Here is a 52,020-nt window from a genome sequence, read left to right as displayed (position 1 = left end):
CTTACATCGTTTCACAGATCAATAAAGGAACCTGCCATCACCGAGAAATAGAGGAAGATATCCTGGAAAAAATGTACAGTAATATTGAAAAAGAAATGGAATTAGGGAATATTGAGAAAATGGCCCCAAAAAAAACTTATTAAAAAAGTTTGAATATTTTCTTTATATTGACAATAAGGAAGTGAAACACTCAGATTTGGATTGCATACAGGAAGATTCTCATTTCTTTGTGAATGTCGAGGCCCCAAAATCAAATCAGAAGATTATTATAAAAGGATTATTTACTGAATTATTTGAAGATAATAATAAGAATCCCGGTCAGAATGAAATTTATGTTCTGGATACATTAAAATAATAACAAAAGCAACAGGCTGCCTTGGAAAGGCAGCCTGTTTATTATTAATATTAAAAAAATTAAGCTAAGTCAAATCTATCCAGATTCATCACCTTCGTCCAGGCAGATACAAAATCATTGATAAATTTACCTTGTGCATCAGCACTTCCATATACTTCTGAAATTGCTCTTAGCTCAGAGTTCGATCCGAAAACAAGATCTGCACGGGTAGCTGTCCATTTTGGCTGACCTGTTTTTCGGTCTGTTCCCATGTATATTTCTTTATCTTCTGACATGGCCTTCCATTGGGTTCCCATATCCAAAAGGTTAACAAAGAAATCATTAGTAAGAACCCCTGGACGGCTGGTGAATACCCCATTTTTTGAACCATCAAAATTAGTATCCAAAGCACGCATTCCTCCTACCAAAACAGTTAATTCCGGAGCAGTAAGAGTTAATAACTGTGCTTTATCAATTAATAAGGATTCTGTAGAAACAGTGAATTTCGTTTTCAGATAATTACGGAATCCATCAGCGGCAGGTTCCAGATATCCCATAGATTCTATATCAGTTTGTGCTTGAGAAGCATCCATTCTTCCTGGTGCAAAAGGGACTTTCACCTCATGACCAGCATTTTTTGCAGCAGCTTCTACAGCTGCACTTCCTGCTAAAACAATTAAATCTGCTAAAGATATTTTCTTACCTCCATTTTGAGCATTAAATTCATTTTGAATCCCTTCCAATACTCCTAAAACTTTCTGTAATTGAGCTGGATTATTGACTGCCCAGTTTCTTTGAGGCTCTAATCTTACTCTTGAACCATTAGCTCCTCCTCTCTTATCACTTCCTCTGAAAGTGGAAGCAGAAGCCCAAGCTGTTGAAACCAGTTCAGAAATAGTCAATCCAGAGCTCAAAATTTTCGCTTTAAGTGCTTCAACATCGGCATCATTAACCAATTCATGATCTACTTCCGGAATAGGATCCTGCCAGATTAGTTCTTCCTGAGGAACATCCGGTCCCAGATAACGGGCACGAGGTCCCATATCTCTGTGGGTTAATTTAAACCAAGCTCTTGCAAAAGCATCTGCAAACGCATCTGGATTTTCATAAAAATGTCTTGAAATTTTTTCGTACACCGGATCTAATCTTAATGAAAGATCGGTTGTCAACATAGTGGGTCTATGCTTTTTATTAGAATCAAATGCGTCAGGAATGATTTCCGCACCGTCTTTTGCTACCCATTGGTGAGCTCCGGCAGGACTTTTCGTCAGTTCCCATTCATTTTCAAATAAATTTTTAAAGAAATAATTGCTCCATTGAGTCGGAGTTTCTGTCCATGTTACTTCTAAACCACTGGAAATAGCATCTCTTCCACTTCCGGACTTATAGCTACTTGACCATCCTAATCCCTGCTGTTCAATTCCGGCGGCTTCCGGTTCTTTGCCAACATGATCTGCCGGACCAGCACCGTGGGTTTTCCCAAAAGTATGTCCACCTGCAATTAAAGCTACAGTCTCCTCATCATCCATCGCCATACGTCCGAAAGTATCTCTGATGTCTTTAGCTGCTGCAATCGGATCAGGGTTTCCATCCGGTCCTTCAGGATTTACATAAATTAGTCCCATCTGCACCGCTGCCAATGGATTTTCAAGGTTTCTTGAGTGAATGTCTCCATCTGCTTTATCATCGGTAGGAAGAACCGCAGAATGTCCTTCAACGACCCCTTCAGAACCGTGAGCATATCGTAAATCTCCACCTAACCATGTTTTCTCAGATCCCCAATATACATCTGCATCCGGTTCCCATACATCTGGACGTCCTCCTGCAAATCCAAAAGTTTTGAATCCCATAGATTCAAGGGCTATATTTCCTGTAAGAATTAAAAGGTCTGCCCATGATATATTTCTTCCGTATTTCTGTTTAATAGGCCATAATAGTCTTCTTGCCTTATCAAGGCTTACGTTATCCGGCCAGCTGTTCAATGGGGCAAAACGCTGTTGTCCTGCTCCAGCTCCACCTCTACCATCGCCTACACGATAGGTTCCGGCACTGTGCCAGGCCATACGGATAAATAATGGTCCGTAATGACCAAAATCTGCCGGCCACCAATCTTGTGAATCTGTCATTAACGCGTGAAGATCTCTTTTCACTGCTTCAAGGTCAAGGCTTTTAAATGCTTCTGCATAATCAAAGTCCTGATCCATAGGATTAGACAGTGATGAATGCTGGCGCAAAAGATCTACTCTTAACTGATCCGGCCACCAATCTTTGTTTTGGGTACCTTCACCTGCTACATTCTTCTTCATTGTTCCGTTGTGAAACGGGCATTTACTGATGTCATTCAAATCTTTTTCCATTGTCGTTTATTTATTTTTTATATTGATTAATACAGCTTAAGTAACTTCTTTATTGTAAGGACATGACAAACTTACAACGTTCATTCAATAAATACAATCTATTAATAATTATTTCAATGATAGTTAAAAACTATAACAAAACAGCTCCGACAGCATCTGAACTATAGACACAATTGTGGTATTAAGTTAGTCATTTTTTAAATCCATTGGGTTACCTCTGCTCTATTTAGAATAACTCAACGTAAGAGAAAAAAGCAGGAAGGGGGAGGCTGAAAAATTGAAACTTTCTTGTAGTAAGAAAACAACTTTACAAATTCATTTTGTTGATTCGCTTTTTTTCCAGTAACAAAAACTTCACTTGTTCAGCTCTGGCATCAACCTAACCTTCTCATAAAAGAACATCTAAACCTAGTCTTCAAGTACCTCCCGATCCCATCTTCCAACTTTCAGTCTCACCATTAAAAAATTAACTATCTTTATAATCCACAAACATAAATTTCTATGAAAAAAGTACTCATCATTCTCCTTGTAGCCTTTATTATCATTCAGTTTTTTCCTATCGATAAAACCAATCCACGCCCTACACCCGGCATGGACTTTTTGAAAATAAAAAATACTCCTGAAAAAGTAGCTAAGATCATCAGGACATCCTGCTATGACTGTCATTCCAATGAGACTAAATATCCGTGGTATGCTGATATTTCACCCGTCTCATGGTATGTAAAAAATCATATTAATGAAGGCAGAAAGCATCTTAATTTTTCTACCTTTGCAGTATATGAACCTCAAAGACAGCTTCGTAAGCTTGAAGAGTGTATAGAAATGGTGGAGAAAAAAGAAATGCCGCTTGAATCCTATTATATCGGACATCAGGATGCCAAGCTAACCGATGAACAGCGTGCAGATCTTGTGAAGTATTTCAAACAAGCCAAAGAAGACACAGAAAGAAGGATCATGTTTAATAAATAAAAGTTGTGGAAAACTGGGAAAACAAACATATTGTATTTTTTGACGGAGATTGTGGAGTCTGCAATTTCTGGGTGCAATGGATTCTGGAAAGAGATACCAAAGACCAATTTATGTTTGCTTCACTTCAGTCCGAATTCGGACAGCAGTTCTTATCAGAAAGAGGTTTAGAATCAAAAGTTTTCAACACTTTATACCTTTGGAAACCCAAACAGTATTATTTCATAAAATCCAGAGCGGTCCTCCAAATTGCCAATATTTTAGGCGGAATTTATAAACTTTCAGCTATTGGTAAAATAATGCCAGCCTTTCTGAGTGACAAGGCTTATGATGTTATTTCTAGAAACAGAATGAAACTGGCTAATCAGAAATGTTTTCTTCCGGATCAGCATCAGAAGAAAAAGTTTATTCAGGTATAATTTCCCACAGATTTCACATCTACACAGATGTTTATATTATTCATAAGAATCTGTTTAATCAGCAAAATCTGCGAGAGATTATATTATTTTGAGTTCAGAATCCGACACTCATTACTCATTACTCATTACTCATTACTTATAAATTAAGCGACCACACAGAATAGCTATTCGGAGGGCACTGAATTTTCACCCGTTTATCTCCTTGTGTTGTAGGATACCAGCTTGAATTTCCGGTAAAATCCTTAATCTGCTGATTACTCCAATTCGTATCGATCCATCTTTCCTGCCAGCTTGATGAGGTGTTAATATAAACCACAAGTCCCGGATTCCCATTGTAACCGTTACGTCTTGCGATATATTCATCATTATCTGTATATAAAATAGAAGTGGTTCCTGTAGCTTTATTGTTGTGAATCCAGATCAGGTTGTTCAGCCTTTCTTTATTCAGCCATTCTTCATAGTCTCTGTAAAAAATAGTAGGATATCCTTCATGGGTTAGAATGTAAGCATAAGCAGGCATTTTATTATAAATGATATCCGTATCATGATTGGCAACGAAGGTCACCGCTTTGTACGGGTTTCTTTTCCACATCATATCATCATTAAGTACATTCAGATTTCCGTTATCGAAAGCTTCATCCATTTTATAATAAGCAGCAAAATCAAATACGGAACTATTGGCATTATTGGCCCACCATTCTAAGGTATTCACATTAGAGTCCCATAATTCACCAACAGAGAAGCCTCCTACTTTAGAATTCCAGGTATTCACAACCCAAGGTCCGAATCCTTTCACATAATCGAATCTCCAGCCATCAAACTTCATTACATTTTTATAATATTTTGCGACAGAATCATCTCTTCCCCACAACCAATCCTGTACATGTGGATTGGCATGGCACAAATCCGGGAATCCACCAAAGGAACCTTCATCATTATTTCCATAAGCATTTTTATAAAAGTCATTGTAGTTTCTTTGAAATTTTCCGGAAGCAACTCCTGAGAAATTAGTCCAGGTATTAGTTCCGGTAAATGGATTGGCTTCAGACTGACCGCCACTGTTGTGATTGATAACAATATCAGCATAGACCTGCATATTTTCTGCATGGGCCTTTGTAATCAATGCTTCCAGTTCTGTTCTTGATCCAAACCGGGTTTCTGTACTTCCGTTCTGATTAAAGTTTCCGAAATCATAATAATCTGTAGGGTCATATCCCATCGAATAGGCTCCGTTTTGGGCTTTTGAAGCCGGAGGAAGCCACACAGCGCCAACTCCGGCATTGGACCACGCCGTTAATTTATCTTTAACAGTATTCCACCAATTTCCTCCATCGGGAACATCCCAATAGAATCCCTGCATGAGAACGCTGCCACCAGGACCTGCCACAAACTTTGCCTGCGCTGATCCAGATCCAGTTCCCGTACTGAATGGTCTTCCGTCATGATGGGTTACATTTACTATTTTATCATGTACCTCTTCCTTCTTCACGGATTTTGTACTTAATTCATCGTTATTCTGGCAGGAGCCAACAAGCGCTAAAGCCAGTAGGGAAAGAATAAAATGTGTTTTTTTCATTGGAATATTTAATTATCAATATGACAGCCAATTTACAGTTTTATTAAAAACAAATTCAAAATAAGGAGAAATATTTTTGTTTTAAATAATAATTCAAAGAGAATTGGATCTGAAATTTTCATTAAAAAATCATAAATTTTTAAGATTCTCGAAACAATTTTTCTTTTAATCCATATATTTGCATACTATGGAATACAATACCCAAAAAACTCAGCTTCATATGCCGGAATACGGCAGAATTATACAACAGTTGGTTGAGCGCTGCAAAGAACTTCCTACCAAAGAGGAAAGGAACGAAATGGCTATGGCAATCATCGATTTTATGGGTCAGAGAAACCCACAACTTCGCGACGAGGAAAATTATAAACATAAACTTTGGGACCATCTTTTTATTCTTGCTAATCATGATCTGGACGTAGAATCTCCTTATCCGTTCCCTACCCCGGAACAATTGGCAGAAAAACCTAAAAGAATGGAATATCCAAAACTTCAAGGTGACTTTAAGTTTTATGGAAAAAGTATTCTTCAATTGATAGAAAAAGCAATAGAACTGGAAACAGGTGATGAAAAAGAAGCCCTTATCGAGGTTATTGCCAACAATATGAAGAAATCCTATAATGTTTACAATAAAGAACACGTAACGGATGATGTTATCTTCAGACACCTGAAAGAATTGTCTGAAAACAGGTTGGATCTTACAGGAATTGACTCTCTTGAAAAAAGTAAGATTTACTACACCAGCAATAACAACAACCGAAATAATAACAATAACAACAATAGGAACAGTAACAATAAGAATAATAACAACCAACCTAATAAAAGAAGGCATAATAACAATCATAAAAACAGAAAATAATGAGTGGAACATTTCAAATAAGAGGAGGGAAAAGACTGCAGGGTGAAATAACTCCACAAGGAGCCAAAAATGAGGCTCTACAAATTTTATGTGCAGTGCTGTTGACTGATGAGGAAGTAAGGATTAAAAATATTCCGGATATCCACGATGTAAACAGATTGATTGAAATTCTTGGAGACTTCGGTGTAAAGGTTACTAAAAATGGTCATGGAGACTACACTTTCCAGGCTGATAAGGTAAACTTCGACTATATAAAATCCAATGAATTTAAAAAAGACGGAGCCAAACTTCGTGGATCAATTATGTTGATGGGTCCTATGTTGGCACGTTATGGAGAAGCTTATATGCCAACTCCCGGAGGTGACAAAATCGGAAGAAGAAGATTGGATACCCATTTCCAGGGATTGGTTGAACTTGGTGCTGAATTCCATTACGACGAAGAAGAATATTTCTATTCTTTAAAAGCGAAAGAACTTACAGGAAAATTCATCTTATTAGAAGAAGCTTCTGTGACCGGAACAGCTAATATTGTAATGGCTGCCGCTTTAGCAAAAGGCAAAACAAGAATTTATAACGCTGCCTGCGAACCTTATCTTCAGCAATTATGTAAAATGCTGAACAGAATGGGAGCTAATATTTCAGGAATCGGATCTAACCTTCTTACCATTGAAGGAGTAGATTATTTAAGAGGTACGGAACATACCATGCTTCCTGATATGGTGGAAATCGGATCATGGATTGGTCTTGCTGCCATGACGAAATCTGAAATCACCATCAAAAATGTAAACTGGAACCAATTAGGAGTTATTCCTAACACCTTCAGAAAACTGGGAATTGAGCTTGAGCAAAGTGGTGATGATATTTATATTCCTGCTCAGGAACATTATAAAATTCAGAAATTTATTGACGGATCTATTCTTACCATTTCTGATGCTCCATGGCCTGGATTCACCCCGGATTTATTATCCATCATCTTAGTTGTAGCTACACAGGCAAAAGGAAGTATCCTGGTTCACCAGAAAATGTTTGAATCCAGATTATTCTTCGTAGATAAATTAATTGATATGGGAGCTCAGATCATATTATGTGATCCACACAGAGCGACCGTAATCGGATTAAACCAGGAAGCTCCGTTAAGAGGAACAACAATGGTTTCCCCGGATATCAGAGCCGGAAATGCCCTTCTTATCGCTGCTCTTTCTGCAGAAGGAAAATCTATTATCCACAACATCGAGCAAATCGACAGAGGATATGAAAACATCGATGGAAGACTAAAAGCACTTGGTGCCGATATCGAAAGAATCTAAACTTATTTTTATTACATAGAGCGTTCAGAAAAGTCTGAGCGCTTTTTTATGACTATATCTCACCATTCTAACATAAGCTTCGTTAAATCAATTTTAATTGATTATTACTTTGCTTCCTTAGAATATAAGGTTTGGAAATAAAAATTTGCGTTTACAAAATAATACAAGTTCTTTTTAGAACCACTCCGTCAAAAATTCAAAGAATTTTTGACACCCCTCCTCCGGAGGGGAATTTTCGCTCCTTCAATTGTAATCTTTGACAACATTGAAAGTTGACCCTGGAAAATTTATTCTTTATTTCATCTTTTTTCATATTAAAATATCTTTGTAATCTGTTTGATCTGCGAGATAATAAAAAATTATTCAGAATAAAATAAAAAGTGCCCGGTAAAAGAACCAGACACTTTGAGTAATTAAAACTATATGAATCTCCCTTAAAAATACTTTCGGCAGAGATATTCTACCGTTGTATTCAAAAGTTTATTTTTATTCAGATAGACTTCCAGTTTTTGATAGTCTTCTGAATTGACATTAATATACAACTGTACCGAACCAAAACTATATCCGTTCACATACTCCACATTCGCTGATAACACTCTATGACATATCCCCATTTGATTATAGATGGTATTCATTAAATGCTCAAATTTCATTTTGCCATTCAATTCTATTTCCAATAATAATTCTTTTTTAGGCAGGTTCAGTTTATTTTGAAAAACCTGCAGGCTTGGGTTAGGTGTAATCATTGCTAAACATTTTGGGTTAGTACTCAGATCATATTGCGCTCTGCATTTAAATCTGTCACAAAAATATAAAAAAATATTAGTACACCAAATTAGTAGACTAATATTTTTTAAAAATTAACATAAAAAAAAGAAGCCATTAAGCTTCTCTATATTTTACTCAGATTCGGTATGCAATGAGGTCAGAGACTGGAAGTCATGAAATGACAAACATCAATAACACTCTTTTCTATCATTCCTGATACGACCTAATTCCGGCCTTCATAAGTAATATCAACAATAATAGCTTCCGGCATCTCTCCTCCAGCATCCAGCCTTAAAGGTCACCTACTCTTTCTATTTTTTCAGATCCGGCCAATCCGTTCGGATTACAACCAGGCTCTCCTTCAGGAACTTTAAGGTTCTTCTTAGTATAAAATCCTTCCCAGAATGCATTTGTTTTTCCTGTCTTAGGATCAATGAATGTCATAGGTTCTAATTTAAAAATGTGATCATTCCGAAAAGCTCTTTCCACAAAATCTGAACAGTAATAAGAATCTTCATCCAAAATATAGTTGAAATTATAAGGCTTTCCCAACATAGAATGAGCCTTTTCAATAGCAACAGGAATTGATTTCTGATATTCGGGTTTCAGACGATAGACTACAACATTTTGCTGATCCCTTTTTTGATCTTTGACAAAATCCTTGAGAGTTTGCTTTTGGGAACCCCCTTTTGGAGCAGCATGCAAAACAAACAAATTCTTTCCTTCTTTTTCAAGAATACCGATATGATCGAAAGAAGCTATTTTCTGCTTTTGGGTAACATTATTAATGGCTCCGGAAAGTCCTGTTTCTTTAGCTGTAACAAAAAGTAAATCTCCGTTTTGAAGCTGGATAGTATTTTGCTGGGTAGTACATTGAGTCAAAAACAGCACTAATAAACATAAAATGCCCGCAATTCTACTCATTTTTTTCTTAAATTCTAACATTCAATTATATCTATTCCGCCAAAATTACAAAATAGAATTCATTACATTTGTGAAGAATATCACTTCACCTTTTCACTCACAAACACTTCACCTATTCTTATGCCTCATATTTTATTAGTAGAAGACGATGACAGACTTTCCAAGCTTATCACAAAAGGACTTCAGGAAGCTGAATTTGAAGTAAGTACAGCATATGATGGATCAACAGGACTAAAACTGGCATTGCAGAAAAATTATGACCTTGTAGTCACTGATATTGTTTTGCCTAAAAAAAGTGGTCTGGAGTTTTGTAATGAAATAAAAGCTCTGAAACCTAATCTTCCGGTCATAATGCTTACAGCTTTGGGCACTACGGACGACAAATTGGAAGGATTTGATGCCGGTGCCGACGATTATATGACCAAGCCTTTTGAAATGCGTGAGTTGGTGGCGAGAATTAATGTCCTTCTAAAGCGTTTTTCACAACAGAGACAGCAAAAAGTTTTTGTCCTTAAATATGAAGGGATTGAAATGAATCTGGAACAGAAAACGGTAAGCAGAGATCATGTTCCTATCAAACTGACCCCTAAAGAATTCAACCTTCTCAAATTTATGATGGAAAACTCAGAGAAAGTACTTTCCAGAAGTGAAATTGCAGAAAAAGTATGGGAAACTCATTTTGATACCGGCACTAATTTTATTGATGTGTACATCAACTATATCCGAAAAAAAATTGATAAAGATTTTGAGAATAAGCTGATCCATACCAAAGCAGGAATGGGTTTTATTCTTAAAAAAGGATATGAAGAACACCAACAATAACTTATACTTATAAGGCATGAAAATAAGAACCCGGCTTACCCTACTCTTTACCTTTGTCACGGCTATGTTGATGATATTTTACGGTATTGCAGTATACTATTCTTCGAGTGAAGCCAGGGAAGTTTCATTTTATGCCCAACTCAGAAACGAAGCGGTAGCAAAAGCCAATCTTTTTTTTCAAAGTACATTAAGTGAAAAGGAAATGCACCGTGTATACAAGAATAACACAAAAACAATTAATGAAGTTCAGGTAGCCATCTATGATCCTGAGTTCAATCTGGTCTATCATGATGATTCAAAGGTAGATTTTGTTAAGGAAGATCCGAAAATGCTTTCCAGTATTCTAAAAAAGAAAGACATCAGTTTTTTCATTGATGATCTGCAGGCTATAGGAACCATCTATTCTCACAATGGAAAGGAATATTTGGTAACCGCTGCGGGGTACGATCAATATGGTTATAAATCAATCAATCATCTTCTTACCATCAGTATTATTGCCTTCATTAGTATTTTAATATTAATTTATTTAGCCGGAATATTTCTTTCAAAAAAAGCATTGAACCCGCTAAGTGAAATGGTTCATCAAATAAAGAATATCACTGCCGGGAAATTACAACTGCGCTTAAAAGCCACGGGTGAGAAAGATGAGCTTAATGAACTGGCTGAAAATTTCAACGGAATGCTTGAGCGCCTGGAAAATTCGTTTGATGCTCAAAAACATTTTGTATCCAATATTTCACACGAACTGCGTACCCCACTATCTGCTATTATTACAGAACTGGAATTCTCTTCTGAAAAGGAACAGACCCAGGAAGAATATCAACAGACTATTCAATACGCTTTGGATGACGCCCGTAATATGGTAAAGTTATCCAATAGCCTGATGGATCTTGCCAAAGCCAGCTATGATCCTAATGAAATCAGTTTTTCAGAAGTACGATTGGATGAAATTTTATTAGAATCTTATTCGAAAATAATAAAGGAAAATACAGAATATAAAGTTTCATTGAATATTGATAACGCTATAGAAGAACATCAGCTTGTTGTGCAGGGAAATGAATATTTGTTACAGGTTGCTTTTAATAACCTCATCGATAATGCCTGCAAATATTCGCCGTTCCATACCTGTCTGATTGATGTAAAAGTAAATACCGAAAACCTTCTGATCCGCTTTATCAATACAGGAATTACCATTTCACAGGAAGACTTACTCCATATTTTTGAACCTTTTTACAGAAGTGAAGCCTCCAAGCAGGAAAAGGGGCATGGAATTGGGCTTTTTCTGACTGAGAAAATTATTCATCTTCATCACGCAACCCTCAAAGTAACATCTGAGAATAATGAGACTGTTTTCACAGTGATATTTGATATTGAAACAGCTTAATTTTTTTTATCTGACAATATTTTGAACCGCAAAAGACACAGAAGTTTAGAAATTATTGATTTTCTTGTGTTCGCAAATATCTGTGTACAATAATCAAGAAATCTGTGTAATCCGTTCAATCTGCGAGACTAAAATATTTTTACCAGATTTTATGCAATCATCTGTGAAAATCCGTGTAATCTGTGGGAAATAAAATTAATCTTCTTAGAAATTAATTATGAGAGGTCGCCGTTTTATTGAACATTGTAGTTCCTATACTGGCAGCAATTACACAGCTAATAGAAATCCACTGTAAAAAAGATAACTCTTCAGCAAGGAAAACTAATCCTGAAAGGGCTGCAAATGCAGGCTCCAGGCTCATCAGGATACTGAATGTCTTTGCAGGAAGCTTTTTTAAAGCCATCATTTCTAAAGAAAACGGTAAAGCACTTGATAAAATAGCGACTCCCAATCCTTTGACAAAAATAGTTGGTGTAATATTAAAGACCGCTCCATCCCATATTGTGAAAGGTATAATTACCAGACTGGCAAATAACATTCCTGTGGTTACGGCATCTTTTCCATCCATTATTTTAGAAACTTTCCCGCCCATTACAATATAAAGAGCCCAGAATATTCCAGCGAGAAAAGCTAATCCCAGCCCTAACAAATCTATATGATCGCTCTTCCAGGGAACAATAAGCAATATTCCTACACAGGCTAATAATGCCCAAACTACATCCAATAACTTACGGGATAATGCCAATGCTAGAAACAAAGGACCTGCAAACTCTACGGTTACGGCCAATCCTAATGGAATTCTTTGAATCGCCATATAAAAAATAAGATTCATTGCAGCCAATCCCACTCCATACATTGCACAATACTTCCATTTTTGTGGAGTAAACTGTAAAAATTTAGGACGATTGATGATAGTAAGCAAAATAGCAGAAAGTACAATCCTCAAAGTAACGGTTCCAATAGCTCCAATTGCCGGAAAAAGCTGCTTGGCAATAGATGCTCCACCCTGTACACAGATAATGGCTAACAATGTGGCAGGAATCGCTAAGTTTGAATTTTTCATTTCTAAAATATATAATTTATAAAGACAACTTTTGGTTTGAAACCGGGAGATAAAACAAACTTTATTGTATAAAGCTGAATTATTGCCAAATGTATTGAAATTTTATCTTAAAAAATGGTTACAGATGAGAGCTTTAATTCTAATCTGTAACCATTGATAAATCTACGAACAGTATCAACCTTAAATAGAACTCATTAAAAACATGATTCTGCTTATATTTTTTATTTTAAAAAGTGTCATCATTATTTTCTCTAATATAATTCTAATAACATTCTAAAGCTTTTCTAACAGGTGAAAAAAGCCAGTTCTACTACTTTTGCAGTGTAAAAAATAAAGCACATGGACGCAGATCCTTACAGTTATTATCAATCTTAAAAGCTTTAGTTGTACTCACTTTTCCCGTACAGCTTTACAAGCTTTATAAAAAAAGGAAAAGTTATGAATACATTCGAATTTACTCTTCGTCTTTTCACGGCATTTGCTTTGGGTGCCAGCATAGGTTTTGAAAGACAATGGCGTCAAAAAAGCGCCGGTCTCCGAACCAATACTCTGGTATGCCTTGGCTCCGCAGCATTTGTTCTTCTCTCTATCCGGATCGGTGGTGATGCCACAGGCAGAATAGCTTCTTATATCGTCAGTGGTATTGGCTTTTTAGGAGGTGGAGTTATCATGAAAGATGGACTTACCGTAAGAGGTCTTAATACCGCTGCCACCATCTGGTGCTCTGCATCAGTAGGAGCACTCTCCGCATTAGGACTTCCTTTGGAAGCTGCTATTACCAGTGGTTTTATTATCCTCACCCATCTTATTCTCCGACCATTGGGAGTAAAATTAGGGAACAATATCAGCAGCAGAAATCACTACACCGAATATCTACTCAGCATCAAATGTAAAAGTGAGGTAGAAAATCATATCCGGGTACAACTCATGCAATCATTAAGTGGAAATGATAAAGTACTACTGAAATCTCTTACCAGCGATGATAACGGTGTTCCGGAAAACGCCATTATCACGGCAGAAGTTCATTCTTCTACACCACAAGACAGTTTTATGGAAAAAACCGCCAGCAGACTTACTATTGAAGATAAAGTTATCAAGGTAAGCTGGGAAATTATAGGTACTGAAAATGATTTATAACCATTGAAGCCATGTTAAAAAAATCTTCCAACAAAAATCTCAATTCAGCCGCTCTTGTTAAGTTAAAAGAAGCCGCTTCAGAGAACGAAAAAATGGTTTACGCTATGCTGGAAACTTCAGAAGAAGGCCTTAGCGAAAACACAGTGAAAGACCGTTTGAAAATTTACGGTAAAAATGAAATTGCTACTCAAAAAGCCCCCTCATGGCTGAAGCAATTTGCTCATTCTTTCTTTAATCCCTTTAATTATATATTAGCATGCATTGCTGTAATTTCCTTATTTATCGATGTAATTCTCGTTCCTGAAGGAGAGAAAGATCTAAGTACAAGTATTATTATTTCTGTAATGCTATTGTTTAGTACTGTTTTAAGATTTATTCAGGAATTTCGGAGTAATAAGGCAGCAGAAGCATTGAAAAAAATGGTAAAAACAAGCTGTCTTACCAAAAGGAAGTTCAAAGAAAGTGAAGAAATAGAAATCACTGAAATAGTTTCCGGAGATATCGTGATTCTTTCTGCCGGAGATATGGTTCCTGCCGATTGCAGAATTTTGAAAAGCAAAGATCTATTCATCAGTGAATCTATTCTCACAGGAGAAGCATTACCTGTTGAAAAAAATGCATTTCCTATCCGTGATGCCAAAAACAGGAATCCACTTACCCTTCAAAACATCTGTTTCATGGGAACCAATGTAGTCAGTGGATCAGCTACGGTTGTGGTTGTTAACACCAGCATTTTCACTTATTTCGGAAGCATCAGCAGAAGCCTGGTTTCCAAAAGGCCTGAAACCGCATTTGATATCGGAGTCAACAAAGTAAGCTTTTTACTGATTCGGTTTATGCTGGTCATGACTCCTGTCATTTTCCTTATCAATGGATTCGTGAAAGGAGACTGGATGCAGGCACTCTTATTCGCCATTGCAGTGGCAGTAGGACTTACTCCTGAAATGCTGCCTATGATTGTTACTGCTAACCTTGCCAAAGGTGCTGTAAATATGAGTAAGAAAAAAGTAATCGTTAAAAGATTGAATGCCATCCAGAATATCGGCGCTATGGATATTCTCTGTACGGATAAAACCGGAACCCTTACCCTTGATAAAATCGTTCTGGAAACTCACCTCAACGTGCGTGGTCTTGATGATGATGAGGTTTTGAAATGGGCTTACCTCAACAGTTTTCATCAAACCGGCTTAAAAAACCTGCTGGATCAGGCTGTTCTGGATCATGCAGAAGTCCACAATCTCATGAAGGCTGATGAACTCTATCTGAAAGTAGACGAAATTCCTTTTGATTTCGAAAGAAGAAGAATGTCTGTCATTCTGAATACTTCAAAAGGAAAACACCTTATGATCTCAAAAGGAGCGGTAGAGGAAATGCTGTCTTTGTGTACATATGCTTTAGATCCGGGTGATGACCACAGCCTTCATATAGAGAATGACAATATCATTCCGTTAGATGACCTTATGAAGGAAAAAATCATCAGAATGTCTGAAAAGCTCAATGCAGAAGGGCTTCGTGTCTTACTGGTTGCCATCAGAGAATTTGAAGGAGATCATCCACTCAATTATTCTGTTGCAGATGAAAATCACCTCATCCTTACCGGTTTTATTGGATTTCTTGATCCCGCTAAACCTTCTGCAGAGCCAAGTATCAAAGCCCTGCATAAATTAGGTGTTGAAGTAAAAGTAATCACCGGAGATAATGATATTGTTGCGAAAAAAATATGTCATGATGTAGGAATTCCCATCAATACCATCATGCTTGGTGATGAACTGGAGAATATGAGTGATGAAGAACTCAGCAAAGACATGGATTTATATTCCGTTTTTGCCAAGGTAAGCCCATTACAAAAGCAACGCATTGTAAAAATATTAAGATCCAAAGGTCATACTGTAGGATTTATGGGTGACGGAATCAATGATGCAGCAGCTATAAAAGAAGCAGACGTTGGAATTTCTGTCGATACCGGAGCTGATATAGCCAAAGAAAGTGCAGATATCATTTTGCTCGAAAAAGACTTAATGGTACTCAGAAGTGGAGTTATTTATGGAAGAAGAACATTCGGGAATATTATTAAATATATAAAAATGACAGCCAGCAGTAATTTTGGAAATATGTTCAGCATGATTGGCGCCAGTGCATTGCTGCCATTTCTGCCAATGCTGCCGCTGCAAATTCTGACTCAAAATCTGTTGTATGATATTTCACAATCCTCTATTCCCTGGGATACGATGGATAAAGATTTTCTGGAACAACCCAAAAAATGGGAAGCTGACAGTATTAAAAAATTCATGCTTTATATTGGTCCTTTGAGTTCCATTTTCGATTATATGACGTTTGCTGTAATGTTTTTTATTTTTAAAGCCAATACACCAGAACATCAGAGTCTATTCCAGACCGGATGGTTTGTAGAAGGACTGTTGTCCCAAACTTTGATTGTTCATATTATCAGAACCAAAAAGATTCCATTTATCCAAAGCTGGGCTGCTGCACCGGTTGTTGCCCTAACGAGCTTAATCATGTTGATTGGAATCCTTATTCCTTTCACCCCATTGGCAGGATATCTGAAAATGCAGCTTTTACCTTTAAGCTATTTCCCTTATCTGATAGGAATTCTTACAGGATATTGCATCCTTACTCAATTTGTGAAACAATGGTTCATTAAAAAATTCGGACAATGGCTATAATTCCTCAGAAATACCATCCTTTCTAATGGTATTCTAATAGCATTCTAAAGGTTCTCTAACCGGCTATCAGAAAGGATAGAAATACTTTTGCAACGGCAAAAAACAAGCATTTAAGGTATTTTAAATAAATATCACACTGTATTGATATAAAAAGAAAATTAGAATTAAATTAGTGGTTATAAACATCTTATATGAGAAAAGCAGTATTCACAATAGTACTTTTGACATTTATTACCTCTTGTAAAAATCCCAAAAGTGAAGATTCTCAGGATCAGGATCTTCTGGTAAAAGGAGAAAATGTAATCGTCCCTGAAAACAACCCAGTATTCAAAAAAATAAAAACAGAAGTCGTTTCTGAGCAGGAACATAGCGACGGAATCGTTTCAGCAGGAACCATTCAGGCTATTCCCAACCATTATGCTGAAATTGCCAGCCCCTTTTCCGGAAGAATTACAAAATCATTCATTCAGCTTGGACAAAATGTTTCAGCAAACAGCCCTCTCTTTGAAATCCTTTCCTCTGATTATTTTTCAGTTCAGAAAGATTATACAGATGCCCTGAATGATGTACAGCTCGCAGAGAAAAATTACAGACGTCAGCAGGATCTGGTAAAACATGGAGTTGGGATTCAGAAAGAACTTGACGAGGCAGAAACCGATTTCAAAAATAAAAAAACATCCCTTTCCAATGCTTCTTCTGCATTGAAAGTTTATAACAGCAAAGGCGGAGGTATCGGAAGTCCCCTTATTGTAAGAGCCCCAATTAACGGAGAAATTATTTCCAATAAAATTGTCAACGGCCAATTTCTAAAAAGCGATGCAGACCCTGTCATCATCATTGCAGAATTATCCAAAGTTTGGATTTCCGGAGATGTAAAGGAAAAAGATATCCGTTTTGTCAATATCGGAGATCATGTTTCGGTAAAAGTAAGTGCTTATCCGGACAGAAATATCACAGGAAAAGTGTATCACATCAATGAAGTCGTAGATGAAAATACCCGAAGTATAAAAGTCCTTATCGAATGTGATAATCCGGACAGAAAACTCAAACCCGGTATGTATGCAACTGTCAATTTTGCTACGACTCCTCAAAAAACAGTTATGATTCCGATCAGTGCACTCATGCAGCAGGACAGTTCTCAATATGTGTGGATCAAAACAGGCAAGAATCAATTTGCCAAACGTTCAGTAACCACCGGAGAAGCGGATCAGAAAATGATCAGAATCACTTCCGGATTAAAAGTGGGAGACACCATCATGACCGAGGGTGGAATTTATATGCTGGATGCGAAATAATGTAAAATGAACTGATGTAAAAAGTACAATACACATCTGTACTGTACATAATATCGATTAAGAACATGAAAAAACTTTTGACAATCTCTATACAGAAGAGGTGGCTGATGTTGGCACTCTTCCTTTTACTGGGGTTCTTTGGTTATTATTCCTGGACCAAATTATCCGTAGAAGCTTATCCTGACATCGCTGATGTAACGTCGCAGGTGGTTACCCAGGTTCCCGGGCTGGCTGCTGAAGAAGTAGAACAACAAATTACCATTCCTTTGGAAAGGGCTCTTAATGGTCTTCCTGGAATGCATGTTATGCGAAGCAAAAGTACCTTTGGACTCTCCATGATTACCATGGTTTTTGATGATGGGATAGACGACTATTGGGCGAGACAACGTATTCAGGAGAGGCTTACAGATGTTACTCTTCCTTATGGTGCACAGCCTGGTCTTGATCCTCTCACCTCTCCTATCGGCGAAGTATACCGTTATATTATTGAAAGTAATAATCATAGTTTGCGGGAACTTACAGATTTACAAAAATTTGTAATTATTCCACGCATCAAACAGGTTTCCGGGATTGCAGATGTGACCAATTTTGGAGGAATTACTACCCAATTTCAGGTGGAATTAGACCCTCATAAACTCGAACAATATGGTCTTTCATTATCAGAAGTTACCGAAACCATTTCAAAAAATAATGTGAGCGCCGGAGGAAGTATGCTTCCCCGTGGAAACTTAGCGTATGTGATTCGGGGAATAGGTCTTGTAAAAGATTTAAATGACCTTGGAAAAATTGTAGTAAAAACTGAAAACGGGGTTCCGGTATTTCTGAATGATGTAGGAACATTGAAATACGGAAATCTGGAACGAAAAGGAATTCTGGGATATACAGACAGAAAACGAAACTATCCTGAAAGTGTAGAAGGAATTGTTCTCTTATTAAGAGGTCAAAACCCATCACAAGTATTAGAAGGTGTTCATGAGGCGATTGATGAATTAAACAATGAAACGCTTCCTCCCGGTGTAAAAATTCATCCTTTCCTTGACAGAACAGACCTTGTAAGTACTACCCTTCACACGGTTTCCCATACCCTTACTGAAGGAATTGTACTCGTTATTATTGTCCTGATAGTCTTCCTGGGAAGCTGGCGAGGTGCTTTATTGGTGGCTATTACCATCCCGCTTTCTTTATTATTTGCATTTATTTTAATGCATTTTACCAATATTCCTGCTAACCTTCTTTCGCTGGGAGCTATTGACTTCGGGATTATTGTAGACGGAGCCATTGTAATGCTTGAAACCATTCTGAAAAAAAGGGAAGAGAACCCTGAAGAAGCATTAGAAGAGAAAACAATTACCCAAAGAGTAATTGAAGTAGCAAAACCGATCTTCTTTTCTACCATCATTATTATCACAGCCTATCTTCCACTATTCGCATTCGAAAGAGTAGAGAAAAAGCTGTTTACGCCGATGGCATTTACAGTAGGGTATGCTTTACTGGGTGCTCTTGCAGTAGCATTGCTCCTTATTCCAGGTCTGGCTTATGTGATCTATCGGAAACCACAAAAAATATATCACAACAAATGGCTGGAAAAAATAAGCGCAGCCTATGGGAAAAGAATCGAAAAAATAATGCTAACCCCTAAAAAAGTAATGATCCCGGTAACCATCGTCTTATTATCAGCAGGAGTACTTTCTTATACTGTAGGAAAAGACTTCCTTCCCGAGCTGGATGAAGGTTCTATCTGGCTACAGGTACAGTTACCTCCGGGTATTTCCCTGGCCAAAGCAAAAGAAATGAGCGATACCCTACGTGCCAAAACATTAAAACATTCTGAAATTACCTATATGATGGTTCAGGCTGGCCGCAACGATGACGGAACCGATCCATGGACCGCTTCTCACTTTGAAGTTTCTGTAGGAATAAAACCTTACGATCAATGGCCATCCGGGAAAACCAAAGCAGACCTCATTAAAGAATTAGCTGCTGATTACAAAGAAATGCCGGGGTTTACAGTAGGATTCTCACAACCGATGATTGATGGAGTAATGGATAAAATTTCCGGGGCACACAGTGAACTTGTTGTAAAAGTATATGGAGAAGATTTCAAAGAAACCAGAAGAATTGCTGAAAATGTATTATCTACCTTAAACAAAATTCCGGGATCTGCTGACCTTGCTATTGACCAGGAACCTCCTCTACCTCAGTTGCAGATTATTGCAGACAGAGACAAGATTGCTCAATATGGATTAAACGTGGCTGATGTGGCTGATCTTATTGAAGTCGCTTTAGGCGGAAAAGCCATCTCGCAAATCTTTATCGGTAATAAAGTGTATGATATTTCCTGCCGTTACACTGAAGACAGCCGTGATACTCCTGATAAAATAGGAAACCTGATGCTCACCTCAGCTTCAGGGGCAAAAATTCCATTATCTCAGGTTGCTGAAGTAAAATTAAGTACCGGAGAAAGTACCATCACCCGTGAAATGAACAAGAGGCATCTTACCGTTAAACTGAATTTAAGAGGAACAGACCTTTCTTCTTTCCTGAAAAAGGCTCAGGACAAGATTGAAAAAGACATCAAATATGACCATGAAAAGTATCAGATTAAATGGGGCGGACAGTTTGAAAATCAAAACAGGGCTTATTCCAGATTGGCGTTTATTGTTCCTTTGGCATTGGCTATTATGTTCCTGTTATTGTATGGAGCGTTTGGAGATTTCAAACAGGCATTGGTATTGATGTCTATTGTTCCGCTGGCATTATTTGGAGGAATGCTTGCTCTTAATATACGTGGAATGTCTTTGAACGTATCGTCTGCCGTAGGATTCATTGCCCTTTTCGGAGTCGCCATTCAGAATGGTGTGATTATGATTTCCCATATCAATGACCTCCGTAAAAAAGGATACGATTTGAAACTTGCTGTCATTAAAGGAGCAAAGGATCGTTTCAGACCGGTATTGATGACCGCAACAGTAGCAGTAATCGGATTATTCCCCGCCTCACTAGCAACCGGAATCGGTTCGGATGTACAACGACCGTTGGCTACTGTCATTGTGTATGGATTAATGTTCTCTACTATTTTAACACTATTCGTTCTTCCTGCTATCTATTTTATGGCAGAACGTCGCAACGAAAAACAAAATTTAGAATCAGATGAAGCACTTACATATGAAAATTAGAGTATACTTTATCATAGGAGTGACCTTATTACTCAGTATGACGAATAAGGTACAGGCACAGGAAAAAGAAGTTCTGAATTTTGAAGAATATCTAAGCCTTGTCGGAAAGAAAAATCTGGGATATGCCGCTCAAAAGTACAATATAGGCATGGCAGAAGCTTCCATTCAGACAGCAAGTATGTTTCCGGATCCGCAATTGGATCTAGAAACAACCAATAATGGGATTAAAGAAAATATGGGATACGTATATGGAGCTTCCATTGGCTGGACCCTTGAACTGGGAGGCAAAAGAAAAGCAAGAGTAAACCTGGCTAAGGATCAGTCTGAATTAAGCAAAATTCAATTACAGGATTTTTTCAGAAATCTTCGTGCTGATGCTACTTTAGGTTATTTGGAAGCATTAAAATCTAAAGCAATCCTCGAAGTACAGCAGGATTCTTATAAAAATATTCTACAGCTTGCTAAATCTGACAGCATACGTTATCGCCTGGGAACAATATCTCTGGTCACTTCAAAACAGAGTAAATTGGAGGCTGCTTCCCTTCTCAATGAGATATATCAGGCAGAAAGCGCAGAGCAACAAGCAATCACAGGATTAGCTGTATTTCTCAGCGATGGCAAAATAACAGATAGAGATGTTGCCGGGGACTTTAATGCTTTCAATAGAGATTTTAATATTGATGATCTGATCATTCAGGCATTAAATACAAGAGCAGACCTACTGGCTGCCAAACAGAATACGCAAGTAGCCAAAAGCCAGATCAACCTTGAAAAAGCAAACCGAAAAATAGATCTTGGCATCAATGCCGGGGCAGAACGTCACACTGAAGCTACGAATGAAATAGCTCCCTCACCAACTGTAAATGCAGTAAAATTAGGGCTCAGTATTCCTTTGAAGTTTTCCAACAGAAGAAATGCAGGCGTGAAAATAGCAGAAATGGCTCACTCACAGGCAGAACTTGAATACCATCAGATAGAACAGGGAATACAGGCTGAAGTCATGCAGGCTTATCAACAATACATAGCCACCCAGAAACAGGTAAAACAATTTCATAACGGAATGCTTACTGAAGCGAAAAGTATATTGGATGGCATCACCTACAGTTACAAAAGAGGAGAAAGCTCTATTCTCGAAGTACTGAATGCTCAAAGAACCTATAATGGAGTAAGAAAAGATTATTATCAGGCCCTTGCAGATAATGCAACAGCTTTGATCGAGCTGGAACGCAGAGCTGGAATCTGGGATATTAATTTTTAAAAGAAAGGAAGTTGGAAGATGGAGGTTGATTCAGTCGGAAAATAACTCAAACTCCTATTAATTAACCTTTTCAAAATTGAGAATTGATTCCATTAAAAGGCTGAAAGAAAGTCAGTAGCACGACAAGTACTTTCCTAACTTCCTTTCTCTAACTCCCAGCCTTCAACAAATAAACCAAATGACATCAGTCTTCCTCATTCAAAAAAAGCCCTGAATCTTATAGATCTCGGGGCTTTTTGAAATAAAATTTGACAATTATATCTCCTTTATTTATACCTCTTGTCATTCTGACGTAGGAAGAGTCCCGTAAATAGTTAGATTATTCATTTCTAATTTGTTACATTCAGAATAACACTACCAAATAACAAATTTTAAAATGAGCATCGAACCTTATCCAATTAACAAACAACTGAGGTTTCAATTTTAATGTCTTAAAATTGAGATTATTTTCCATCAAAAGACTTAAAGATGCCAGTAATGATCCAATTACCTCCGGATTCCAACTTTCTCCCTTTACTTTTTATACTGAGACTCATAAATGCCAATCCAATCTTCTACCGTCATTTTTCCACTCAACTCTGCTATTAAATCAAAAGGAATATCTTCCGGCTTTTTGAAGCGTACACAGGATTTTCCCATATCCAGCTTTTTCTTGGAATGTTTAGGATATTCAGCAACAAACCAATCCAAAAGTTCGGGACGGGAATACAATCCCATGTGGTACAATGCTATAAAATTCTTTTGTGAAGCCAGATTGATAAAGGGTAAAGGACTTCCTGGTGTACAATGATACCCCGCAGGGTAAGTTTTCAAAGGAACAACCCAGCCTAGCATTCCATAATTGGTTGCTTCTTCAAAACCTTTTGGAAGATTGTCATTAATCACATCAAAAAGTTTTTTAAAGGATTCCTGTCTTTCCTCCGGAATCTTTGAAAGATAGTCTTCCAGAGAGTTTGATATAATTTGCATTTTCAGTGAGTTTTAGAGGTTTAAATTAAGAAAAAATATTGATTATTAGGCAAGAAGCTGAAAGAGGGAGACTGGAAGTTACGATTCGACATATCATTGCTGAAAGTATCATAAATCAATATAATTGGATTACATGATTTTAAAACTTTGATGACTTCCTTCTTACAGCATCACGATTCCTCACATTATAAAAAAGCAGCGGTACAACAATGCACCGCCGCTCAACTTTATTTACACTAAAAAATTATTTCTTGATTGCTTTTACAGTAGAATGAGATCCGTCTTTAAAGTAAATCGTTACAAAATACAGTCCCGAATTTAATCTGCTTAGATCAAGTTCTTTCCCAGAACCTTCAACCGTTTTCACTGTTCTTCCTGTAGTATCTGTTACGGTTACAGACTTAATATCTCTTGTGTCTGATATATACAGGATATCCTTAAACGGATTCGGATGAACGGATACTTTTTTCTCCTGACGGCTTACTTCCGAGGTACTTAGTTGAGCATTTTCAATGGTGAAATTCTTCACATAGAAATTATAATCTAAGTCTTCATCTTGTGATCCTGTACTTCCATAAAAAGCAAATATAGTATTTGCATTAGTAAAGTTAGCCAGATCGAAGGTATATTCATTTGATGTGTTAGATGGAGAATTACTTGCATCCCAGGTTTGCAGAATCATCCATGTAGTTCCACCATCATTGGAAACCAGGAAATGAACAACATCATCACTATCCATTGAAGAAGAAGCCGTCCCTGAATAGGTAGTGACTCCATAATTAAATTTCACTTTATATCCTCCTGCTGAGAGGTTAAAAGCTCCCGTTTTCAGCCACCCTGTTCTATCAGAAGAATATAAATTCATAGATGCTGAAGGTCCATTAGCTGAAGTATTTAAAAAGCTACGTGATCCCCAATAAGAACTACCTGTACCTGATGGCCCAGTAGCCGGATCTCCTCCTACTAAATTATTAGCCCAGCATAATCCAGGAAAACTATTAAAGTTATTAGTATAGAAAGGCACTAGTGCACCACATTGTGTTGTGAATGATTTAGCAAGAGACCATACACTTTTACTTGTTGCTGTACTGCAATTGGCTCTTACCCAATAATAATAAGTTGAACTTGGAGATAAGTTATTCAGGGTATAAGAAGTTCCTGTAACATTGGAATGATTAGGATTGGCATTACTCGCAGGTGCAGTTGAACTTGTGCTATAATAAATATCATAACTTGTGGTTTGATTGCTTGCCGGAACTGTCCATGAGATTTGTGCAGTATTTGAAGTTATTCCTGTTGCAGCATCTGTAACAGGTGCCATACAATCTGAAAAAGCATCTGCTGAGAAAGCAAATATATTAGGAATACCGGTTCCTGAACTTTTAGTCACTGTAATACTTTGTACTGGCTTAGCCTGATTGGCGGCATCAATATTCAAAACAGACTGATACAGTCTTGGATTATTACTGCTAGGGTCCAGATTATCGTTATCCCTATTAATCCTTCCAATTCCCTGAATGGCAAAATTAGAACCGTTGTACCAATCTGAAAGACTGATATTGGAAAATGTTTGAGTTGTATTATCTGTGAAAGTCACTGTAGCACTTACAACTGACGTTCCACTACCACTCGTGGCAAGCATATACAGTTTAACAGCAGCTTTTGGAGTAGTCAGCACCAAAGTTCCGTTCTGCCCGCTTGAAGCTAGCTTTAAAGAGTTATTAGCACTTAAATCTCCCAATTGATAGGAAAGTCCGGGAGTAGAAGCTACAACTGAATTGATGATTCCGTCTACAGGAAGACCATACGTGAGAGGAGTACTGGTAGAAGTCAGTTTAAAATCTTTCGCCACAAAAGCAAAAGACACCCCGTCTACATCAGACGTTGTAGAAACCGATGCCGATCCTATTCCATTAGCAATTACATCAGCTGTAAATCCGGATGCAATGGGCATCGTTTGAAAATTTTGAGCCATCATGGCCGTTGCTGAAAAAAGAGCTATAGCAGGAAAAGCTCTAAAAAATAAATTTATTGTCATTTTATTCACATTTGGATGGTAATTTAATGAAAATATCAATATAAAAATATTATTTTTAATAAATAATCAATAAATAATTGAAATACCATTACTATTGATAGTAAAATCAATAAAATTATCAATTCTGAGAGGAGATGATAAGCCGTTTCTTCTTATTCTTAATTTTATTATTGAGAAATTAAATCCTATTTTTGTCATACAAATTTTTGAACAATGCCGAATATTTCAAACAGAGCACTGCATATGCCGCCATCGCCGGTAAGAAAACTGGTTCCCTTTGCGTTACAAGCAAAACAGAAAGGAATAAAAGTATATCACCTTAATATCGGACAACCTGATATTGAAACTCCGGAAACAGCATTAAATGCTTTAAAGAATATTGATCTTAAAGTATTGGAATATGCACTTTCTGAAGGTAATTTAGACTACAGAAACGCCCTTACAGAATATTACCATTCTTTAGGCTTCTCAGATCTTACTCCTGACAATTTTATTGTTACCAATGGGGGTTCTGAAGCGTTGAACTTTGCCATTTCAACGTTGTGCGATGATGGAGATGAAGTAATTATTCCTGAACCTTATTATGCTAACTACAATGGATTCACCAGTACATTTGATGTGAATGTAGTAGCTGTTTCATCTACCATTGATACAGGTTTTGCCCTTCCTCCAATTGAAGAATTTGAAAAAAAGATTACAGAAAAAACAAGAGCAATCATCATTTGTAATCCAGGTAACCCTACAGGATACCTTTATACTCGTGAAGAACTTCAGCAACTTTCTGAGATTGCTTTAAAATATGACATTGTAATCATCTCTGATGAGGTATACAGAGAATATGTATATGATGGAAAACAACAGATATCTATCCTTGATTTCCCTGAACTGAAAGAAAACTGCATCGTTATTGATTCAGAATCCAAGCGTTATTCTATGTGTGGGGTAAGAATCGGATGTATGGTTACCCGTTCTCAAAAAATCCGTAATGCAGCGATTCTTTTTGCACAGGCAAGATTAAGCCCTGTTCTTTTGGGACAGATCGCAGCAACAGCGGCTCATCAAAATGACGGAGCTTATATCAGAGCGGTAAGAGAAGAATATACTCACAGAAGAAACGTTTTAGTAGACCTTTTAAATGCTATTCCAGGGGTAATCTGCCCTAAGCCAAGAGGTGCTTTCTACTGTGTTGCTGAGCTTCCGGTAGATGATACTGAAAAATTTGCACAGTGGTTGCTTGAATCTTATTCTAACAACAAAGAAACGATTATGGTAGCTCCTGCCGGAGGTTTCTACAGTGATCCTGAATTAGGTAAAAAACAGGTAAGAATTGCTTACGTCCTGAAAGAAGAAGATCTTAAAAGAAGTGTTGAAATTCTGAAAGATGCTTTAAAACAGTATAGAGCAGAATTCAGCCTATAAATTATACATGATGCCGACAACAAAAAATGTATATCTGAAACTCATATTTCCGATCTTTTTGCTGTCGGCATTTTTTTCCTGTGATACCAAAAAATCAGAGCAGCCTGCAACTTCTAAAAATTCAAATGAAATAACATTGATCAGGCTATCTCATATCGGAGGAACTATGGGTGAATACAGGATTATTAAAGTGACCAAAGACTCTGTTTTTGCAGAAAAAGGAGCTACGGCCAACAAAACTCACCAGGAATGGGCTTCAGCAATATCTATTGATACCTGGAAGCAGCTCATCTCCTCAATCAATGTTAAAGATCTTGACTATATAAAAAGTTCACCGAGCCAACAGTCTGTAGATGGTATTGATGAAACTTTTCAGATACGCACTGCTAAGAAAGCTCATTTCTATGTCAATTCTTTTGCCGATCCGGAACATTACAAACAACTTCAACTGCTTAAAGAACAACTAGACAACATTCTTCCCAAAGAATACAAATAAAACATGCAAGAAAATTTTTCCTTACAACCTTACAATACATTTGGTGTGAATGCCCAAGCAAAATACTTTGTTGAAATAAACAGCATCGAAGAATTAAAAGATGCACTTACTTTCTCAAAAGAAAACACCCTGCCGCTTTTATTTTTAGGAGGTGGAAGTAATATTCTGCTGACAAAAGATTTTGACGGCCTTGCTATTAAACTTAATTTAAAAGGAATTACTGAAAAAGAAGTCAATGAAAATGAAATTCTGGTTACAGCCAAAGCAGGTGAGAACTGGCATGAATTCGTCATGTACTGCCTGAACAAAAATTATGGCGGATTAGAAAACCTTTCTTTAATTCCTGGGAATGTAGGAACTTCTCCTATGCAAAATATCGGAGCTTATGGAACGGAAATAAAAGATGTATTTGTCAACTGCCAGGTATTGGATTTGGAAAATCTTGAGCTTAGCACTTTCGACCTTGAAAAATGCAGATTTGGGTACAGAGATTCTATCTTCAAGCAGGAAGGAAAAGGAAGATTTATTATTCTGGAAGTGACTTTTAAGCTTACTCAAAAAGACCATCACATCAAAACAGCCTATGGTGCCATTATTTCTGAACTGGAGCACCTGGGAATTACAAATCCTACCATTCAGGATGTCTCCAAAGCTGTTATTAATATCAGACAAAGTAAATTACCAGATCCTAAAGTAATCGGAAATGCCGGAAGCTTTTTCAAGAACCCAACGATTCCTTTAGCCCAGTTTGAAGAACTAAAACAGAAGTTTGAAAATATCCAAGGATATCCCAAAGGCAATATGGTAAAAGTACCTGCCGGATGGCTGATTGAACAATGCGGATGGAAAGGTAAACAAATTGGAAATGTTGCTTCTCACAAACTTCAATCATTGGTTATCATCAATGCAACCGGAGAAGCAACCGGAAAGGAAGTTTTTGATTTTTCCACTGAAATTATCAACTCTGTGCAAGAAAAATTCGGGATAGAGCTGGAACGGGAAGTGAATATTATATAACATTCACTTCAGATTATATAACAAAGTTCCGGGTATTTTCCAGAATTTTGCTTTCTTATTTTAAATTATTCTAAATAATCATTGGTCAGCATCATTATATTTTATAATTTTGCAGCCTGCTTATTTAGAATAAATAAAAATGAAAAGATCTTTATTTTTTGTTTTCTTTTTTATTTTCAGTCTACAGTTTATACAGGCTCAAAATGAAAAATCGCAACTGAACATTACTGTTTTTGATGAAAACAATAAAGAATTAAGGGGGGCTTCCATCACCGTCAATCAAACCTCTTTGACTACAGATAAAAATGGAAATGCAGACATTTCCATTCCCAATGGTAAATATCACCTGAAAGTTCTTCATTCTGATTTCCAGGAAAAAGAGCTTAACATTACACTTACTTCCGCTCAAAATATTACCATTAAGCTTCAGCCTATTAATAAACTGGAAGAAGTGGTTGTATTTTCAAAAGAAGGAAAAGGGTTAACCACCAAGTCTGTTATTGACAGACAGGCTATGCAACATTTACAGCCTTCAAGTTTCACCGACCTTATGGAACTTCTTCCCGGCGGGCTTTCGAAAGCTCCCGTCTTAAACTACAATAATAGAGCGACTCTTAGAGAAAATACAGCAGGATATAGTGGAAATGAATACAATACTTCATCTCTTGGAGTACAATTCATGATTGATGATAACATCATCAATTCCAACGCAGATATGCAGATTTCGGTAGATAACAGGCAATTTGCAGAAGGCCCAAAAGGTAGAGAAACATCTACTTCCGGAGTTGATATGAGAACCATATCCACCAATGATATTGAAAAAGTAGAAGTAATCCGAGGTATTCCTTCAGCAGCTTACGGAGATCTTACTTCAGGATTGATAAAAATTGAACGTAGAATAAAAGATTCTCCCCTTCAGGCAAGATTTAAAGCGGACGGTTTTAGTAAGCAGTATTATCTGAGCAAAGGCTTTAAAATTACTGATAAGTGGCAACTGAGCGCAAGTGCAGATTACCTAGATTCAAAGGCAAATCCTACTGATGATTTTGAAACTTACCAGCGTATTACTGCATCTATCCGTTCAAAGAAAATTTCAACGCTATGGTCAAGACCATTGGAGTGGAAATCTACTATTGATTTTTCCACTAATATCGATAATAAAAAATATGATCCGGATAATGGCTACCCTTCAACAGATAAGTATGAATCGAATAATAAAAGAATCAGCATAACCAATAACTTTATCTATCAGCTGGATAAGAGTTCTTTTTTCAACAAATTAACTTTAAATACAGCTATCCGCCAGGGATTTGAAAAAATAGAACAGGTAAAACTGGTTCAACTATCCGGTCCTCGTTCTTTTTCTTTGGCTACAGAACAAGGCGAGAATGTAGGATATTATCCGAATCTGCGTTATATCACTGAATTTTCTACAGAAGGAAAACCTTTGGATATCACTGCTTTTTTCCAGGCAAGCGGGACCAAGAAAACATTCGGAATTACTCACCAATACGAAGCTGGACTTGATTGGAGATATTCAAAAAATAATGGTAAGGGGATGCAATATGATATGAAAACTCCTCCTTCTGCCAACTCAGGAATAGCAAGACCAAGACCTTACAATGATATTCCTGCTTCCAGCCTATTAGCTGCTTTTTTAGGCGATCAAATGAGCTACGCTCTCAATCAACATAAATTTACATTATATGCAGGACTGAGATTGTCCAAAAACCTGGGAATTGATAATTCTTATTCTATCAGTAAAAAAGTTTTTGCTGAACCAAGATTAAATTTCCAATACAGCCTGCCTCATCTCATGATAAATGATTATCCATTAAAAACAGATGTTACCTTAGGATATGGTCTTTTCTACAAACAACCTACGCTGTTGATGCTTTATCCAAACAAAGAATATTGGGATTACACTCAGCTGAATCACTATCATAATGATGAACAGTATCGATATGTAAATTTTATGACCTACGTACAGCCAAGGGAAAATAAAGAACTTCAGGCAGCAAAAAGTATTAAAAAAGAAATTCGTTTAGACCTGACCTACAGAAATCATGAATTCTTTATGACTTACTTTAAAGAAAATATGAACAATGGTTTCCGAAATATGGATCAGACTACTGTTCAAAGTTATAAACAATATGACAACACAAAGGTAGATTTAACCCAATGGACCCCTAACGGACCGGATTTAACCAATGTTCCCTATGAAGTTAAAACTGTTTTTGGGCAGTACACCACTACAGAAAACGGAAGCGAAACGTTAAAGCAAGGAATTGAATTTGGATATACCTCACCAAGAATCAAGGCCATCAATACAAGATTCACTTTCACCGGAGCATGGTTCAAAACCCAATACAGAAATTCAGCACCTGTTATTAAAAGACCTACCGCCTCTATCGGAACAGAAGCTTATCCTTATTATGGAATCTATAAATCTGATTATGGTTATGTGAATTCAAACCTCAACTATAATTTGCTTATAGACACTTATCTCCCAAGTCTGGATATGATTATTTCAGCTTCTATACAAGGAAGCTTATATGACTATAGCAGAAATGACAGAAGAATTGCTGAACCTATTTCTTATTACGGAGTAGACGGAGTGGTACATCCTTTTACAGAAGCAGACAGAACAGATACTTATAAGCAGTGGCTGGTAAGAAGCGTTTCAGTTTCTGATAATCTGGATAGACTTTACACTTTTACCATGGCAGGAAATATTAAAGTTACCAAAAGTATTTATAAGGCGCTTCGTACCTCATTATTTGTCAACAGACTTTTCAACTATAGTGCCCCTTATACTTTCAACAATGTAAAAGTTTACAGAAAAGGAGGTAACAGTCCTTACTTTGGAATGGAATTAAACTACAATTTTTAATATATATCAAAAAAATAACATGAAAAAAAGAGTTTTACTACTAAGTTTAGCCGCTATGATGGCTACGACATTTACAGTAACATCATGTACAAGTGATGATTTCGGAGCAACAACTACGCAAAATGGAGTTTTAACATTAACTTTTTCAGGTGAAAATATTTCGTCTTACAAGAGTTTGGATCTTGAGATCAGAGAAGTAAATACAGGTGCTATAAGAAGAGAAACCATTAAAAATGTGAACACTTATTCTTTACCTTTACCTTATGGTTCTTATAAAATTACAGTAAACGGTGCCGTAATCTCCGGTAATGAAGAAGTATCAGCTGGAGCTATGGCTCAAACCGATATTGCTCTATCTGCTACTAACCTTACTATTCCAATTATTATTAAGAAATTCCATGATGACTTTATCATTGAAGAAGTTTTCTTTACAGGGATTAAAACAGCAGAAGGTAAAAACTATAACTCTGGGCGTTATTTTAAATTGACCAATAACACCAAAGAGGTTTTATATGCTGATAAACTAATCATCGGGCAGTCTGAGTTTCTTACTGTAGAAGACAAAAACCCTACTCCATACAATGCTAACCTGTCATTCCCGGTAAAAGCAGTAATGGTATTACCAGGTGCTGGCACCGAATATCCTGTACAGCCAGGAGATTTCATCGTTATTGCAGACAATGCGATCAATCATAAGGCTCAGACCAGTACAGCATATGACCTTCACAATGCCAACTTTGAATATCCTTCAAACAACCCGGCATTAGGACAGGTAGACAACCCAGCTGTTCCAAATGCAAAAGTGATCTATTCACAAATGAACTTTAACATGTTCTTTTTACACGACCGTGGTTTTGAAAGTTATGTAATTGCTCGTTTCCCATTCGGAGAAAATGAAGAAAGCTTCCTTCAAAAATACACCTATGAATATACTTACATCAACAGTGCTGGTGGAGTAACTGCAAAAAAAGCTTATTCCATCCCTAATTCATGGATTATTGACGGAGTCAACAACAGTATCTCTTCAAAATTTGCTCATACCCTGACTTCTGCAAGTATTGATGGTGGATGGACTTCCGTAGGAACTATTGATAAAGATCCTACCCGTTTCGGAAAATCGGTAAGACGTAAGGTAAACGGACAGATGACTAATGGTAAAAACCTTTATCTGGATACCAACAACTCATCTAATGACTTTGTAAAAGATGCTCAACCAAGTTTAAAAGATGGTATCGTTCACTAAAATACAGTTCGATATTCAACAGCAAATTATGTTACATACAAAAACATTTTTCTGCCTGTTATTGATTGGCGTTTCTTTTAATATAAAAGCTCAGGATAGTATAAGGCTATTCAAAACGCTCAATAATCAATACAATCAGGAAAGAGATTTTAAAAATAACTTTTACTATAACCCGGCATCTATGTCGGGTTATAGTACTTCTTCATTTTCAGAATTCAGTGTCGGTTATCAGGACAATAAAGAAAATGCTTACCGTCAACAATTAGGAAATGGCAGCAAAGGACTGATGATAAAAGCCCAGTCTTTTCAAAAGCTGAAACCTAACCGATCTGTATGGGGAAGTGCAAGCTATCAGAACTTAAAAATGAGTTCTGTAAAGTGGAACGAAACATTAGATTATGAACGTATCGCTCCTTACATCACCTCAGACTCTGTTGGAGGGAAATTAAATCTGGAGCGTTATCAGTTTGCCGGAGGATACCTTGAGAAAATGGACCGATGGACTGTTGCCGGACAGATAAGTTATTCTGCACAGATGGGCTATCGTTCAAAAGATCCCAGACTGGAAAGTAAAACTTCAGACCTGAGAATAAATGCCGGTGTGAATTACAGAATCTTCAGAGAATATGAAGCCGGAGTTTTTGGTGAATTCAACAAATACACCCAAAATAATTCGATTCAGTTTCAAAGTCTTCTGGGAAGACCTTATGTATACCTCATGTCTGGACTTGGTTTTTCTAACTATCTGTTTAACGGAGGAACACGTCCTACCAATACTTTTGAAGAATTTGCTTATAAAGGAGGAATCCAGATCTCCAACAAACAAGGAAGAGACTTCTACCTTCAAGCTGTTATAGGAAAAGCGAACAACATTAAAAGCTACAATGATGGCTCCAATACCTACAATGACATTTCTGACTTGAAAAACGAGGAATTTAAATTGGAAGGAGCTAAATTTTTTAATATTAACGAAAAACACCGTATCGGATTATTAGCAGGATATACTTCTTCCCGAAAAACAGGGTCTGAATATGGGTATTCAATGAATACTTCCATAATGACTCAAATCTTCAAAAGAGAAGCTTACCGCAGAGATAATTACATTGCAACCGTCAAAGGTTTTTACCAATATAACCAGGAAAGGTTCTCCATTACAGCAGTTCCGTTTTTTGGATATGAAGAAATCAAGGAACGCAGGCTTTACCCAAATTCAGGACAGAAATTTGTATATTCTTATTTCGGACTTAATGCTGATTACAAACAGCAGATTAATAATAATCAGATGCTTACATTCCAGCCGTATTTTTATAAAAGAATGGTCAACCAATCTATCAATGCTTTAAGCACAACAGCAAATCCGGCGGTTGATGAATGGGTATTACAGGACTACATGTTCCAGGCCAGTGATATTAATGCTTTTGGAGCAGTTCTGAGATATGACTTTAAATTAGATAAACTACCGGCATTCTTTGTAAGTGCACAATACCAGACACAAAAAATCCAGGAAAAAAACAATAATTTTGCAGCGGCAAGCATAGGGATAACATTTTAGACATGAAAAAATTAATATATTGGGGATTAGGGGGTATTGTATTGACTTTATTAAGCTTTACACCTAAGGTAAATCGCGATTTACTGGAACTTCAGGACCCTACCATCGAAGATATTGTAAAAAGTTATAAAAAAGCAATCTCAGAATGGCCCAAACCGGATATTGATCATGGTGTAAAATGGAAAGAATTTTCCCCTATTAAAAGAGACTCCACATTTTTTGTAGAACAGGATAAGCCTGGTGTTATTCTGGGGAAAATGCTATTCTTTGATCCAAAATTATCCCAATCTAGTCAGATTTCGTGCAGCTCATGTCACGATCCTGAAATGGGTTGGTCAGACCGAAGACAGGTAGCATTAGGGAACAATCATCTTCTTGGAAACAGAAATACAATATCTTTGTATAATATAGCAGAAAGACAGTCATTTTTCTGGGATGGAAGAGCAAAAACGCTTGAAGAGCAGGCAGCCGGTCCGTTGGGAGCTCATCATGAAATGGCAATGGATGTGAAAACATTACCTGCAAAAATTCAGGCTATAAAGGGATATAAACCTCTTTTCAAAAATGCCTATGGTGATGAGAAAGTAACTTATGACAGAATTGTAAAAGCAATAGCTGATTTCCAGAAAACCATTAAAAGCCAGCCAAGCCGTTTTGATAAATTCCTGGAGGGAAAATACAATGCATTGTCTGATGAAGAAATCTATGGAATGCATGTTTTCAGAACAAAAGCACGCTGTATGAACTGCCACAGCGGCCAAAATCTTACAGACGAATCTTTCCACAATATTGGCCTTACCTATTACAAAAGAAAATACGAAGATCTCGGATTGTATAATATTACCAAAAAACCTGAAGATGTAGGAAAATTCAGAACCCCTCAGTTAAGAGATCTGATGCTTACTCAACCATGGATGCATAATGGCTTTTTCGGAGAATTGGAAGGGATCGTAAATATATACAACAGTGGAATGCACATGATAGATCCTTCTCCTGAAGCAAAAGAGAAAGATCCACTGTATCCCGTAACTGATCCTCTATTAAAACCTTTAAAGCTCACCAAAGAAGAGAAAAAAGCTTTGGTTTCCTTCCTTGAAGCTCTTTCAGGCACAAAATATAAAATGAGACGACCTGAATTTCCGGTAGAATAAATAAAAAGGTTCGGCATTGGCCGGACCTTTTTGTTGCTGAAAATACTATAATACCTCCCAGCTTCCCATCTCTTCCTCATCCCGATAAAAAACATTAATTTCGTTAGAAATAAACACGCCAATATGAAAATAGCTATTTTGGGAGCCGGAAACATGGGACTATCATTTTCAAAATCATTTTTGAAATATGAACTGATTAAACCGGAAAACCTTCACCTGATTACCCGAAGCCAGACTAAAATCTCTAAAATAGCAGGTGAATTTCCCAAATCAAAGACATCCACCTTTGATGAAGTTACAGAGCTGGATGCAGACTTAATTATCATTGCCGTAAAACCACAGGATTTCCAGACAGTTGCTCAGAATTTTAAGTTTACCTTAAAGGATAATCAAATGGTTTTATCCATTATGGCTGGAATTAATATTGAGAAAATTCAAAAATCATTAAACCATCCACTCGTTGTAAGAGCAATGCCCAATTCTCCTACCCTTCTGGGAATGGGAATTACAGGTTATACGGCTGCAGATGGTATTTCCTTCAGCCAGCTTATCAATATTGAAAGATTATTAAACAGTACAGGGAGATCTGTTTATTTAGAAGATGAAAATCTTTTGGATGGCGTTACTGCGCTTTCCGGAAGTGGACCTGCATATTTTTACTATATTATTGATGCTATGATTAAAGCAGGAATCGAAATGGGAATTGAAGAAAACCTTTCCAAATTATTTGTAAAACAAACCATGCTGGGAGCTTATCATCTCATCAATAATTCTGAAAAAAATCTTGAAGAACTGATCAAAGATGTAGCCTCCAAAGGTGGAACCACAGAAGCCGCTTTGAAAACTTTTGAAGAAAACAGCTTTAAGGAAATTCTAAAACTGGGAATTTTAAATGCTGAAAAAAGAGCAAAAGAACTCAATAGCTAAATCTTTTTTCAATAAATCTGCATACCAGCCATCCTAAATACACTCCAAACGTGTTCAGGAGGATATCATCTACCTCAAATATTCCCATTCTTGTAAAATATTGAAGTCCTTCCACAATGGTAATGGCTGGTATAAAAGTAAAAAGTAAAGATTTCAGATCTGCCAGTTTTGGAAAAATCCAGCCCAGGAAACCAAAAGGAATAAACATCACAATATTTCCCACCACAATAATTACAATATCCTTCCATGACATTGCACCCTGGATAAATTTTATGGTGGAAAACACGGGCTCTACCGTAATCAGGTTATCCTCATACTGAAACCTGCCCATTCCAAAAAACATCAGATAAAGCAGAAACAGTGTGTAAGGAAGAATAACAATTTTATATAATTTCTTTAACATCGGATGCTAATATATTCATTTCAAAAACATTAAATTTGTATATTAAAATAATTTAATGAAATACGTTCTGCTAACACTTATTTCAGCAATGCTGCTGTCGGTCTCTTGGCCTACTTATGGAGTTCCGTTTTTTATATTTTTCGCCCTCGTTCCTCTTCTCATGATGGAACATGGAATTTCAAAATTTTCAGACTATAAAAGAAAAAGCTGGATGATCTTCGGGCTATCCTATCTTTGCTTTGTTATCTGGAATATTGTCACTACAGGATGGCTGTATGGCTCTAAAAACCCGGATGGCAGTCACTCTCTGATGGCTGTTGTATTTCCGGTTCTTGTCAATTCACTTTTATATTCTTTGGTGTTCCAATGTTATCATTGGTATAAAAATGCACAGGGAACCTATTGGGGATTAGGATTCTTTATCGCCATCTGGATGAGCTTTGAAAAATTCCACTTAGGCTGGGAACTTACCTGGCCCTGGCTGAACTTAGGGAATGTGTTTTCAGATTATCCAAAACTGATTCAATGGTATGATACCTTAGGAGCTACGGGAGGAAGTTTCTGGATCTTATTAATCAACGTTCTCATTTTCTATACTGTAAGAACATGGGAAGCCGGAAGAAAGAAAAAAGACTTGATTAAAAACTCATCAATTATAGTAGCTTTAATTGCTGTTCCGATGATAATTTCAATCATTAAATATAATGGTTTTAATGAAAAGCCATCCGGGCAGGTCAATGTACTGATGCTTCAGCCTGATCTTGATCCTTATGCTGAAAAATATTCAAAAGACAGCTTAACGATTGAACAGGATCTTTTGGCACTGGCCGAAAAAAATTCAACAACAAAAATAGATTACTATATTGCCCCGGAAACATCTCTGCCTGGCAGAGGTTCTATTTCTGAAACAGGCATTGAAAAGAGTTTACTTTTAAATAATATCAAGGACTTTTTATCTAGACATCCCGGATCTGTTTTTGCAACAGGAATTTCCTCACACCGTTTGTATTTTGATCCCGCAGCACTACCAAAAGAAGCTTACCAGATCAATCCTGGAGTTTGGGTAGCAAGCTATAACACTGCTATTCAGCTTGCTCCACAGCAAAAAACTCAGATCTATCACAAAGGAAAACTGGTTCCTGGTGTTGAAATTTTCCCTTACATGAATGTTTTAAAACCTATTTTAGGGGATGCCATGCTGAATTTAGGAGGAACAGTTGCTTCTTTAGGGACAGATAAAGAAAGAATGGCCTTTTCCAACCCTTACAACAAAGGAAAAATGGCGCCTATTATTTGCTACGAAAGTATTTATGGGGAATTTGTCACTGATTATGTAAAGAAGGGAGCTAACTTTCTGGGTATTATGACCAACGATTCCTGGTGGGGCGTTACAGAAGGACACAAGCAGCTTTTATCTTATGCAAAATTAAGAGCTATTGAAACCAGAAGAGAAATTGCCCGTGCTGCCAACAGTGGAATTTCAGCCCATATCAATGCTAAAGGAGAAGTGATGGCAGATACCTTCTACGGAGACCAAACCGCATTATTTTCAAAGATCAATCTTTATGAAGGGATGACATTTTACTCAAGAGCAGGAGATCTTCTTTCGAGATTTTCAATATTTGCTTTAGGATTTTTATTATTCTATTATCTGATTAAAAGATTTCAGGCAAAAATCAAAAAAGCTTAGTATTTGAATATCAGCCACACTGATTTTTATACTGAAAAAATATAATCTGCGTTATCTGCAAGATCTAAGAGATAGTAAACTCTCGCTGATTAAGCTGATGACGCAGATTTTTTTATTTAGCAGGCACTCAATATCATAATTTTCACACAAGCATCTATGTGAAGCCTGTAATCCATGAGAAAACAAGCTTATTATCATACCGCTATCCATAAACACCTGCCTAATCCGTGAGATCTGCGGGAAACTTTTTAGCATCATTTCCATCAAATCAATCTTTTTCACGGATAATAACAGATTATCAGAACAAAAAAAAGAGAAGCCAGCTGGACGTCTGACTTCTCTCAAGATAGAATAAATGATTCAGTTATTTATTTAATAGTAATTTTTTTAGTGGTTATTTCGTTTTTTATCTTCAGTTTTAATAAATATACCCCTTTAGGAAGATGAGATACATCAATAGACTGATCTCTGTTTAAAATCACATTCAGCTTTCGGCCTTCCATTGAATAGATCTCAGCTTCTGAAACCTTCTCCCCTTTTATATAAACTTTATCAGAAGTTGGGTTCGGATATATAACAAAGTCTTTTTCACGATTGATCGTATTCTCTTTCGTTGCCAATGTTCCTTGTGCAGATGCATCAGAATATACCTTTGAAGCATCAATTGATCTTACACTCCAGTATACATTCTGAACAGACGGATCAAGATCCAGAAACCATGAAGGAGTTGTTACAATATATTTGGCAATATTCTGTGAACCTGGTGTAGATCCTACTTTAATTTCATAACGTAGCGCGTTAACTGGAGTTTTATCATCTGTTGCTCCACTCCATGTAAAGTTAAATCGGTTTCCGTTTTTAGTCAGATTTAAGTGCGTTGGGGCCATTGGCTTTCCATTTTGCGCTGTAGAATTATTTTTAAAAACCTTTGTCAAAGATGGATTATCCTGACCCGCCCAATCAAATCCACTTAACAGGACATCTAAATGATTATCATTATTAAAATCAAACAGCTGCATCGTTCCCGGGCCTCCTAAGCTGTGTAAGCCAGTGACAGCTCCTTCTGTAAACGTCTGACTGGATGTATTATATAAATAGGATTTTACAACAGCGTTATAATTAATATCTCCGGCAATCATAAAGTCATAATATCCATCATTATTCAAATCTCCAACACTTATGGAGGCTTCAGAAACCTCTGATGTGATCTGGTGAGTGATTAAATTACCGGTTCCGTCATTCATCAGAACTGCAAGATAAGGGTCATCATTGGCATCTTTACCCGCCACTACAATATCCTGGAAACCATCCGCATTAAAATCAGCCACTTCCAGTTTTCCTGAAATTAAGGAATCAAGAGCCTGGGTATCAACCAATGTTCCATTCTGATTAATATATACTTTAGAAACCGGATCACCGTTAATATCTGAGCCTATAATAACCATATCCAAAAGCTGGTCATTATTAAGATCTACCATTTTAAAGCTTCCATTTTGAGTTCCATCAGCCCAATTTTCAGTCATATCAAAGCCCGATCCTGTATTTTTATAAAAATCAACCGTATTTCTGAAGCCTCCTCCATGAGCAAACTGAGTCCCATTGATGGCGTAGTCCTGCTTTCCGTCATGATTGAAGTCAAAAACTTCTAAAGAGCCATAAATTTTTCCCGGAAGCTCCTCCTCTCTTGTGAAGCCTACTCCGGTATTTTTAAAACGGTAATGCTTATAGTTTACAATATCCATATAGCTCAACCCGGTAGAAATAATATCCATCAACCCATCATTGTTATAGTCGATGAATTTTATATCCCCCAAATGTGTTACATCTCCACCCAGGTCCGTATAAGGCTGAAAGGTTGTTCCTGTATTCTGATACACTTCATTATAGGTAGCATCAGGATTTCCATCCCCATCTGAATCTATAGCTCCATTGACTACAATATCCAGTGTACCGTTATTATCTACATCAGCGATATCAGAAGCTGAGAAATAAAAATTGTTCATCCCGGTCTGTATCTCCGTAAAATTCTGAGCACATAAACCAACAGGCAGCATAGACAATAGAATATAAATTCTCTTCATAATTTTTATTTAGATTAATTAAAAACAAAGATAGAATATTAATTTTTTTGATTAAAAAAAAACGGGTATGAAATATATCAGCACTGATTTACTGCTATATCCCGAAAATTCGAATATTTTAAAAAATCAATATTTATAATCAGTCACTTATTTACAAATATTTTCCAAAAGATTTGTCTATCTAAAAAATTCTTCGTTATTTTGCACTCTCAAATATTATACAAATAAGAACATCGAGATATGTCAAGAATTTGCCAAATAACAGGAAAGCGTGCAATGGTTGGTAACAACGTTTCTCACGCTAATAACAAAACGAAGCGTCGTTTTGAAATTAACTTACTAGAGAAGAAGTTTTACCTTCCAGAGCAAGATAAGCACGTTACACTGAAAGTATCAGCTCATGGATTGAGAGTGATTAACAAGATTGGAATCGAGGAAGCTATTGAAAGAGCTACAAGAAACGGATTGATTAAAAAGAATTAATAAATCATGGCAAAAAAAGGAAACAGAGTTCAAGTAATCCTTGAATGTACAGAGCACAAAGAAAGCGGTATGCCAGGAATGTCTAGATACATTTCTACAAAAAATAAAAAGAACACTACAGAAAGATTGGAATTGAAAAAATACAATCCTGTTCTTAAGAGATCTACCCTTCACAAAGAAATTAAGTAATTTTTAAATAATAACTTACCATGGCAAAGAAAGTAGTAGCAACCCTACAAACTGGGTCTAAGAAAATGACTAAAGTGGTGAAAATGGTGAAGTCTTCTAAATCAGGAGCTTACGTTTTCGAAGAAAAAGTAATGAATGCTGATGAAGTAGATGGTTTTTTGAAAAAATAATCAATACTTTATTTACAATATAAAAAACTACTCATATTTTGGGTAGTTTTTTTGTTATCTTTGTTCACCAGATTATTAATCAGTGAAATATGAAGAAGATTCTTGTACTAATAGGCACAGTTATTTTTCAATTTTCATTCAGTCAGAAAACGATGGATCCTATAGTATACAAAAGTTCACCAAAAGTTTTCAGCATCCCGGGATTATCACAATCAGTAAGCATTGATTGCGGTACTTCCAGAATGATTTTATTATCTGGTCAGGTTCCTTTAGATTCAAAAGGAAACCTGGTGGGAAATAATGTAGAGGAACAGACCCATCAGATTTTCAAAAACATTGAAAATATTCTGAAGGAGTATGAAGGTACAGGGAAAGATATCGTCAAACTGACTATCTTCATCACAGACATCTCAAAAACCCCGGATTTCAGAAAAATAAGGGATGAATATGTCAATCTTCAGAATCCTCCCGTAAGCAGCCTTGTAGAGGTCAATAAGCTTTTCAGGAATGATGTACTGATAGAAGTAGAAGCCACAGCAGTGATTAAAAACAAAAGATAAGAATAAACTAAAACTATGAGTTGGTTTAAAAATATTTTCAAAAAGGAAGAAAAAGAAACACTGGATAAAGGATTGGAAAAATCCAGCCAGGGGTTCTTTGAAAAAATGACGAAGGCCGTAGTCGGTAAAAGCAAAGTAGATGATGAAGTTCTGGATGATCTGGAAGAAGTACTGATTGCCTCTGACGTAGGCGCTTCCACTACCATTAAAATCATAGAGAGAATTGAAGAACGTGTTGCCCGCGACAAATATGTTGGAGTGAACGAACTGGATGCTATTCTTCGTGAAGAAATTTCAGGATTACTGCTTGAAAATCCTCATGCAGGCACAGGAAATATTGATACTTCTAAAAAACCCTACGTCATTATGGTAGTAGGTGTAAACGGAGTTGGAAAAACAACCACTATCGGAAAACTGGCTCACCAGTTTAAATCCGAAGGTAAAAAAGTAGTTCTTGGAGCTGCTGATACCTTCAGAGCTGCAGCTGTTGACCAACTTGTTATCTGGAGCGAACGAGTGGGTGTTCCTATTGTAAAACAGGAAATGGGTTCCGATCCTGCTTCTGTAGCTTTTGATACCGTACAAAGTGCCGTAGCTCAAAATGCAGACGTTGTTATCATTGACACTGCAGGAAGACTTCATAATAAGATCAACCTGATGAATGAGCTTTCCAAGATTAAAAGAGTAATGCAAAAGGTGATTCCTGATGCTCCTCATGAGATTTTATTGGTACTTGACGGTTCTACAGGGCAAAATGCATTTGAACAAGCTAAACAATTTACAGCAGCAACAGAAGTGAATGCTTTAGCCGTAACAAAATTAGACGGAACAGCAAAAGGAGGTGTTGTTATCGGGATCTCAGATCAGTTCCAAATTCCAGTAAAATATATAGGAGTAGGTGAAAAAATGCAAGATCTGCAGCTTTTCAATGGTACGGAATTTGTAGACTCATTCTTCAAGAAAAGATGATTTACATCATGTTTTCCCTTATATTAGTAAAACAAATCATTTTTAAATATTAACCATTAAAAAATTTGCAACTATGGGAATTATAACATGGATCTTATTCGGTCTTATTGCAGGTGCAATCGCTAAAATGATTATGCCGGGAACTCAAGGAGGAGGTTGGCTAATCACTATTATCCTAGGAATTGTAGGAGCATTTGTAGGAGGAGCTATAGGAGTTTACATTCTACATTGGGGAGATGTTACTTCATTCTGGAATCCAAGAAGCTGGATTCTTGCCATCGGAGGAGCTTTAATTGTCCTCTGGATTTACGGAATGGCCACGAAGAAAAGCTAATGTAATGCTGATAAAAAAATAAAATCCCGGATCTGAAATTTCAGATCCGGGATTTTTGTACAATATAATTTAGTTAGTTGTTGATTCTGATTTGGTAAGGCATTTCCATTTTTACCTCAGACTGTAATTTCTTGTCTGTAATCTGTTGTAAGATTTCATAGTTCGCCTTTCCTATTTTATTTTTGATGATTCTTGCAGAAACATCTTCTTCATTAAGATCTTTAAAGATCTGCTCGAATGGACTCATTTTCTTAGGATAAGATTCTACATAGTAAGATTTCACTCCTGCTTTCTGTGCTGCAAACTTCACCGCATCGTTAAGCGTCCCCAATTCATCTACCAAACCGATTTCCTTTGCACGAACACCACTCCATACTCTACCACCACCTACATTATCAATTTGCTCAAATGTTTTCTTTCTGTTTTGAGTAACGAAATGTACAAATCTTTTATAAGTACCTTCCACACTTCTCGTCATCATGTTTACTCCATAAGGAGTCACTCCGTTTAATCCTGAATAATACATTGAGTTAGCATTGGTAGCCACAACATCCGCACGGATACCATTCTTATTGGCTATATCCTTATAATAAGGTAATACTCCGAATACTCCAATAGAACCCGTAAGTGTATTAGGCTCAGAATAGATCTTATCTGCAGCCATCGCTACATAATAACCACCTGAAGCTGCATAATCACCGAAAGAAACTACCAATGGCTTTTTCTTTTTCAGTTGCTGCAATTCAAATAAAATTTCATCTGAAGCATTCGCACTTCCTCCAGGAGAGTTAATTCTGAATACAACCGCTTTTACTTTATCATCTTCCTGAAGCTTTTTAATATACTTAACATACTTCTCAGAATGAATATCATTATACTGATCACCATTATTGATAGATCCAGAAGCATATAATATAGCCACTTTTTCTCCTGACTTATCTTCATCAGTTAAAGAACTGATATAGTTGGTTAAAGAGACCTTATTCAGTTTTTCTTTATCTTTTACATTCAACTTCGTTTTAAGCATATCCTCATATTCTGATTTTTGGATAAGCTTATCTGCCAGTTTATATTTTACCCCCTGCTCAGGAATCATTCCATATAAGCTGTCAACAATCGTTCTGAATTGAGCAGTATCAATTTTTCTTGAAGTTGCCATTTTATAAGATGTATTTTTCCAAAGGTCATTCAACAGGGTACTTAGCTGTTCTTTATTTTCCGGAGAAATATCATTTCTTAAGAAAGGCTCCACCGCAGACTTGAATTTACCATGACGGATCACCTCTATTCCAATACCATATTTGTCTGCAAAATCCTTAAAGAATGTAACCTCAGTAGAAAGTCCTTTCAATTCTATACCTCCTGCTGGATGGAGATAATACTGATCTGCCACTGATCCCAGATAATAAGCAGATTGAGAAACTCCGTTTCCGTAAGCGTATACAAACTTTCCGCTTTTCTTGAAATCTTCAATAGCATTTCTAACATCATCAATTTGAGTGAGTCCTGCATTTAGGTCATCCATCTCAATACTGATCCCTTTAATATTATCATCAGTTTTAGCTTTATTAATGGCCTCAAGTACATCATACAGGAGTACATTCTTATTTTGGCTGCCTAAACCAAACAGATCCATTTGTTCTTCTGTAGGGCTGTCTATTATATTAGTCTTTACATTAATAGTTAGAACCGAATTCTTTTTTACTACCACAGATTTGTCGCTTCCCATAGAACTAAACACAAGCATCATAATAAAAAAGACGAAAAACACAGCGCAAAGTATGATTATTGCTACTATATTTGCCAAAACATTTTTAAAGAAACTTCTCATAAATCAATCAATTTTCCAATATGTCGCAACAAAAGGTAGTTTTGTTACTCGGAAGTAACCTCGGAGAGCAAAAAAAAAATATAGAGCTTGCTTTACAGAAAATAAGAGATGCCGGAAACCACATTTCACAAACAAGCGAATTTTTAATCTCTGATCCTGTAGAATTTGTCAGTTCCAATATTTTTTGTAATATTGCAACAATAATATTCACGCATCTTTCACCAATTCAGCTGCTTGATTGTATTAAAGAGATAGAAGTTGAAATGGGAAGAATTAATGATTCAAAAGTATCCGGAGGTTACACAGACAGGATAATAGATATTGATATCATTAAGTATAATGAATTAAATTTTAGATCAGAAAGATTAGAAATCCCTCATAAAAAACATCTTTTTGAAAGGGATTTTTCCAGAATATTATTAAAAGATTTTATTTAAAACATAAAACATATTGTATGAAATTAGGTTTATTATTATTGGCTACAACCTTGCCAATTGCAGCTTTCGCTCAGAATAGCAGTACTACAGTAAACTCTTCTACTGAGTATCCTAATACCTTCTCTTCAGGTTCAGCTAACGTACAGCCTTTTGACAACAAAGCCAGACGCTTCAGAGACTGGTCAATCTCCGTAGGAGGTGGTTCCGCATTTATGGTTCACTCTGCACTTAAATCTCTTCGTTCGGATAAGACGAACTGGGGATACAATGCTTATATAAGTATTGATAAGCAGATCTCACATACTTTCGGTTTAAGCCTTATCTACACCAGAGGAGAAACGAAACAAACAGGACAACTTCCTGGAGCTCCTGGAATAGCTGCGGGCGTAGCTACCGGAACTACACAGTTTGACCAAATCGCTTTGATGGGTGATATCAACTTTTCCAACTTATTAAGAAGAGTAGATAATCACTCCCCTTACAGATGGGCATTCCACGGGTATGGAGGAATTGGACTTCAAGGGTACAGAACTTCTTTACACGATAATGATCGAAACAGATGGAGTGACAATCCTAAAAGAACACCATTATTTGTAAAGCAGGATCTTGATATTAATTCTGTATACTATCAGGCTGGTTTAGGACTAAAGTATAATGTTTCACCACTTATTGATGTTGAAGCAAGAACCATGTATATTATCAGTGGGGAGCAGTCATTTGATGGTAGTGGATACAATAATTCAAGTTATGATCCTAAAGCCCCTACAGAATCAGGATATCGATATACAATCCTTAACAACAGAAGATCTTACAATGCCTGGACGGTATCTTTGGGGGTATCTTTCAAATTAGGAAAACATCTATCTCACTTAGCATGGCATGATCCACTTCAGGAAGCATACTACAAAACCAATGTTTTAGAAAATGCTACTACAGATCTTGTGGTTTGTGAAAAAGGAGACCAGGACAATGATGGAGTATGCGACGATTGGGACAGACAACTTGATACTCCTGCAGGAGCAAGAGTAGATGGTGCCGGTGTTGCTTTAGATATGGATCTTGATGGTGTTATTGACTTATACGATAAGTGCGTAACCGTTCCTGGACCTGTTGAAAACAACGGATGCCCTATCAAATAATAAAAAAAGTCCAAAAAACTATTTTTTCAAAAAAATCAAAAATAAATAATACACGATGAAATTAAGTTTAGCAATCGTTGCATTAGCATTGACGATCCCTACCGTCAGCTATGCACAGGATTCATCAGCAGCTGCAGATGGAAAGTATCCTAATACTTTTACTTCTGGATCTGCGAATGTTTCCCCATTTACCAATCAATCAAAAAGATTTAATGACTGGTCTATTTCTGTAGGAGCAGGAGTTCCACTGCTTCAATCTGCAGATTTAACCTCCATTAAGAATGGTAATGGTAAAAACCTTTTTGGATATTCAGCTTATGTAAGTATTGATAAAGCGATCACCCATGCTTTTGGAATCAATTTACAATATGACAGAGGTGAAACAAGACAAGGATGGTTCAATACCAAAGATGCAGCACCTGATGCAAAAGCAGTAGCAGGTAGAACTCAATATGATGCGATCTCAATTCTTGGAGATATTAACTTCTCTAACCTTTTAAGAAGAGTTGATAACCATTCTACTTACAGATGGGCATTACATGGATATGCCGGTATTGGTACCATTGCTTACAGAGCATACCAAAAAGACGCCACTGGACAAAGATTGATGACTGAAGTGAAACCATTTGAGTTAGGCTCTATATTCATGCAGGCTGGTACAGGTCTGAAGTTTAAAGTAAACAGAAGACTTGATATTGAAGGTAGATTAATGTATGTAGTAACTGGTGATGATACTTTTGATGGCGGAGGTAATCCATACAGTGAGATCAACAGACGTTCTTCACAGGTTTCTGATAACTTCTTTAATGCAACTTTAGGACTTTCTGTAAAATTAGGAAAACATGAGTCTCACTTAATGTGGCACGACCCACTTCAGGAAATCTATTACAAACTTGATGTTTTGGCTAATAAAAAACAGGATATCGAAGTATGTAAGAAAGGAGATGCTGATAATGATGGAGTATGCGACGACTGGGACAGACAGCTTGACACTCCTGCAGGAGCTAGAGTGGATGGTGCCGGTGTTGCTCTTGATGCAGACCTTGATGGAGTTATCGACCTTTACGATAAATGTGTAACAGTTCCAGGACCTGTTGAAAACAACGGTTGTCCAATAGAGAAAAAAGATAATCATAAGACTGCTGTAGAAGTAGAAAAAACGTTGAAAGACATCTACTTTAACTTTAATAAGGCTACGATCAGACCTGAATCTAACAGTAAACTTGATGTAGCAGCTTCGATTATTAAAGAAAACGGAGGTACCTACTTACTAACAGGACATACTGATATTAAAGGAAATGCAGCTTATAACCTAAGATTATCTAAAGAAAGGGCTGCTGCCGTAGTAGGAGCGCTTGAAAACAGAGGTATCAATGAAAGTGTACTGAAATCAAGAGGAGTAGGATCTGTAGATGCTAAAATTCCAGCTTCAGCCTCTGATGCTGAAAGAATGGCAGATAGAAAAGTTACGGTAAGATTTATAGAAGGTTCAGAATGGGATTCTCTTAAAAAGAAAGACTATGAAGATGCTTCTGTAAAAAAACCAGTAAAAAAAGCACCATCTAAGAAAAAGAAGAAGTAATTTCTTATAATACATGTAAAACCGAAAAGAATTGTTCTTTTCGGTTTTTTTTTTTCTACTACGAATTTTTTTACATACCTTTATATCATTTTCCGGGGAATAGGTGCAATATTGGCAAGATATAGACACTATTGTTTTGGAAAAAATAATACAAAAATCACTTTTTAGCGTAAAAAAATCATTTAAAATAACTTAACTAAAAAAATAACACTATGAAATTAAGTTTAGCAATTGTTGCATTAGCTTTGGCGATTCCTACTGCCAGTTATGCACAAGACTCAACGGCAGTTTCAAAAGGAGAGTATCCCAATACGTTCTCGTCTGGGTCTGCCAACGTTTCCCCATTCACAAATCAATCAAAAAGATTTAATGACTGGTCTATTTCTGCTGGGGTTGGAGTTCCACTACTTCAGTCAGCAGATTTAACCTCCATTAAGAATGGTAACGGTAAAAACCTTTTCGGATATTCAGCTTATGTAAGTATTGATAAAGCGATCACCCATGCTTTTGGAATCAATTTACAATATGACAGAGGTGAAACAAGACAAGGATGGTTCAATACCAAAGATGCAGCACCTGATGCAAAGGCGGTAGCCGGTAGAACTCAATACGACGCGATCTCAATCTTGGGAGATATTAACTTCTCTAACCTTTTAAGAAGAGTTGATAATCATTCTCCTTACAGATGGGCCCTACACGGATATGCCGGTGTTGGTACCATTGCTTACAGAGCATACCAAAAAGATGCCACTGGACAAAGATTGATGACTGAAGTGAAGCCATTTAAATTAGGTTCTTTATTCATGCAGGCTGGTACAGGTCTGAAGTTTAAAGTGAACAGAAGAATTGATATTGAAGGTAGATTAATGTATGTAGTAACTGGTGATGATACTTTTGATGGTGGAGGTGATCCATACAGTGAGATCAACAGACGTTCTTCACAGGTTTCTGATAACTTCTTTAATGCAACTTTAGGACTTTCTGTAAAATTAGGAAAACATGAGTCTCACTTAATGTGGCATGACCCACTTCAGGAAATCTATTACAAACTTGATGTTTTGGCTAATAAAAACCAGGATATCGAAGTATGTAAGAAAGGGGATGCTGATAACGATGGAGTATGCGACGATTGGGACAGACAGCTTGACACTCCTGCAGGAGCTAGAGTGGATGGTGCCGGTGTTGCTCTTGATACAGACCTTGATGGTGTTATTGACCTTTACGATAAGTGTGTAACCGTTCCAGGACCTGTTGAAAACAACGGTTGTCCTACTACCACTACAGGACCAGTAGTAGAAACAGAAACTAAACTGGAAGGTATTGAGTTTGACTTAAATTCTGATAGAATTTTACCTTCAAACACTCCTATCTTAAATAATGCTGTAAACTACATCAATTCTTCAAACGGTTCTTACAATGTTGTAGGAGCTACTGATACAAGAGGTACTGATGCTTACAACCAAAAACTATCTCAGAGAAGAGCCAACAACGTTAAGAACTATCTAATCAAAAACGGAGTTCAGTCTGGCAAATTAAACGCTGTAGGTAAAGGTGAAAAAGACCTTAAATATCCTGAGTGTGAACCAGCAACGAAATGCCCTGAGTGGAAAAACAGAGCTAACAGAAGAGTATACTTCGAAGCTAAATAATAAGCTTATTAATTTATTATATAAAAGTCACGCCTTGCGTGGCTTTTTTTGTCTTAATACTTTCCTTATTTTTACAACATGATTTCTCCGCAGGACTTTCAAAAGCTAAAATATGATACTCTTAAGTATTTCTGGGGCTATACCGGCTTCAGAGATTCTCAGGAAGAAATTATCAATGCTGTTATCAATGAAAAAGACAGTCTGGTACTTCTTCCTACAGGTGCCGGTAAGTCATTATGTTACCAGCTGCCTGCTTTATTAAAAGAAGGAACCTGTCTGGTGATTTCCCCTTTGCTGGCTTTAATGAAAGACCAGGTGAATCAGCTGAAATTTCGTGGTATAGAAGCAGAATACTTGTCATCTGAATTGGATGAATATGATGCTGAAGCTATTTACAATCGTTGCAAAGAAGGTCTTACCAAGCTGCTTTATGTATCTCCTGAAAGACTAACCAATATTCAGTTTCTTCAGAATATCGAAGAAATTGAACTCTCATTCATTGCTGTTGATGAGGCACACTGTATTTCTGAATGGGGACAGGATTTCCGTCCAAGCTATCAGAATATCAAAGGTTTCAGAATGAATAATCCGGAAACTCCATGCCTGGCACTTACTGCAACTGCAACTCCAAAGGTTCTGGAAGAGATCAAAAATAAGCTTGAACTGAGAAACCCGGCTGTCTTCCAGAAAAGCTTTAAAAGAGATAATATCAAAATATTTACAGAAGAGGTTTCCGATAAATTCCAACGGGTTCTGGATATTTTAAAATACAATACAGATTCAGGAATTGTTTATGTAAGAACCAGAAAAGAAGCTGAACTGCTTTCAGAGTTTTTAAAGAAAAATCAGCTAAAAAATGTAGATTATTTTCATGCAGGTTTAACTACAAAGGAAAAGAATACAAGACAAAACACCTGGAATAATAGTGATAATCAGGTCTTAATTTCTACCAATGCCTTTGGAATGGGAATTGACAAGGATAATGTTCGTTTTGTGCTCCACTACTCACCTGCTGCTTCAATTGAAAATTATTACCAGGAAATAGGAAGAGCCGGAAGGGATGGTAAGGAGAGTTTTGCGTTTATGCTTTGGAACAAACAGGAGCTTTTGAACTTTGATCAAATTCTCAAAAACCAGATTCCCAACAAGGCTGAATTTTTAAAGATCATCAACTACCTCTACTCTATTTTTCAGGTAGCAGAATTTGAGTTACCCGAGAAAACATTCCAACTGAATACAACCGGAATACAAAACTTTACCAGGTTATCAAAAGCCAAAATCAATAATGTCCTAAATTTCCTTCATAACCAGGAAGTCATTTACTACAATGACAATAAAAGCCTGTCATCTTTGGAGCTTTTTATTAAATCTGATGAAATAGATCAGCTGCCACAAAAAGATGCCTATTTCATAGAGCTTTTGCTCCGCACTGTGTCCGGAATTACAACCCATAAAGTGATGTTCAGTGAACAGCAGGTAAGCCATAAAATTGGAGTGAGTATTCCTTTAATCAAAGAACGTTTAAAGGAACTTCAGCAGAGAAACTATCTTGAATACCTGGACGGCGCTTTATCGAGTATCAAATTTCTGAAACCTCGTGATGAGAGAGCTGTCAATAATGCTTATTGGAAACTTTTTGAACATATTCAACGAAATAAGATTCAGAAATGGGAAGAAATGAAATTCTATGTTGAAGATAAGGATTATTGTAAAATGAAACTTATTCTGGCTTATTTCGGGGAAAAAAATTCAAAAAACTGCGGACAATGTTCTGTTTGTGAAAAGAATAAACAGTCTATTTTTGGCAAAAACATTTCCCAGCAGATCATTAATTTACTGGCAAAAAAATCAGCAACCATCGAAGAACTTTCTGTACAGCTAAGTTATCATTCCAAAGAAAGCATATTGGAAAACTTAATTTTTCTATTAGACTCCGGAAAGGTAAAAATGTTGAATTTCAGAACATATGCACTTAATCATGGGTAATGTGAGTAATGAGTAATGAAATGGTTAAAATAAGAAATAGGGGTACGATTTGCATTTTAAAAATACCATTTCTCTTCTCCTAAGTCTCATACGCTCCCCACTCTCAGAGCAAAAACTTATCTTTGCATTATGAAATCATTGAAAGTCGTTTTTTTAGGTACTCCTGAGTTTGCAAAAACTTCTTTGGAGGCTATTCATCAATCTCATCATCAGGTTGTAGGTGTGGTAACTGTAGCGGATAAAGCAAGCGGACGTGGCCAGAAAATAAACCAATCACCAGTAAAAGTTTATGCTTCAGAAAATAACATTCCTGTTTTTCAGCCGGAAAAATTAAGAAATCCTGAATTTTTAGAAGAACTCAGAAAACTGGATGCTGATGTTTTTGTAGTGGTAGCTTTTAGAATGATGCCTAAGGTTCTTTTTGAAATGCCTAGAATGGGAACATTTAACCTTCATGCCTCTTTACTTCCTGATTACAGAGGGGCT

42 protein-coding genes (1 of these 42 cut by a window edge) are annotated in these 52,020 nt (G+C 36.7%); 32 read left to right on the top strand and 10 right to left on the bottom strand.

What is annotated here, in order from left to right; genetic code table 11:
* Positions 1-414 precede the first annotated feature (414 nt).
* Positions 415-2,691 (bottom strand): catalase/peroxidase HPI, encoded by a 2,277-nt coding sequence (gene katG, locus NBX25_RS13550; RefSeq protein WP_123910187.1) that lies wholly within the window; start codon positions 2,689-2,691, stop codon positions 415-417.
* Positions 2,692-3,192: 501 nt separating this feature from the next.
* Between katG and NBX25_RS13545 the strand changes: the two genes are divergently transcribed.
* On the top strand, positions 3,193-3,660 hold the full coding sequence (locus NBX25_RS13545; RefSeq protein WP_250254006.1) for a heme-binding domain-containing protein: 468 nt from the start codon (positions 3,193-3,195) through the stop codon (positions 3,658-3,660).
* Positions 3,661-3,665: 5 nt separating this feature from the next.
* A complete protein-coding gene (locus NBX25_RS13540) occupies positions 3,666-4,076 on the top strand; it encodes a thiol-disulfide oxidoreductase DCC family protein (protein WP_123910185.1) in 411 nt (136 codons plus the stop codon).
* Positions 4,077-4,212: 136 nt separating this feature from the next.
* On the opposite strand, the gene NBX25_RS13535 is transcribed toward NBX25_RS13540, so the two are convergent.
* A complete protein-coding gene (locus NBX25_RS13535) occupies positions 4,213-5,652 on the bottom strand; it encodes an alpha-amylase (RefSeq protein WP_123910184.1) in 1,440 nt (479 codons plus the stop codon).
* 187 nt (positions 5,653-5,839) lie between these two features.
* Here NBX25_RS13535 and NBX25_RS13530 point away from each other — a divergent pair, with 187 nt between their 5' ends.
* Entirely contained in the window at positions 5,840-6,508 is a 669-nt protein-coding gene (locus NBX25_RS13530; RefSeq protein ID WP_123910183.1) for a DUF4290 domain-containing protein, read from the top strand.
* Positions 6,508-7,815, top strand: a complete 1,308-nt coding sequence (gene murA / locus NBX25_RS13525) for a UDP-N-acetylglucosamine 1-carboxyvinyltransferase (RefSeq protein WP_123857510.1) — start codon at positions 6,508-6,510, stop codon at positions 7,813-7,815. The genes NBX25_RS13530 and murA overlap by 1 nt, the downstream gene beginning before the upstream one ends.
* 434 nt (positions 7,816-8,249) lie before the next feature.
* On the opposite strand, the gene NBX25_RS13520 is transcribed toward murA, so the two are convergent.
* Together NBX25_RS13520 and NBX25_RS13515 are read right to left on the bottom strand one after the other, a co-directional pair.
* Complete coding sequence (locus NBX25_RS13520) at positions 8,250-8,561, bottom strand: NIL domain-containing protein (protein WP_123857511.1); 312 nt, start codon at positions 8,559-8,561, stop codon at positions 8,250-8,252.
* 313 nt (positions 8,562-8,874) lie between these two features.
* Positions 8,875-9,507 (bottom strand): YiiX/YebB-like N1pC/P60 family cysteine hydrolase, encoded by a 633-nt coding sequence (locus NBX25_RS13515; RefSeq protein WP_250254005.1) that lies wholly within the window; start codon positions 9,505-9,507, stop codon positions 8,875-8,877.
* Positions 9,508-9,627: 120 nt separating this feature from the next.
* Here NBX25_RS13515 and NBX25_RS13510 point away from each other — a divergent pair, with 120 nt between their 5' ends.
* Both NBX25_RS13510 and NBX25_RS13505 read left to right on the top strand, forming a co-directional pair.
* Positions 9,628-10,329, top strand: coding sequence for a response regulator transcription factor (locus NBX25_RS13510; RefSeq protein ID WP_123857513.1), 702 nt, complete (start codon positions 9,628-9,630; stop codon positions 10,327-10,329).
* A gap of 16 nt (positions 10,330-10,345) precedes the next feature.
* The gene (locus tag NBX25_RS13505; protein ID WP_123910181.1) at positions 10,346-11,713 is read left to right on the top strand and encodes an ATP-binding protein; all 1,368 of its coding nucleotides are present in this window, start codon (positions 10,346-10,348) and stop codon (positions 11,711-11,713) included.
* A 211-nt stretch (positions 11,714-11,924) separates the two neighbouring features.
* Here the strand turns inward: NBX25_RS13505 and NBX25_RS13500 are convergent, their stop codons facing one another.
* Positions 11,925-12,776, bottom strand: a complete 852-nt coding sequence (locus NBX25_RS13500) for an EamA family transporter (protein WP_123910180.1) — start codon at positions 12,774-12,776, stop codon at positions 11,925-11,927.
* A gap of 438 nt (positions 12,777-13,214) precedes the next feature.
* Here NBX25_RS13500 and NBX25_RS13495 point away from each other — a divergent pair, with 438 nt between their 5' ends.
* From NBX25_RS13495 to NBX25_RS13475, 5 genes are all read left to right on the top strand, one after another.
* Positions 13,215-13,913, top strand: coding sequence for an MgtC/SapB family protein (locus NBX25_RS13495; RefSeq protein WP_250254004.1), 699 nt, complete (start codon positions 13,215-13,217; stop codon positions 13,911-13,913).
* Between the two features lie 11 nt (positions 13,914-13,924).
* On the top strand, positions 13,925-16,597 hold the full coding sequence (gene mgtA / locus NBX25_RS13490; RefSeq protein WP_250254003.1) for a magnesium-translocating P-type ATPase: 2,673 nt from the start codon (positions 13,925-13,927) through the stop codon (positions 16,595-16,597).
* Positions 16,598-16,788: 191 nt separating this feature from the next.
* Entirely contained in the window at positions 16,789-17,892 is a 1,104-nt protein-coding gene (locus NBX25_RS13485; RefSeq protein ID WP_250254002.1) for an efflux RND transporter periplasmic adaptor subunit, read from the top strand.
* A 65-nt stretch (positions 17,893-17,957) separates the two neighbouring features.
* A complete protein-coding gene (locus NBX25_RS13480) occupies positions 17,958-21,068 on the top strand; it encodes an efflux RND transporter permease subunit (protein WP_250254001.1) in 3,111 nt (1,036 codons plus the stop codon).
* Positions 21,043-22,326, top strand: a complete 1,284-nt coding sequence (locus tag NBX25_RS13475; RefSeq protein ID WP_250254000.1) for a TolC family protein — start codon at positions 21,043-21,045, stop codon at positions 22,324-22,326. The genes NBX25_RS13480 and NBX25_RS13475 overlap by 26 nt, the downstream gene beginning before the upstream one ends.
* 513 nt (positions 22,327-22,839) lie before the next feature.
* Here NBX25_RS13475 and NBX25_RS13470 read toward each other — a convergent pair.
* Entirely contained in the window at positions 22,840-23,295 is a 456-nt protein-coding gene (locus NBX25_RS13470) for a DUF1801 domain-containing protein (protein WP_123857521.1), read from the bottom strand.
* 244 nt (positions 23,296-23,539) lie between these two features.
* A complete protein-coding gene (locus NBX25_RS13465; RefSeq protein WP_250253998.1) occupies positions 23,540-25,333 on the bottom strand; it encodes a T9SS type A sorting domain-containing protein in 1,794 nt (597 codons plus the stop codon).
* Positions 25,334-25,546: 213 nt separating this feature from the next.
* Here NBX25_RS13465 and NBX25_RS13460 point away from each other — a divergent pair, with 213 nt between their 5' ends.
* From NBX25_RS13460 to proC, 8 genes are all read left to right on the top strand, one after another.
* Positions 25,547-26,752, top strand: coding sequence for a pyridoxal phosphate-dependent aminotransferase (locus NBX25_RS13460; RefSeq protein ID WP_250253996.1), 1,206 nt, complete (start codon positions 25,547-25,549; stop codon positions 26,750-26,752).
* A gap of 10 nt (positions 26,753-26,762) precedes the next feature.
* Positions 26,763-27,248, top strand: coding sequence for a hypothetical protein (locus tag NBX25_RS13455; protein WP_250253995.1), 486 nt, complete (start codon positions 26,763-26,765; stop codon positions 27,246-27,248).
* A 3-nt stretch (positions 27,249-27,251) separates the two neighbouring features.
* Positions 27,252-28,265 (top strand): UDP-N-acetylmuramate dehydrogenase, encoded by a 1,014-nt coding sequence (gene murB, locus NBX25_RS13450; RefSeq protein WP_250253992.1) that lies wholly within the window; start codon positions 27,252-27,254, stop codon positions 28,263-28,265.
* Positions 28,266-28,404: 139 nt separating this feature from the next.
* Entirely contained in the window at positions 28,405-31,158 is a 2,754-nt protein-coding gene (locus NBX25_RS13445; protein ID WP_250253990.1) for a TonB-dependent receptor, read from the top strand.
* Between the two features lie 19 nt (positions 31,159-31,177).
* Entirely contained in the window at positions 31,178-32,401 is a 1,224-nt protein-coding gene (locus tag NBX25_RS13440) for a DUF4876 domain-containing protein (RefSeq protein WP_123910170.1), read from the top strand.
* Between the two features lie 28 nt (positions 32,402-32,429).
* Positions 32,430-33,953 carry a DUF6850 family outer membrane beta-barrel protein gene (locus NBX25_RS13435; protein ID WP_250253988.1) on the top strand — a complete coding sequence of 508 codons (1,524 nt, stop codon included), beginning with the start codon at positions 32,430-32,432 and terminating at the stop codon, positions 33,951-33,953.
* A gap of 2 nt (positions 33,954-33,955) precedes the next feature.
* Positions 33,956-35,104 (top strand): cytochrome-c peroxidase, encoded by a 1,149-nt coding sequence (locus NBX25_RS13430; RefSeq protein WP_123857529.1) that lies wholly within the window; start codon positions 33,956-33,958, stop codon positions 35,102-35,104.
* Positions 35,105-35,227: 123 nt separating this feature from the next.
* Positions 35,228-36,031 (top strand): pyrroline-5-carboxylate reductase, encoded by an 804-nt coding sequence (proC, locus tag NBX25_RS13425; protein ID WP_250253986.1) that lies wholly within the window; start codon positions 35,228-35,230, stop codon positions 36,029-36,031.
* On the opposite strand, the gene NBX25_RS13420 is transcribed toward proC, so the two are convergent.
* Entirely contained in the window at positions 36,021-36,434 is a 414-nt protein-coding gene (locus NBX25_RS13420; protein WP_250253984.1) for a VanZ family protein, read from the bottom strand. The genes proC and NBX25_RS13420 overlap by 11 nt on opposite strands.
* 55 nt (positions 36,435-36,489) lie before the next feature.
* Between NBX25_RS13420 and lnt the strand changes: the two genes are divergently transcribed.
* On the top strand, positions 36,490-38,124 hold the full coding sequence (gene lnt, locus NBX25_RS13415; RefSeq protein ID WP_250253982.1) for an apolipoprotein N-acyltransferase: 1,635 nt from the start codon (positions 36,490-36,492) through the stop codon (positions 38,122-38,124).
* Positions 38,125-38,492: 368 nt separating this feature from the next.
* Here lnt and NBX25_RS13410 read toward each other — a convergent pair whose 3' ends face one another.
* A complete protein-coding gene (locus NBX25_RS13410; protein WP_250253979.1) occupies positions 38,493-40,205 on the bottom strand; it encodes a T9SS type A sorting domain-containing protein in 1,713 nt (570 codons plus the stop codon).
* Between the two features lie 240 nt (positions 40,206-40,445).
* Here NBX25_RS13410 and rpmB point away from each other — a divergent pair, with 240 nt between their 5' ends.
* The 6 genes from rpmB (at position 40,446) to NBX25_RS13380 (ending at position 42,910) form a co-directional block, all read left to right on the top strand.
* Positions 40,446-40,688, top strand: coding sequence for a 50S ribosomal protein L28 (rpmB, locus tag NBX25_RS13405; protein ID WP_002976757.1), 243 nt, complete (start codon positions 40,446-40,448; stop codon positions 40,686-40,688).
* Between the two features lie 6 nt (positions 40,689-40,694).
* Positions 40,695-40,877, top strand: coding sequence for a 50S ribosomal protein L33 (rpmG, locus tag NBX25_RS13400; RefSeq protein ID WP_027373683.1), 183 nt, complete (start codon positions 40,695-40,697; stop codon positions 40,875-40,877).
* A 20-nt stretch (positions 40,878-40,897) separates the two neighbouring features.
* Positions 40,898-41,047, top strand: a complete 150-nt coding sequence (locus tag NBX25_RS13395) for a DUF4295 family protein (protein ID WP_065395045.1) — start codon at positions 40,898-40,900, stop codon at positions 41,045-41,047.
* A gap of 89 nt (positions 41,048-41,136) precedes the next feature.
* Positions 41,137-41,607, top strand: a complete 471-nt coding sequence (locus NBX25_RS13390; RefSeq protein ID WP_123910165.1) for a RidA family protein — start codon at positions 41,137-41,139, stop codon at positions 41,605-41,607.
* A 15-nt stretch (positions 41,608-41,622) separates the two neighbouring features.
* Positions 41,623-42,576, top strand: coding sequence for a signal recognition particle-docking protein FtsY (gene ftsY, locus NBX25_RS13385; protein WP_123910164.1), 954 nt, complete (start codon positions 41,623-41,625; stop codon positions 42,574-42,576).
* 73 nt (positions 42,577-42,649) lie between these two features.
* Complete coding sequence (locus NBX25_RS13380; RefSeq protein ID WP_123910163.1) at positions 42,650-42,910, top strand: GlsB/YeaQ/YmgE family stress response membrane protein; 261 nt, start codon at positions 42,650-42,652, stop codon at positions 42,908-42,910.
* Positions 42,911-42,983: 73 nt separating this feature from the next.
* On the opposite strand, the gene sppA is transcribed toward NBX25_RS13380, so the two are convergent.
* Entirely contained in the window at positions 42,984-44,741 is a 1,758-nt protein-coding gene (gene sppA / locus NBX25_RS13375) for a signal peptide peptidase SppA (protein WP_123910162.1), read from the bottom strand.
* A 20-nt stretch (positions 44,742-44,761) separates the two neighbouring features.
* Here sppA and folK point away from each other — a divergent pair, with 20 nt between their 5' ends.
* The 6 genes from folK to fmt form a co-directional block, all read left to right on the top strand.
* Positions 44,762-45,178, top strand: a complete 417-nt coding sequence (folK, locus tag NBX25_RS13370) for a 2-amino-4-hydroxy-6-hydroxymethyldihydropteridine diphosphokinase (RefSeq protein ID WP_123910161.1) — start codon at positions 44,762-44,764, stop codon at positions 45,176-45,178.
* A 17-nt stretch (positions 45,179-45,195) separates the two neighbouring features.
* The gene (locus tag NBX25_RS13365; protein WP_123910160.1) at positions 45,196-46,317 is read left to right on the top strand and encodes an OmpA family protein; all 1,122 of its coding nucleotides are present in this window, start codon (positions 45,196-45,198) and stop codon (positions 46,315-46,317) included.
* Positions 46,318-46,372: 55 nt separating this feature from the next.
* Positions 46,373-47,899: an OmpA family protein gene (locus NBX25_RS13360; protein ID WP_123910159.1), complete on the top strand. Its 1,527-nt coding sequence runs from the start codon at positions 46,373-46,375 to the stop codon at positions 47,897-47,899.
* Between the two features lie 212 nt (positions 47,900-48,111).
* Complete coding sequence (locus NBX25_RS13355) at positions 48,112-49,548, top strand: OmpA family protein (protein WP_250253978.1); 1,437 nt, start codon at positions 48,112-48,114, stop codon at positions 49,546-49,548.
* A gap of 78 nt (positions 49,549-49,626) precedes the next feature.
* Positions 49,627-51,534 (top strand): RecQ family ATP-dependent DNA helicase, encoded by a 1,908-nt coding sequence (locus NBX25_RS13350; protein ID WP_250253976.1) that lies wholly within the window; start codon positions 49,627-49,629, stop codon positions 51,532-51,534.
* Positions 51,535-51,663: 129 nt separating this feature from the next.
* A protein-coding gene (gene fmt, locus NBX25_RS13345) for a methionyl-tRNA formyltransferase (protein WP_250253974.1) crosses the window boundary here: on the top strand, positions 51,664-52,020 show its beginning. 588 nt of this gene lie beyond the right edge of the window; the window shows 357 of its 945 coding nt (coding positions 1-357); it begins with the start codon at positions 51,664-51,666; its stop codon lies beyond the right edge, outside the window.

The organism is Chryseobacterium sp. Marseille-Q3244 (assembly GCF_940807095.1).
Classification (GTDB): domain Bacteria; phylum Bacteroidota; class Bacteroidia; order Flavobacteriales; family Weeksellaceae; genus Chryseobacterium.
Note: the sequence above shows the minus strand (reverse complement) of the source record. Positions and strands in the feature narration are given on the sequence as shown.

Excerpts from the sequence above, each read along its gene's own strand:
- NBX25_RS13445 (WP_250253990.1), top strand. The coding sequence starts at position 28,405 with ATGAAAAGATCTTTATTTTTTGTTTTCTTTTTTATTTTCAGTCTACAG.
- NBX25_RS13355 (WP_250253978.1), top strand. The coding sequence starts at position 48,112 with ATGAAATTAAGTTTAGCAATTGTTGCATTAGCTTTGGCGATTCCTACT.
- NBX25_RS13520 (WP_123857511.1), bottom strand. The coding sequence starts at position 8,561 with ATGATTACACCTAACCCAAGCCTGCAGGTTTTTCAAAATAAACTGAAC.
- NBX25_RS13390 (WP_123910165.1), top strand. The coding sequence starts at position 41,137 with ATGAAGAAGATTCTTGTACTAATAGGCACAGTTATTTTTCAATTTTCA.
- murB (WP_250253992.1), top strand. The coding sequence starts at position 27,252 with ATGCAAGAAAATTTTTCCTTACAACCTTACAATACATTTGGTGTGAAT.
- NBX25_RS13485 (WP_250254002.1), top strand. The coding sequence starts at position 16,789 with ATGAGAAAAGCAGTATTCACAATAGTACTTTTGACATTTATTACCTCT.
- NBX25_RS13515 (WP_250254005.1), bottom strand. The coding sequence starts at position 9,507 with ATGAGTAGAATTGCGGGCATTTTATGTTTATTAGTGCTGTTTTTGACT.
- NBX25_RS13360 (WP_123910159.1), top strand. The coding sequence starts at position 46,373 with ATGAAATTAAGTTTAGCAATCGTTGCATTAGCATTGACGATCCCTACC.
- sppA (WP_123910162.1), bottom strand. The coding sequence starts at position 44,741 with ATGAGAAGTTTCTTTAAAAATGTTTTGGCAAATATAGTAGCAATAATC.
- NBX25_RS13420 (WP_250253984.1), bottom strand. The coding sequence starts at position 36,434 with ATGTTAAAGAAATTATATAAAATTGTTATTCTTCCTTACACACTGTTT.
- NBX25_RS13350 (WP_250253976.1), top strand. The coding sequence starts at position 49,627 with ATGATTTCTCCGCAGGACTTTCAAAAGCTAAAATATGATACTCTTAAG.
- NBX25_RS13365 (WP_123910160.1), top strand. The coding sequence starts at position 45,196 with ATGAAATTAGGTTTATTATTATTGGCTACAACCTTGCCAATTGCAGCT.
- proC (WP_250253986.1), top strand. The coding sequence starts at position 35,228 with ATGAAAATAGCTATTTTGGGAGCCGGAAACATGGGACTATCATTTTCA.
- NBX25_RS13465 (WP_250253998.1), bottom strand. The coding sequence starts at position 25,333 with ATGACAATAAATTTATTTTTTAGAGCTTTTCCTGCTATAGCTCTTTTT.
- NBX25_RS13510 (WP_123857513.1), top strand. The coding sequence starts at position 9,628 with ATGCCTCATATTTTATTAGTAGAAGACGATGACAGACTTTCCAAGCTT.
- folK (WP_123910161.1), top strand. The coding sequence starts at position 44,762 with ATGTCGCAACAAAAGGTAGTTTTGTTACTCGGAAGTAACCTCGGAGAG.
- lnt (WP_250253982.1), top strand. The coding sequence starts at position 36,490 with ATGAAATACGTTCTGCTAACACTTATTTCAGCAATGCTGCTGTCGGTC.
- NBX25_RS13505 (WP_123910181.1), top strand. The coding sequence starts at position 10,346 with ATGAAAATAAGAACCCGGCTTACCCTACTCTTTACCTTTGTCACGGCT.
- NBX25_RS13460 (WP_250253996.1), top strand. The coding sequence starts at position 25,547 with ATGCCGAATATTTCAAACAGAGCACTGCATATGCCGCCATCGCCGGTA.
- rpmG (WP_027373683.1), top strand. The coding sequence starts at position 40,695 with ATGGCAAAAAAAGGAAACAGAGTTCAAGTAATCCTTGAATGTACAGAG.
- NBX25_RS13475 (WP_250254000.1), top strand. The coding sequence starts at position 21,043 with ATGAAGCACTTACATATGAAAATTAGAGTATACTTTATCATAGGAGTG.
- NBX25_RS13440 (WP_123910170.1), top strand. The coding sequence starts at position 31,178 with ATGAAAAAAAGAGTTTTACTACTAAGTTTAGCCGCTATGATGGCTACG.
- NBX25_RS13470 (WP_123857521.1), bottom strand. The coding sequence starts at position 23,295 with ATGCAAATTATATCAAACTCTCTGGAAGACTATCTTTCAAAGATTCCG.
- murA (WP_123857510.1), top strand. The coding sequence starts at position 6,508 with ATGAGTGGAACATTTCAAATAAGAGGAGGGAAAAGACTGCAGGGTGAA.
- rpmB (WP_002976757.1), top strand. The coding sequence starts at position 40,446 with ATGTCAAGAATTTGCCAAATAACAGGAAAGCGTGCAATGGTTGGTAAC.
- NBX25_RS13410 (WP_250253979.1), bottom strand. The coding sequence starts at position 40,205 with ATGAAGAGAATTTATATTCTATTGTCTATGCTGCCTGTTGGTTTATGT.
- NBX25_RS13500 (WP_123910180.1), bottom strand. The coding sequence starts at position 12,776 with ATGAAAAATTCAAACTTAGCGATTCCTGCCACATTGTTAGCCATTATC.
- NBX25_RS13535 (WP_123910184.1), bottom strand. The coding sequence starts at position 5,652 with ATGAAAAAAACACATTTTATTCTTTCCCTACTGGCTTTAGCGCTTGTT.
- katG (WP_123910187.1), bottom strand. The coding sequence starts at position 2,691 with ATGGAAAAAGATTTGAATGACATCAGTAAATGCCCGTTTCACAACGGA.
- NBX25_RS13495 (WP_250254004.1), top strand. The coding sequence starts at position 13,215 with ATGAATACATTCGAATTTACTCTTCGTCTTTTCACGGCATTTGCTTTG.
- NBX25_RS13530 (WP_123910183.1), top strand. The coding sequence starts at position 5,840 with ATGGAATACAATACCCAAAAAACTCAGCTTCATATGCCGGAATACGGC.
- NBX25_RS13455 (WP_250253995.1), top strand. The coding sequence starts at position 26,763 with ATGCCGACAACAAAAAATGTATATCTGAAACTCATATTTCCGATCTTT.
- NBX25_RS13435 (WP_250253988.1), top strand. The coding sequence starts at position 32,430 with ATGTTACATACAAAAACATTTTTCTGCCTGTTATTGATTGGCGTTTCT.
- mgtA (WP_250254003.1), top strand. The coding sequence starts at position 13,925 with ATGTTAAAAAAATCTTCCAACAAAAATCTCAATTCAGCCGCTCTTGTT.
- NBX25_RS13545 (WP_250254006.1), top strand. The coding sequence starts at position 3,193 with ATGAAAAAAGTACTCATCATTCTCCTTGTAGCCTTTATTATCATTCAG.
- ftsY (WP_123910164.1), top strand. The coding sequence starts at position 41,623 with ATGAGTTGGTTTAAAAATATTTTCAAAAAGGAAGAAAAAGAAACACTG.
- NBX25_RS13480 (WP_250254001.1), top strand. The coding sequence starts at position 17,958 with ATGAAAAAACTTTTGACAATCTCTATACAGAAGAGGTGGCTGATGTTG.
- NBX25_RS13395 (WP_065395045.1), top strand. The coding sequence starts at position 40,898 with ATGGCAAAGAAAGTAGTAGCAACCCTACAAACTGGGTCTAAGAAAATG.
- NBX25_RS13380 (WP_123910163.1), top strand. The coding sequence starts at position 42,650 with ATGGGAATTATAACATGGATCTTATTCGGTCTTATTGCAGGTGCAATC.
- NBX25_RS13430 (WP_123857529.1), top strand. The coding sequence starts at position 33,956 with ATGAAAAAATTAATATATTGGGGATTAGGGGGTATTGTATTGACTTTA.